The organism is Mesorhizobium sp. AR02 (genome assembly GCF_024746835.1).
GTDB lineage: Bacteria > Pseudomonadota > Alphaproteobacteria > Rhizobiales > Rhizobiaceae > Mesorhizobium.
In genome coordinates, this window is sequence record NZ_CP080531.1 from 57672 (window position 1) to 112254 (window position 54583).

A 54583-nucleotide genomic window follows, 5' to 3' on the forward strand; every position below is an offset into this window, starting at 1 on the left:
GGTCCTGCCCGGTCGCGATCAGGTAGACGATATAGCCGAGAGCCGGCACGGACAGCAAAAGCACTTCGAGCAGAAAGCCCTGGCTTGGCCCGATCGGCAGCGTCTTTCGGAAGAAGCCGTAGGCGGCGAAGGAAAACGCCAGCGCCAGCGACACCCAGGGCAGCTTGCCGCCCTCGATTGTCAGCACCGTGACGGCAACCGTCGCCAGCACCACCGCCGCGATCTGCAGCCGGTCGAGCCGCTCCCCAAGCAGCAACGCGCCGACGACGACGCTGACCAGCGGGTTGATGTAATAGCCAAGCGCGGTCTCGACGGTGCGGTCGACGGCGATCGCCCAGACATAGATGCCCCAGTTGACCGAGATCAGCGCCGCCGTCAGCGCCGCCATGGCGATGGTGCGGGGTGAGCGAATTGCCGCCTTGAAATCGGCCGTGCGGCCGGCCCAGACCAGAACAGCGGCGGCGATCGGCACCGACCAGACGATGCGGTGTGCGATCACCTCGGCAAGCGGCAGATGCGCCACCGCCTTCATGTAGAAAGGCAGCAATCCCCACAAGAGATAGGCACCCAGCGCCAGCAGGAAGCCGCGGCGGGCCTTTGAATCTGCGTCGAGCGTAGTTGCTTCAGTGACCATGGCCCAACGCTATGGCCCAGTAACCTTGGCAAGACCATCGCAAAGTTGTGATGGATCAATGGACTTTCGCTGATGGTTCAACCTTATTCGGCGGCAACAAGCCCTGCCATTTCGCGGTTCTTCATCAGTTTGTAGATGATCGAATCCATCAGCGCCTGGAACGAGGCGTCGATGATGTTTTCGGAAACGCCGACCGTCCACCAGCGCACGCCGGTGCCGTCATGCGATTCGATCAGGACGCGGGTGATGGCCTCGGTGCCGCCATTGAGGATACGCACCTTGAAGTCGGCGAGTTCGAGGTCGACGATCTCGCTCTGGTACTTGCCGAGGTCCTTGCGCAGCGCGATGTCGAGCGCGTTGACCGGACCGTGCCCTTCCGCGACCGACATCTTCTCCTCGCCATCGACCAGCACTTTCACGATCGCTTCGGACACCGTCTTCAATTGACCGTTGGCGTCGAAGCGGCGCTCGACCATGCAACGGAATGAGGTGACGTTGAAGAATTCTGGCAGGCCGTGCAGCATCTTGCGCGCCAGCAGCTCGAAGGAGGCATCGGCGCCCTCATAGGCATAGCCCTCGGCTTCGCGTTCCTTGACGACCACGATCAGCGCGTCGAGCCGGTGATCGTCCCTGGGCACGTCGATGCCGCGCCGTTTCAACTCGGCAAGAAAATTAGCCTTGCCGCCCTGGTCGGAGACCATGACGCGGCGGCGATTGCCGACGGATTCCGGCGGCACATGCTCATAGGTCGCCGGTTCCTTGGCCAGGGCGGAAGCATGGATGCCGGCCTTGGTGGCAAAGGCTGAGGCGCCGACATAGGGCGCCTGCGCTTCCGGAGCGCGGTTCAGCAATTCATCGAAGGCACGCGACAGACGCGAAATGCCGGTCAGCGCCTCGGCCGAAATGCCGGTCTCGAAGCGATCGGCGAAGGCTGGCTTCAGGGCCAGCGTCGGGATGATCGAGATCAGATTGGCGTTGCCGCAACGCTCGCCGATGCCGTTCAGCGTGCCCTGGATCTGGCGCACGCCGGCCTCGACCGCGGCCAGCGAATTGGCGACCGCCTGGCCGGTGTCGTCATGGGCGTGGATGCCGAGATGATCGCCCGGTATGCCTGAGGCGATGACCCTCTCGACGATGGCGCGCACTTCCGAGGGCTGCGTGCCGCCATTGGTATCGCACAACACCACCCAGCGTGCGCCGGCGTCATAGGCCGTCTTCGCACAGGCCAGTGCATAGTCCGGATTGGCCTTGAAGCCGTCGAAGAAATGCTCGCAGTCGACCAGTGCTTCCTTGCCCGATGCGACGGCCGCTTCGACCGAGGCCTTGATGGACTCGAGGTTCTCCTCGTTGGTGCAGCCGAGTGCCACGCGCACATGGTAGTCCCAGCTCTTGGCGACGAAGCAGATGGCGTCCGATTTCGACTGCACAAGCGCCGCAAGGCCAGGATCGTTCGAGGCGGAGACCCCTGCCCGCTTGGTCATGCCGAAGGCAACGAATTTGGCGCGTGCCGTGCGTTTCTGCTGGAAGAATGCCGTATCGGTCGGATTGGCGCCGGGATAACCGCCCTCGACATAGTCCATGCCGAATTCGTCGAGCAGTTTTGCAATCGCGATCTTGTCCTCGACCGAAAAGTCGATGCCCGGCGTCTGCTGGCCATCGCGCAATGTGGTGTCGAAGAGATAGAGGCGCTCGCGGGTCATGGTCATTTGCCTGCAAATTTGTCCGTCGCGCGGATCAGCCGGTCGAGGATGCCGGGCTCAGAATAGGCGTGGCCGGCGCCCTCGATCAGATGGAAATCAGCCTTCGGCCAGGCCTTGTGCAGCGCCCAGGCGTAGCGTGCCGGACATGGCATATCGTAGCGACCGTGGACGATGGTGCCGGGAATATCCCCGAGCTTGTGCGCGTCGCGCAGCAGCTGTCCCTCCTCCAACCAGCCGGCATGGACGAAATAGTGGTTCTCGATGCGGGCAAAGGCGACGGCATAGTCGTCCTCGCCAAACTTGCCGCTGGTTTCCGGCTCCGGCAGCAGCGTGATCGTCTCGCCTTCCCACAGGCTCCAGGCGCGCGCCGCTTCCAGCTGTGCCTTGCGGTCTGAGCCGACCAGGCGCTTGCGGTAGGCCGCCATCATGTCGCCGCGCTCAGCCTGCGGGATCGGCGCCAGGAAACGCTCCCACTTGTCTGGAAACATTTCGGAGACGCCGAACTGATAATACCATTCGAGTTCAGCCCGGGTCAGCGTGTAGATGCCGCGCACCACCAGCTCGCTGACGCGATCGGGATGCGTCTCGGCATAGGCGAGCGCCAGCGTCGAGCCCCAGGAGCCGCCGAACACCAGCCATGTGTCGAAGCCGGCCATCTCGCGCAGGCGTTCGATGTCGGCGACGAGATGCCAGGTCGTGTTGGCTTCGAGCGAGGCGTTCGGCGTCGATTTTCCGCAGCCGCGCTGATCGAACAGGATGACGTCGTAGAGCTTTGGATCGAACAGCCGCCGGTGTTTGGGCGAGATGGTGCCGCCCGGCCCGCCATGCAGGAACACGGCCGGCTTGGCGCCCTTGGTGCCGGAACGCTCCCAATAGACCCTATGGCCATCGCCGACATCGAGCATGCCTGAGTCAAACGGTTCGATCTCCGGGTAGAGGGTACGCAAGCTCATAGTTTCAGGCCCTGTTGCGGCCAGTTGGCCGTTTCGTGATCGGGATGCTGGAAGGAGATGATCTGCTCCTGCCTTGTATAGAAGTCGGGATCCTGATGGATGGGCTGATCGAAGATCGTCTCCACCCAGGGTAGCCGGGACGCGTAGTTGACCTGGATTTGCGGCGCCAGATCCGAGCGGTCGTCGAAAGCACCAATGGCGATCTCGAGCCCGCCGGGCTGGCGGTAGGTCAGCGGCGTTCCGCAACGGGCGCAGAAGCCGCGATCGATGTTAACCGACGACTGGAAATAGCTCGGTTCCTCGTGGGTCCATTCGACACCGTCCCTGGGCACCGTCACCAGCGCGCCGAAGAACGAGCCGAACTGTTTCTGGCACATGCGGCAATGGCAGATGGACGGGCGCCCGAGCGCCCCCTTGATGCGGAAGCGCACGGCGCCGCACTGGCAGCCGCCGGTTCGGACAGTCTCGGTCATGGTCTTTCCTCCGGCGGCCATTGGTCGGTGTCGTGATCGGGATGCTGGTAGGAGACAAGCTCGGCGAGATAGGGGGCCGAGCCCATATCCGCCATCGTATCCTCGCCCGGCAATTGCGGAATGGTGTCGACATAAGGCAGTTTTGCCTCCGTGCCCCATTGGATGGTCGGTACGATATCAGCCGGATCGTCGAAGGCGGCTATCGCCAGCGCCATGCCGTCGGGCGCCTCGAAGGTCAGCGGCGTGCCGCATTCGGCGCAGAAGCCGCGCCAGGCGGCATTGGAGGAACGGAAGCGCTTGGGTTCGCCGCGTGTCCACTCGACCTTGGCGCCGCGCACCGAGACCAGCGGCAGGTAGAAATTGCCGCTCGCCTTCTGGCACATGCGGCAGTGGCAGACCGACGCGTCGCCAAGCGTGCCCTCGACACGGAAGCGCACCGCCCCGCACTGGCAGCCGCCCGTGTAGACTGGCCGGTTGTCGAGGCTCATCGCGTCTCACTCCGGATCATGGCAGACAGCCTCGACATTGTTGCCGTCGGGATCGAAGACGAAGGCGCCGTAGTAGTTCGGGTGGTAGTGCGGACGGAGCCCCGGCCCGCCATTGTCCTTGCCGCCGGCGGCAAGCGCCGCGGCATGGAAGGCATCGACCTCGGCGCGGCTGCGCGCGGTGAAGGCGACGTGCTGATGGGCCTTCTGACCGTCCTTGCCTTCCTGCAGCCAGAACACCGGCCGATCGCGGCCATAGCCACCGACCTTTTCACCGCCGGTGTATTCAAGCGGCACCATATACAGCAGCGAGGCACCAAGCGGCGCCATCGCCTTGTCGTAAAAGGCCTTCGAAGCCTCGAAATCGGCAACGTCGATGCCGAGATGGTCGATCATGGAAATGCCTCCCTTGCTGGTTCGTGTGCTGGCACTTCGGCACCGGTCAAACCGGCTGCGATCACGATGTGCTGGCAGACATTGTCGATATCGCGAACAACGTCGTCGTTCCAGAAGCGCAGGATGGTCCAGCCCAGCGCTTCGAGCCTGGCTGTTCGCGCAGCATCAGACGCCGAAACCTCATGAGAAGCGTGCTGGGAACCATCCAGCTCAACGATCAGCTTCTTGTTGGGGCAAGCAAAATCGACGATGTAGCCAGCTATCGGCATTTGACGTCGAAACGCCAGCCCCATGAGTCGGTGTGCACGTATCTCATTCCAAAGCTTCAGTTCAGCGTCGGTCATGCCCTTGCGCATCTTGCGTGCATTGCCGCAATTGACGGGAGATACGCGATAATGGGTCATCGCGAGGCGCCCCCCTCTGTCCTGCCGGACATCTCCCCCTCAAGGGGGGAGATCGGCAGCTTCGCAGACGGCGCCCAATCATCGACGTCTGCGATTGGCGAAAGCGGAAATGAAGTCCAATCTCCCCCCTTGAGGGGGAGATGCCCGGCAGGGCAGAGGGGGGTGCTTGGCGCCACCCTCACCGCTTGACCTCCCACGTCGTGATGCGTTCGCCGGTGGCCGGATCCTTGCCGTCCTTCAACTGTACACCTTGCGCCAAAAGGTCGTCGCGGATGCGATCGGCTTCGGTCCAGTTCTTGGCGGCGATGAGAGCGAGGCGATTGGCGATTGCCTTGGCGACCTTGTCCTCATCCACCTCAGCCGAGGCGACATCGAAGCCAAGGAACAGCAGAGAGGCCTTTAGTGCAGCGGCAGCCTCGTTGCCGTCCGCGGCCTCTCCGGCCAACTGCGTCAGCATCTGGAAAGCGGCATAGGTGGCGAGATCGTCCGACAAGGCATCGATGACCTCCACCGGCACCTGCCCGGCCGCCGGCGCCAGGTCCGCCGCGCGTTTCCATTTGCGCAGCGTGTTCTCCGCCTCCTCCAGCTTGCGCACGGAAAAGTCGATCGGCTCGCGGTAATGCGTCATCAGCATCGCCAGCCGCAGCACCTCACCCGGCCAGTTGCGGCCGCCAAAGGTCTCGGTCTCCAGCAATTCGTGGATCGAGTAGAAATTGCCGAGGCTCTTCGACATCTTCTGGCCCTCGACCTGCAGGAAGCCATTGTGCATCCAGACATTGGCCATGACTGACGTGCCGTGGGCGCAACGCGACTGGGCGATCTCGTTCTCATGATGCGGGAAGATCAGGTCGAGGCCGCCGCCATGGATGTCGAAGACTTCGCCGAGATAGGCCGCCGACATCGCCGAGCATTCGATGTGCCAGCCCGGTCGGCCCCTGCCCCACGGGCTTTGCCAGCCTGGCTCTTCCGGCGACGACAGCTTCCACAGCACGAAATCGCCGGGGTTCTTCTTGTGAGCGTCGACGGCGATGCGGGCGCCGGCCTGCTGCTCGTCGAGATTGCGCTTCGACAATTGGCCGTAGTCCGGCATCGACGCGGTGTCGAACAGCACTTCGCCTGCCGCGACATAGGCATGGCCGCGTTGGATCAGGCTTTGAATCAGGGTGATCATGTCGGCCTTGCCGTCGGCGCGAGGCTCGACGAATTCAGTGGCGCGCGGTTCGACCGTCGGCTCAAGGCAGCCGAGCGTAGCCACATCCCTGTGAAACTGGTCGGCGGTCTTTTCGGTCACCCGCCGGATCGCTTCGTTGAGCGAAAGCGTCCCCGAGCCGATCTCGCCACCGAAATCGCGCAGCGCACGCGCGTTGATCTTGTCGTCGACGTCGGTGATGTTGCGCACATAGGTGACGTGCGACTGCCCGTAGCGATGACGCAGCAGGCGGAATAGCACGTCGAAGACGATGACCGGCCTGGCATTGCCGATATGGGCGAAGTCATAGACGGTCGGGCCGCAGACATACATGCGAACGTTCAGCGCATCGATCGGAACGAAACTCTCTTTCGTGCGCGTCAGCGTGTTGTAGAGGCGCAGGCCCTGCGATGCGTCAGACATTCCATGCCTTCCCGGTTCAGAACTTCTATCTGGATGGAGCCAGCCGCGCGCCGAGACGCAAATCAGACTCCAGCCTGCTGGCCGGGGCGTTTGTCCAATCTGGGGAAAGATGAGGCGAAAACGTCCGGACCAGCGCGAGGCTAGCCAATAATGCAAATGCCACAAATGGCGAAAGACGTTTTCATGGGCGGCTTTATCGCCTTGGCCAGTGTTGCCGTCAAGCCGCTGATGCCAGGAAAAACGTCGCCGGGACTGGCAAACGCGTCGCGCGATCACGCGGAATCAGCCAGTGAAACATTTTATTAAACATGTCGGCACAGTCATGAAACATTCGCCGGCTAGATCACCAAGCGTCACGATTTGGTCGGAATCAACGGCCAAACGCGAACACGAAAACGTTACCTGGGAAGAGAAACATGTCTCGAAGCAAGCAAGACGCCACCCGCGCCAAGCAACCGGCGCTGGCCAGCCACTATCGCGCGATCGGCCCGGCCGCGATCGTCGCCGCCCTTCTGCACACCGCGAAGAAGAAGAAGCCTGCTCCGAAAATCGTATCGCCCCGCGCTGCCTGAAACAGTGTGCGGCCGGCGCCAAGGGCGCCGGGCATGAGGCGTATACGCCTCCAGATAGAAACTTCAGCTAGAACAACGTCATCTGACTGTCGTCCGCGCCAGGCTTCTGGCGCTTGACCTTCTCGGGCTCCGGCCCGATCTCGCCCCTCCGCTGAATCTCCGGACCGGTGTTGGCGACCTTGTTGACGAGGTCGGAGACAGGGATAGCCTCGAAGAAATCGAGTTGCGCCGGCCGCAACAGGTCGGCGACATCGCGCGGCTCGAGCGTGCGGCAATCCAGCCAGCGAGCGAAATCCCTGGGATCGATCACCACCGGCATGCGGTCATGGATATGGGCGATGTCGGCATTGGCGTTGACCGTCAGGATGGCGCCGGTGTCCATTTCCGAGCCGCCCGGCTCGGCATAGGTCTCGATCAGGCCGGCAAAGGCGACCAACCCACCATGCCTGGGTCTTATCCAGTAAGGTTGCCCCTTCTTGCCCCCGGCCTGCCGCCATTCATAGAAGCCCGACGCCGGCACCAGCGCGCGGCGATGGCGCATGGCGATTGCGCCTTCTGAGCGCGCATTGAACAGCAGTGGAAACTCCCTGGTGTCCTTGACCCAGGTGGGAATGAGCCCCCAGCGCACCAGCATCGGCTGCCGGTCGGGCAAATTGGAGCCAGGCGCGCGCGGCGCGCCGGCGGTCGCCATCAGCACCGGCTGCGTCGGCGCGATGTTGTAGCGCGCCGGGAAATCCTCAAGTCCCGCCACGTCCAGAAAGGCAGCCGTCTGATCCGGCGTCGCGGTCAAGGCAAAACGTCCGCACATGATCGATTGCTCCTGCCTTCGAATGGTTCCACCAGAAAGTGGCGATGGAACAGCCGCACTGCAACCGCTAAAGCTGTCCGGCAACGGCCGTCCACAGCGGGCTGCGGCGGTCGAACGGTTGGGAGCCATGAACGATACACGAAAGATACTGCCGGCGGTCTCGGTAGCCGTTGTACGTGGCGAGACGGTGCTCTTGGTCAAGCGGGCGCGGCAGCCCTCGCAGGGGCTCTACGCCTTTCCCGGCGGCAAGGTCGAGGCCGGCGAGACGCTGGAGGATGCCGCGAAGCGCGAGCTGCTGGAAGAGACCGGTTTGCATGCCGCCGGTTTCCGTCCGCTTCGGGAAATCCATATCGACGGCAGGGAAGACAGCCACCCGGTCGATTACCGCCTCACGGTCTTCGGCGCCGCCTATGCCGGCGGCGAGGCCGTGGCCAGCGACGATGCCGAGACAGCCGCCTTCTACACGCTGCGCGAGATGGCGGCGCTGCCGCTTGCCGGTTCGGTGTTCGCGGTGGCGGAAGATCTGCTTGGCCGACCTGTTGGCTTCCCTGAAAGCCGCTGAATTCTCCAACCGCCGCGCCGGAAACGCCTTGCAGGCGACAAATTGTTTGGCCACATAGACTTATGAGCCGCGCTTCTTTTCTTGTCGCTTTGTGCCTTGCCATCAGTACGGCCGTGGCCGTGCAGCCGGCGTTCACTGCCGAGTCACCGTTCGAGCCGGGGCTGATGCGGCTGGCGGAGATTTTGGGGTCGCTGCATTTCCTGCGCAATCTGTGCGGGGAGAAGGGCGATCAGTGGCGTGGCGAGATGGAGAAACTGCTCGATTCGGAAAATCCGGATCCGGAGCGTCGCGCCCGTTTCATCGCCAGCTTCAATCGCGGCTACCGCTCTTTCGGCGGCACCTATACACAGTGCACCGCTTCGGCCACCGAAGCCATCAGCCGCTACATGAAGGAAGGCGAGACGCTGTCGCGCGACATCGCCTCGCGCTATGGAAACTAGGCATCCGTCAACAGGTATTCGCACCGTCCCCGACGACGACGGCCATCTCAGACTTGTGCCGGTCCGTGTCTTGGTGCAATCCTGATGTTGCACTTCTGCAACAACGTTAATCAAACGTTACCTCAGGAATGCGGAATTAACTCAAACTGAAGGTTTTCGCCCCGCAGGCCGGCCTAATCGGCTAAGTTTGATCCGGGTTGAAACGCAGCTTCGCCAAACACAGCCGCCTCCTGTAAAAGACGATCAAAAAAATGTCGTATTTACAGATACTTACTTCGAGGCTGCGTGCAAACGGAACAGATCAAGCCTGATCCGCACTGATGGATCGCCGCTTGAAAGGGTGGACATCGCTTATGGAACATGCTGTCAACGACATCGACGCGCTGGTCAGGGAAGAAAAACGCCTGACTGCGGTGGAGAGCCACAGCGAGGCCTGGGCGGAGGGTCTGTCGGCCGGCATCGAGCCCGAGATCATTGCCGAAGCAGCACTCGAGACCGCATTCGGTGAAATGCTGCGCGCCAACGGCGAGACCTCGGCCCTTGCCCTGCTCGACCGCATGCGGGAGAAGGTGATTGCTGGCGCCTTCGAACCCGAGCGGCTGCGCCACTGAACCGTCATCCGGTTCTTTGACGATCGAGTGCCCGGGAGCAGGGAGATACGGGCAGTGAATTTTCCGATGTCAGGCAGGCCGAAGGGCCTGGTCCTTTGCATCCGCCCCGCTGCTTGCTGTGCCGCGATTGCCTTTGTGACTTGCCTGGCAAGCAGCCCGGCCTATGCGCTGAGCGAGATCAAACGCGAAGAGCTTCCCTTGCCTGTCACTCCGTCGACGGATGACGACGTTTCGTCGCCCGGCGGCGCGATTCCCATGCCTGACCCAGTGGGGACCCCGCCTTCGACCGGCCAGCAGCCGGCCGCTCCGGACGCTGCGGAGCCCGACAGTCCATCCGATGGCGGCACCAACAGGCCGCGCGTCGATCCCGAAACGCCGTTGCCGGAAGTCGTCTACGACCTCGGCAAGCTGCCCGAGCCCGTGCGGCGCATGCATGACCTGATCATCGAAGCCTGCAAGAGCGGCGACATCGAAAAGCTCCGACCCTTGATCGGCAAGGGCGACGCGATGACCCAGCTGTCGCTCGCCGACATCGACGGCGACGCCATCGCCTTCCTCAAAGGGCTGTCCGGCGACCCTGACGGCCAGGAGATCCTGGCCATACTGGAGGAAGTGCTCAGTGCCGGCTATGTCCATGTCGACGCTGGAACACCGCAGGAACTCTATGTCTGGCCGTATTTCTTCGCGCTGCCGCTGGACAAGCTCGACGCCAAGCAGCGGGTCGAACTGTTCAAGATCGTTACCGCCGGCGATTTCGACGACATGAAGCAGTTCGGCGCCTATATTTTCTATCGCGTCGGCATCACGCCCGCCGGGCAGTGGTCGTTTTTTGTAGCCGGCGATTGAGCGGCTTCCCCTCCCCAAGGGAGAGTAAGAAAGGCTAGGCGACAAGCGCCTCTGAAAACTCCACCGCCCTGCCCTGACTTGGCGTGACGATTTCACCCTCCCACATGATGCGGCGACCGCGAATGACGGTGCCGACCGGCCAGCCGGTCACTTCCTTGCCGTCATAGGGCGTCCAGCCGGCCTTCGAACCGGCCTGCGCATTGGTGATGGTCTCGCGCCGCTTCATGTCGACAATGGTGAAGTCGGCATCGTAGCCGGCGGCGATGCGGCCTTTTCTGGCCATGCCGAAGATGCGCTGCGGGCCGTGGCTGGACAGGTCGACAAAGCGCTGCAGGGTCAGCCGGCCAGCGTTGACGTGGTCGAGCATGATCGGCACCAGCGTCTGCACGCCGGTCATGCCCGAGGGCGAAGCCGGATAGGGTTTTGCCTTTTCGGCCAGCGTGTGCGGCGCGTGGTCGGAGCCGAGCACGTCGACAATGCCTTGCGCGATGCCATGCCAGACGCCATCGCGGTGGCGGGAGGCGCGCACAGGCGGGTTCATCTGGATCAGCGTGCCGAGCCTGCGATAGTCGTCGGCGCTCAGCGTCAGATGGTGCGGTGTCGCCTCGCAGGTTGCGACGTCCTTGTGCTGTTCGAGGAACAGGATTTCCTCGGCGGTCGAGATGTGCAGGACGTGGATGCGGGCGCGAACGTTGCGCGCGATGCGCACCAGCCGTTCGGTGCAGCGCAAGGCGGCAATCTCGTCGCGCCAGACCGGATGCGATGACGGGTCGCCCTCGATGCGTTCGCCAAGGCGCTCGCGCAACCGGAACTCGTCCTCCGAATGAAAGGCGGCACGGCGGCGGGTATTCCTCAGGATCGAGGCGACGCCTTCGTCATCCTCGACCAGCAGGTCACCGGTGGACGAGCCCATGAAGACCTTTATTCCCGCCGCACCCGGCAACCGCTCGAGCTCGCCGACATCCCTGGCGTTGTCGCGGGTACCGCCGACCCAGAACGCGAAATCGCAATGCATGCGGCCGCTGCCGCGCCGAACCTTGTCGGCAAGCGTTGTCTCGCTGGTAGTCAACGGGTTGGTGTTGGGCATCTCGAACACCGTGGTGACACCGCCAAGCACCGCAGCCCGCGAGCCCGTTTCCAAATCTTCCTTGTGCTCCAGTCCCGGTTCGCGAAAATGCACCTGGCTGTCGACGACGCCAGGCAGGATATGCAGGCCGCGGCAGTCGATCACCTCGCCGGCCGAGGCCTGGCGGAGATCGCCTATTGCGGCGATTCGCCCATTCTTCACGCCGATGTCACGCGCCCCCTCGCCGTCATGGTTGACCACTGTGCCGCCTGTCAGGATGAGGTCGTAGGTCATGGCCATGCTCTCTTGCGGGGGGAGTGTCAGCGGCTTACGTAATGGCCAACCGTTTTGCAAGATCAGGCTTTTATCCTCCCCATGCCCTTTGCCCTGCTGAAAGACCGCGCGCTCATCTCCGTCTCCGGCCCGGATGCCGAGCACTTTCTGCAAAACATCCTGACCACCGATCTCGACATACTCGGCCAAAGCGAAGCAAAGCCCGGCGCGCTTTTGACGCCGCAAGGCAAGATCCTGTTCGACTTCCTGATCTCGCGGGCCGGTGAAAACGTCTTCCGGCTCGAATGCCGAGCCGACATTTCGGATGATTTCGTTCGCCGGCTGATGCTCTACAAGCTCCGCGCCAAGGTCGAGATTGCCAAGTCGGAACAGCCGCTTGTCGCTGTTGCGTGGGGAAAAGAGTCAATCGCCTCAGAAAATGATTCAACCGCGGTTGCCGACAGGCGCTTTCCCAATGAAAGCGTCACACGCACCTATGCCGGCACTGCAGACGCCGGCGACGTCGCCGCCTGGCAGGCCTTCCGCATCGCCCAAGGCATCGCCGAAAGCGGTGCCGATTACGCGTTGGGCGACGCCTTCCCGCATGACGTGCTGCTCGATGAGACAGGCGGTGTCGGCTTCAGGAAGGGCTGCTATGTCGGCCAGGAAGTGGTCTCGCGCATGCAGCATCGCGGCACGGCGAGGCGGCGCGTGCTGATCGTCCAGGCTGGGCTTCCCCTGCCCGCTTACGGCACCGAACTCACCGTCGAGGGACGGCCGGTCGGCACGCTCGGTTCGAGTGCCGGAACATCAGGGCTTGCCATTGCCCGCATCGACAGGGTCAAGGCGGCGCTGGATGCCGGCCAGCCGATCCTGGCCGGCGATGTGCCAGTGACGGTGGCCATTCCCGCCTGGGCCAAATTCAGTTTTCCTCAGGAAACCGTCAGCGCGGAGGAAGCCTGATGGCGGCGGACCGCACCGGCGCGCCGCCACGCGCCTGGCAGCGCATGCTGTCCGGCCGCCGGCTCGACCTGCTCGACCCCTCGCCGCTCGACATCGAGATTTCGGACATTGCCCATGGGCTCGCCCGCGTCGCCCGCTGGAACGGCCAGACCAGCGGCGAGCATGCGTTTTCGGTCGCCCAGCATTCGCTGCTAGTCGAGGCGCTGTTCAACGATCTGGTGCCGCAGGCTTCGGCCACCGACCAGCTCGCGGCACTGCTGCACGATGCACCTGAATATGTCATCGGCGACATGATCTCGCCGTTCAAGTCGGTGATGGGCGGCAGCTACAAGGACTGCGAATTGCGCCTGCAGCGCGCCATCCATCTGCGCTTCTCGCTGCCGGCCGAACCGGCTGCGGCGCTGCGCAGGGACATCAAGCGCGCCGACCAGATCGCCGCCTATTTCGAGGCAACGCTGCTTGCCGGCTTCTCGACCGCCGAGGCGACCGAATTCTTCGGCCGCCCGCGCGGTTTTTCCGCCGAGCGATTCGACTTCACACCACGCTCGGTAACCTGGGCGCAGAATGCCTTCCTGAAGCGGTTTGCGACCATCGAGACGTCGCGGCACCCGGTTGCGACGTCGGCGGTAGGGTAGAAAACGCTAAATTAACCGGAAACGTCAACAGTGCGGTGTTGGATCAAACACCGCAGGCGCGCCTCATGCCCGTCGTGGATGTCAAGGTTGGTTCGGTCATCCCGGAGCGGGTGGCCGAAGGCGTGGAGCGCTCTCGCCACATGGAAGACGAGCTGCGCGAACAGAATGAGCGCTTTTCAGCCGCTGTCGAGAACATGTCGCATGGCCTGTGCATGTTCGATGCCGACGAGCGCATGATCATCTGCAACGGCAACTACATCAACATCTTCTGCCTCGACGCCAAGCTGATACGACCGGGCATCCACTTCATCGACATCCTGCGGCACAGCGTCGACATCGGCATCGCCTCGCAAAGCGCCGACGAGCTCTATGCAATCCGCAAACCCTATATCGACCAGGCAAAACCCTCGACCTACGAAGAGACGCTGTCGGATGGTCGCATCATCAACATCTCGCACCGCCCGCTGGCCCTGGGCGGCTGGGTCTCGATCTACGAGGACATCACCGAACAGCGGCGCGCCGAGCAGGATCTCAAGGAGCAGCATCGCCGTTTCGACGCCGCACTCGCCAACATGTCGCAAGGCTTGCTGATGTACGACGCCGACGGCAAGATGATCGTGCGCAACCGGCGTTTTCTTGAGCTCTACAACGTCACCGCGGCGGACTTTCCGCTTGGGACGACGCACCGCGACGCGCTCGAAAAATTGCTGGAACTGGGCATCTATACGAAGATCGACGTCGACAGCGAAGTCGCCAAGACCGAAGCCTGCCTAGCGGCGGCAAAACCGCATTCGGCCTATCGCTATCTTACCGACGGCAGGACGGTTCTAGTCACACGACGGCCGATGAGCGGCGGCGGCTGGGTGGTGACTTTCGACGACGTCACCGAACGTCGCCGCACCGAAGAGCGCATGATCCATCTTGCGCATCACGATACGCTGACCGGACTGCCCAACCGCTCGATGTTTCGCGAACGGCTCGACCTTGCGCTGGAGGATGCGGCAGCACCACCGTTGGCGATCTTCTCGCTCGATCTCGATCGCTTCAAGGCGATCAACGACACCTGGGGACATCCTGCCGGCGACTGGCTCTTGAAAAGCGTGGCCGAGAGGCTGCAGCGTTGCCTGCGCAATGAGACAGACATCGTCGCCCGCTTCGGCGGCGATGAGTTCGTCATCATGCAGTTCAATTCCAGGGGCATCGCCGATGCTGAAAAACTGGCGAAGCGCATCGTCGAGGCGATCGCAAAACCGTTTCGCGACAAGAGCCGGGACATGCATGTCGGCATCAGCCTGGGCATCGCCGTCTTCCCCGACGATGGCATGGACGCCGATACGCTGCTGAAAAATGCCGATACGGCGCTCTATCGGGCGAAGAGCGAAGGGAGAAACCTCTATCGTTTCTTCGAGCCCGCTATGGACGCCATCGTGCAGGCCCGCCGGGCGCTCGAGGTCGACCTCGAGGCGGCGCTGCCGCGCCAGGAATTCGATCTCGATTTCCAGCCCATCATGAACATCGCCTCCGGCGAGATCATCGGCGCGGAGGCCTTGATGCGCTGGCATTCGCCGGCGCGCGGCACCGTCGCGCCGGACGCATTCATTCCGGTGGCCGAAGAAACCGGACTGATCGTGCCGCTTGGCGAGTGGGTGCTGAGGACGGCCTGCGCGGCGGCGGTAAGCTGGCCGCCCGGCTTGCGCATCGCGGTCAATGTCTCAGCTGTGCAGCTCAAAAGCGGTGGGTTTGCCCGAAGCGTCATCTCGGCGCTGGCCTTCTCCGGCGTGCCGGCCGCACAGCTGGAGCTGGAAATCACCGAAACGGTGCTGATGGACGAGAGCAAAGCCGTGCTCAAAACGCTGCGGCAGTTGCGCGATCTCGGCATCCGCATCGCGCTGGATGATTTCGGCACCGGCTATTCCTCGCTCGGCTACCTCAGGCATTTCCCGGTCGACAAGATCAAGATCGATCGCTCCTTCATCCGCGACATGGGCAATCGCGACACGGCGGCGATCGTCCGCACCATCATCGGGCTCGGCAACGAGCTTGGCATTGTGGTCACAGCCGAGGGCGTCGAGACCGAGGTGCAACTCGATATGCTGCGCGACAATGGCTGTGTCGAGGCACAGGGTTATCTGATCGGCGTACCCGCGAAGGCGGGGGACATCCAGCGTCTGTTGAAGTCGCGTGCGCTGCACAGCCACACCGGCTGATGACATCGACGCCAGGTCAGCGCAGCGTTTCCAGGTATTTCTCGTGGAAGCTGACATAGCCGGGCTCGACCACCTGCAGATGCCGCTCGATCAGCGCGTGAAACTGCGGCAATTGATGAAACGGCACACCGGGATAGGCATGATGCTCGGCATGGAACGGCATGTTCCAGGCCAGCTTGCGCACCACCCAGTTGGTCAGCGTGGTTCTCGTATTCTCCAGCATGTTGGCAACGAACGGACAGCGGCCGTGCTCGGCCAGCAGATAGAGGCGCAGAAAGGGCTGACCGAGCAAAGCGGGAATGATCCAGACATAGAGGAGCACAGAGAGCCGGAAATAAAGGGCGAGCAGAATGACGACGGCGTAGAAGGCAATCATGGCGCGCGCCTCAGCCCGCACTTTGGGTCGGCCTTTGGGCGGCACATAGCTTTCCTGGCTGTCGCCAAAGGCGTTGGCGTAGAGCGTCTTGAGATGACCCCACCACAGCGGGATGCCGGAAACATGCACGAGGTACTGCCGCAGCGTTTCCGGTTTGGGAAAGGCCAGCTCCGGATCGTTCTCGGGGTCCTGGGTGAAGCGATGGTGGGCGAAATGAAAGTAGCGGAACCAGTCGGCCGGCAGCGCCAGCGCCAGGCTGCACACCCGCGCCACGGCGTCATTCAGCCACTGCGTCTCGAAGGCCGTGCGATGAACCGTTTCGTGCAGCAGCGTGAACAGGAACACGATCAGGATGCCTTGCGGCAGCATCAGCAACGGCCAGAACGGCACTTTCGCGGCGATCAGCGATCCGATGATGACAATCGCACCCCAGTGGGCGCCGAGCTGAACGAGACCCGCAGCGTCGGACTTGGCGGTCAGGCGACTGCGCTCTTCCGGGGTCAATGACGCGATTATGTCGCGATGGTCCATCGGCTTCGATCCAGGCTGGCGATTTGATGAGGCCCACTCTAGCCGGTGAAAAAGCTTTCCAAAAACGACGATTCCTGCGATTTGGATAAGCTTATCTTATCTATCTGGCAATCATGGTCACATCTCCATCGCTGAAAGGACTTCAGGCGTTCGAGGCCGCGGCGCGCACGGGCAGCTTTGCGGCGGCGGCGGAGGAGCTTTCTGTCTCGGCCGCCGCCGTCAGCCAACTCATCCGCACCGTCGAGGAACAGATGGGCCGCAAGCTGTTTCATCGGGTCAACCGCAAGGTTGTCCTCACCGAGGCAGGCGTGGAAATGCTGCCGCGGCTGACCATGGCCTTCCAGGAAATCGGCAGTGTTTCGCGCGAACTCGGCGGCGATGCGTTCCGCCCGCGCCTGGTGGTCTCGGTGCCGCCATCCATGGCCATGGGTTGGCTTTCGCAGCGTCTCGCCGGCTTCGTCGCCAGCCATGGCGCCGCCGATATATCGCTGCGCGGTGACGACGACCCGGTGCCGTTCGACCGCGAACTGATCGACATCAGGCTCTCCTACGGTCCGCACTATCGCGAGCACCCGACCGAGGACATCGCCCGGGACGCCGTCTATCCCGTCTGCGCGCCAGGGCTTGCCAGCGGGATCAATGCGGATGGCGGCCCGCTCGCCGGGCTGCCGCTGATCCATACCGACTGGGGACCGACCGGCGCCTCGTTTCCGTCCTGGCGCAACTGGTTCGAGGCCGCTGGTGTCCAGCCCGGCCGGGCGGCGCAGCGCGGCCTGTCGGCCAACTCGTCGCGCGCCGCACTCGACCTTGCCATTTCGGGGCTGGGCGTGGCACTGGCACAAGGGGTCTATTGTGCCGAAGCGCTGGAGGACGGCAGGCTGGTCCGGCCCGCCGCCAAGGCGATCGCGCTGCGCCAGCCCTATTGCCTGACCATTCCGGAGCGCAGCGCCAGACGCGATGTCGTGGCGGCGTTCCGCGATTGGCTGATCAACGAATGCCAACGCGCGGTGGGCTCGCCGGCACTGCGTGCCAGATCCGCAACATAACGGAATCAGCCACTTTGCTCAGGACTAGCGGCGCCTTTGGCCGAACTGGCCCGGAACGCGCCTGACCGGTTCAGCCACGACCGTCTGCAGCACCGGTACGGCACGAGGGCCTTGAGCAAATTTGCCAGGTACGAACCCAAGCATGATCAGCGCGGCAATGAAGCCGTATCGCAGGATGTCGAAGGCCAGAGGCGAAAGACCGCCGTGGAACAATGCGATGGCCAGTTTCGGGACGAGCACGCCGAAACCGACCAAGGCCGGCCAGCCAATGTCGCGCACACGGGCGAATACCATCCATATGATCGCAACCAGGGTGGCATAGCCCATCGCCACGAGTATGGACATGTAGATCGCGCCGACGGCCGAGCTCTTCGCTTCCATGGCGAGCGCCTGAGCTACCATCCCCGCCGCATGGTCTTGTACAGGGTCTGTTGGCGACGCTTCGCCTTGCGCCGGTCGGTCACCGGTCCTCAACCCCTCGACAAAGGATTGTTGGCTCTCTGCAATCTTCGCGCCGTCGGCCGCATAGATCTGCTTCTGGATGCCTTCCTTTGCCCCAACCAGAAAATGCTCGATTGGCTCCTTGGCAAAATCGAATCCGATAAGGAATATTAGCAAGAATAAATACAGTAGCGGCCCACAATTTCCTGATTGGAACAGCTTTATCATATTGCCAAAATACCCCGAGCAATCTGCAATACAGCTCGAGTAACATGAACCAGTTTAACTATGGTTATCGAGCTTGCACCAAATTGAGCCAAGCACGGGCACGACGGCAAATCAAAGGTGTCCGCTCAATGCCTCGACCATGTCCTTGTTCGTCGCCACGGGAATGATCTCGAACTCGACCAGATCAGCCCATTCGATGACCCAGCGCTGCAGCAGCGTGACGTCATCGGTCTCCACCAGCAGGAAGCAGCGGCTCATATCCGCCGCGATCCAGCTGTGGTGCACGACAAGCTCCTCCGGCTTCAGTCGGCCCCGATCGCGGAAGCGGCGGTAGATATCCTTGCGGTCGCAGCCGGTGAAATCCTCGATCACGATGAACTGCATGTTTCCCCCCTAGAGCAATTCCAGGAAAAGTGTGAGGCGGTTTTCCGTCCGGAATGCTTCAAAACAAAGAGATAGAGCGGCTCGGCGTTTCCGTGAAACGGCGAGCCGCTCTAGTTGAACTATTGTCGTCCTGGCCGGTCGAGCCGCTCGAGGAACCACTGCGTCAGCCGCACCCAAACCTCGTCCTTCTCGCCGGAATCCTCCCAGCCATGGTCGAGATTGGGGTTATCGTTGACCTCGATGACGAAGACGCCATCCTTGGTCTCCTTGAGGTCGACGCCGTAAAGGCCGTCGCCGATGCAGCGCGCCGCCTTGACCGCGGTCTCGACGACATGGGCCGGTGTCTCCTTCAGCGTGAAGGTCTTGATGCCACCCTGGTCGGGCTTGCCATTGGCCTTGTGGTTGACGATCTGCCAGTGCTTTTTGGCCATCAGATAGTGCACGGCAAACAGCGGCTGGCCGCCGAGCACGCCGACGCGCCAGTCATATTCAGTTGGGATGAATTTCTGCGCGATGAGGAGGTCGGAATCCTCCAGCCACTCGGTCGCAAGCCGTGTCAGTTCCTCCAGATTCTCGCATTTCTTGACGCCGCGCGAGAAGGAGGAATCCGGAATCTTCAGGACCAGCGGGAAGCCTAGTGTCTGTGCGGCCAGTTCGAGGTCAGAGGTGCCGGCGATCATCACCGTCGGTGGCACCGGCACCTTGTTGTAGGCCATCAGTTCGTTGAGATAGACCTTGTTGGTGCAGCGGATCATCGACAGCGGGTCGTCGATGACCGGCATGCCTTCCTGCTGGGCGCGGCGGGCGAAGCGATAGGTGTGGTTGGAGATCGAGGTGGTCTCGCGGATGAACAGCGCATCGTAGTTCGCGAGCTTGGCGAGGTCCTTCCTGGTGATGGGCTCGATTTCGACCCCCATCTTTTCGGCGATCTTGGCCCAGTAGCGCAGCGACGAGATTTCCGACGGCGGCAGTTCCTCATGCGGATCGACCAGCGTGGCGAAGGTATAGCGCGCCGGCGTGCGCCCCTTGGTGTCGCGCCATTCGCGGTTGGTGTAGGTCTCCAGGCACTGGATGAAGCTTTTTTCCTCGTCCTCGGTCATCCGCGCCAGCGGATGGAAGCCGATCTTGCGGATCGAAGCCCATTCGGCGCTGTCCTTGATATGGACTTCGAGCGCCGGGGCGCGGAACCAGTCGAACAACAGCTTGGCGAAACGGTCCCATACCTTGGACGGGCCGATGCCGAAGAAGATGCAGACCTTGGCCGGAAAGGCACCACCGAGGTCCTTGCGGCATTTGTTGAGCGCCAGCTCCAGTTCCGGCAGCGCATGCTCGTAGAGCTTGCGTTCCGACAGGTCGATCATCGTCTCGACGGTGGGAATGACCTTGTGGCCGCGCGAGCTCGCCAGCAGCGAGGCGTAGTAGCCGCGGCTCTGGTAGCCATAGTTGTTCGACAGGTTGATGACCTTCGGCCGCTGGCCGCGGAACAGTGACGGATGCGCGAGATAGTCGCGATTGGTGATGATCTTGTGCGGTGTCGCCACCTGGTCGAGATCGCTCTGCCTGCCGGTAAGAATGACCCAGGTCATTATCTCTTTCCCAAAGTGATGGCGGCACGCAGTCCGTCGCGGCCGAACTGCGCCATGTTCATGAAGATGCCGTAGGGCACGGGAATGTTGGCGGCATCAAGGATGGTTTCCTGCCTTTCGTCCTCGACCCAGGGATCGTGGATCAGAATATGGTCGCCATCGTCGCCGATGGCCAGCACCCAGTGCGGCACCTTCTTGCCGAACATCAGGAAGCCGCTGATCAGCACCAGCACCAGTTTTCCCGCAGCGATCGCGGTTCTGATGTCATCGATGGTGAACGGGCGGTAATTCACCGGGATGCCGTAACGTTCCGCACGGCGGCGAAAGTCGACCTGGGCCAGTTCCATCACCCGGCGCTTGTCCTCGCTGCGCACCGACTGCAGGAACAGCGCGCCGTAGAAGGAAACGAAAATCTCCGCCGCGAGCCCGCTTTCGTATCCAGAGACAGCCAGGCCGAATGGTTCGCAGCCGCCCGGGCCTGACATCATGAAGACGGTCGTCGCCTCGCGCCAGAGGCGGATTTCCATCACCGGGTCGGGCACGAAGCCCCGATCGAAATTGGCCATGGCCATCATCAGGCAGCATGGGCCGCAGGTGAACTCGCATGTCTGCTGATAGAACGGCACCCTGGTAGCGATCGGAACGTCGCCGCGCAGGGTCTTTTCATAACGAAGCGCCGTCGCGCCGTCCTCGTAATAGCCAGGCTCACGGCCAATCTTGCGATAGCCGGCCTGCTCGTAGATGCTGATGGCTCGGCTGTTGTCCTCACGCACTTCGAGACGCAGCATCATGCGGTCGTGTTCGAACGCTGCGTCTTCCGCCGACGCGAGCAGCATACGGCCAACACCCAGCCCGCCAAAAAATGGACCCGTGGCTATGGAGTAAAGCCGCGCCACCCCACTGCCCTTGCGAAACAGCACGATCGCATAACCGGCGACGCGGCCATCGACTTCGGCGACCAGCGTCTCGGCGGTCTCGCGCTCGATGAACAGGCGAAAGGAGCGACGGGAAATGCGATCGCTCGAGAAAACGGCTTTCTCGATGGCGGCGAGATCATCGACGTCAGACGCGCGGGCCGTGCGGATCTCGGCAGGCATGCGACTTGAGAAAACCTCGATTGCGTTGCGGAAACGGCCCCGGTCAAAAGCGTCGCAAACACCGGCCGAAGCGCCGGTATTCATCAAGCGCTATCGCTCCTTGATTAGGGCCGAATTGTGACAGGTTCCGCGGCGGCAAGGAAGCTCGCGGGCTTTGAACAGGATCGCTGTTTTGATAGGCCACCGGCTGCGACCAATTGCGGCCAAATCAGCTTGCGAGGCCTGCCAGAAGCTGGCCATAGGCACTCTTGGCCACGACCGCCAATTGCTCGCGCGGCAGCGACCCGACGACGGCGCAGCCATAGCCCTTGTCCAGCCAGTAGACCGCCTGCGGGCCGTCCTGCGCCGAAGCATAGGTGCCCTTGGCGTTCTCCGTCGATTCCGCGGTGACGAAGAGGGATATGCGCTCGCCCTTGTCGTCCTCGTAGAGCAGCATCGCGGCCTTGCTGTCGCCGGCCGGCAACAACCGGCCGCCGACAAGCTGAAAACCGTTCGCGCTCAAGTCCGGCGCCACCAGCTTCAGCCCGACCCGGTTGGACAGCCAGGTCTGCAAATGATCCTTGTCGCTGGCCGGCACTTCCACCGCATGCCGCTTCTCGGCGGCGTAGATGACATGGGCGGCAATCGCCTGTTCGGCGAGCTGATCCTCCGCCGGATTCTCCTGTCCGATGCCGTCAATGCCGGCAAAGTAGCCGCCAAATCCGCCCGTGGCCAAGAGCACGGCCGCGGCAGCGGCAAGCCACCAGCGCGAGCGCGGCACCACAGCCTTAACAGGCGCTTCGCCGAGCACCACCTTGCGCAAGCGCGCGGGGACAGGCTCATCCATCACGCCGGCAAAGGCTGAGCGCAACGCCTCCCGATCGGCTGTGAAGCGGGCGCTTCTGGCCTTCATCTCAGGATTGGCATCGAGCCAGGCATCATAGGCGGCACGCTCGTCGGCCGGCAGTTCGCCGTCGAGCGCCATATGGATGTCACGTTCGGAAAAATCGCGGCGGATCATTTCTCGACGATCCTTATCGAGCGGCGACGCGCCGTGTCATCCAGCAACCCGCGCAATTCCTCACGCCCGCGCGCAATGCGCGACATCAGCGTGCCTGCGGGTACCCCCAGAATGTTGGCGGCCTCGGCATAGGAAAAGCCTTCGATGGCGACCATGACAAGGGCCGCGCGGCGATCGGGGCTAATCGCCTGCAACGCGTCGATGATCTCGCGTGAGGCGATGCCCTCCAACTGCTCGGCCGGCTGGGCAACCGCCTCGCCCGCTTCCAAGGGCAGCATCGCCGCTTCGCCGCGACGGTTCAGCTTGCGCATCTGGTCGATGAACAAATGATGCATGATCGTAAACAGCCACCTCCTGGGGCTTTCTCCCGTCTGCCAGTTGTCGAGCCGCATAAGTGCGCGCTCGAGACAGTCCTGAACGAGGTCGTCGGCAGAATCGCGGTCGCGCAAAAGCGAGCGTGCGTAGCGGCGCAGGCGCGGTATTTCGCCAAGGATTGCTGCCTTCTTTTCGTCCATGACCGCTGGTTCTGAGGTCGCCCTTGTTGATCCCGATTGAACGCGCCTTCCTGGCGCGGCGCAAGCGGCCAGCGCGAAGCGGTCCGCCGCTCCGGTCACCCAAGCAATGAGATAACGCTGGCGGGTGCCGGTTTATTCCCCAAAAAGGGAGGCGGCAGCAAATCGGTTGTTTAAGTACGTAGAATATGCACAATAGGTACAATACGTATGAGGATCACTTGATGAAGCAATTCACCTTTTCAGACATGAACCGGGCGTCCGGCGAAATTCTCGAAACGGCAATGATCGAGCCCGTCGCTCTCACGAAACGTGGCAAGGAGAAGCTGATCATCCTGTCAGCCGCCCAATACCGGCAGCTCGTCGGTCCACCTCATGCTGAAGCCTACACGCTTGAGGACGCGCCCGACGAGGTTCACGATGAACTCATGTCCGGATTGGAGGCCATCACAACCGGCGACAAGCCGGATGCTTAAGCCCGGCGACTTGCTTCGATACTATTACCTATGGGCGCGGCAGGCTGACGCCGGCGAGGAATCCGGCCGCAAGGCGCGGCCCGTCTGCATTGTGGTCAGAACGCCGGCAACGCCTGCCGCATTGTTCTTGTTCCCCCTCACCTCGCAAAAGCCCGACCAGTCCCGCACGCATGTTGCCGTGAGCGAAATCGAGTGCCGCAGAGGTGGGCTCGATTTTCCGTCATGGCTGATCCTGGACGAGTACAACCGCGTACAAGTCGATGAAGCTTATGATCTCGTCACGACGAAACCAATCGGCTCCTTCAGCCCGGCGTTTGTCCGCAAGATTGCGGGCCTCATCAAAGAGGCAGTCGTACAACGCCGCGTGCGTGGCATCGTCCGAAAATAGCGAATAAGCGATCCATGGACGGGTAAGGCCGTTCACGGAAGCAAGCGCGTCACCCCTCCTTCGCCGCCCTGGTCAGAAGCCGCTGGTAGAACAGGCCGATGCCGATCAACACGGCGCCCAGGCCGATGAAAGACAGCGCCCGCAACACACCTTCCAGCTCCGACATGTCGAAGAGGAAGACCTTCAGCACTGCAATCGCGATCAGCGCGGCAGACGCAATGCGCAGCACCTGCGACTTCAGCCAGACGCCGGCGGTGAGCAACGCCACGCCGATCACCAGCCAGAGCGCCGAATAGGTGTAGGTTTCCAGTTGGCCAAGCCCGCTCCACAGGCCGATGAACTCGCCCTTGAACAGCCGCCTGACCGACAGCGTGGCATAAGCCAGGGCAAGCACGGCCGCCACCACCGCCAACATCTGCGCATACCATTTCGGCCGTTTGTCGCGGGCATACAGCGCCAGCCCGCCGGCAGCGATGGCCGGCAGGAGATAGGCCAGGAACAACAGGTTGAACACCGGGATCCGGCCGGTCGATTCGTCTGTGAACAGCGGGTTCAGCACGACGAAATGCCGGATGACGATGAACGCGACCGAAACCACGCCGGCGGCCATCGAACCATAGCGCAGCACCGAGCTTGGCGAGCGCATGTCGATGGCGACCAGGATGGCGCCGGCGCCGATGGCAATCAGCGTGTAGATCGCCTGTTCGGCGAGCGTCGCGGCACCCGTGTCGATGACGCCGCCATGCATGGCGTGGCGCACCAGCATGGCGAGCGTCAGCAGCGCAAACAGCGCCGCCGCCGCTTCCATGGCGAGGCGCGGCCGGCCATTGGTGGTGCGGGCGAGCTGCCAGGCGGCGAAGCCGAAGGCGAGCGCCGGGACGCCGTAACCCGGCAGCAGCCAGTTGAACACCGGTGTCTTGGAGAGGAACTCAGCGCCGACGATGGTTGGATCAAAGGCGACGCGGCCAAGCACGGCGATCACGGCACCAACCGAAATCCAGCCAAGCACTGGATAAGAGCGCCAGCGCGTGGCCAGCGCCGGCACGATGGCAGCGGCACCGAGCAGGATGGTGGTCCAGCCGGAATCGAAAGCCATGTGCAGCATCAGGAGACCAGCGATCGCCGCGCCGCCCAGGGCAAACGACACCGCCACGCCGCCCTTGAGCGGCGGCTCTTCGGCGCGCGCGATCCACTCGCCGCCGGCGGCGAAGACCACCACCAGCAGCGCTGCGACGGCAGCGTAGCCAAAGTCACGATCGAGATTGCCGTAGGTGAGCCACAGCGCCAGCAGGATGACCAGCGGCGCAGCGATGCCCCATGCTGCCCAGCATGCCGCGCGGATCTGCGCGACGGCGGCGAAACGGCGGGCGGCCCAGAAACCGGCGCCGACGAAGACCAGGCCGAGGCCAATGCCGATGCGCAGCGTCAAGGGATTTCCGGCCGCCACCTGCAGGCCGTCAAAACCTATGTTGCCTTGGGACAAATCGGAGCCGATAGTGGTCGGCGGAATGATGCCGAGATAGATCATCACGCTCACCACCCCGGCGGCATGCAGCAGCGGCACGGCGCGCGGCCGATAGAGTGCGGTGGCGACAAGGGCGACGATGACCAAGGCGCCCGGCAAGGCATCGCCGGCCGCGACAAGCGTAGAGTCGACAGACAGGCCCAGCGCCGAAAACGCAACAAAAACTCCCGGCACGATCGATGGCCAGTCGAAACCCGTTTTTGCAGTTTCCTCTTCGCCGCCACGACTGCGCAGCCAGACAAGGGCAAGCATCGCCAGCGTCACCGCGTCGATGAACAGGATGACGGCAAGGTCGGCGCCGGGCGCGTTCGTCATGTAGGCGATGGTCCAGAGACCGGTGCCGAAGAAGGCCGCCGCCATCAGGAATTTCCAGTCGCGCATGCTGGCGATCACCGCAGTGGCGGCAAGCACGATGGCGAGATAGACGAACAGCGCCCATGGATTTGGCGCCTGCGAGGACACAAGCGCCGGCGTCGCCATGGCACCGACGAGACCGATGCCGGCCAGGGCCAGGCCGTGTACGAGCGCGGCGGCGATCGTCGCCACGCCGATGGCACCGAGCAGCGTGAAGGCAAGCGCTGGGCCGATGAAGCCGTAAATGCCATGGGCGGCATAGACGGTGCCAAACAGGATGAAGGCACCGGCCGCCGTCAGGATCGCCGGAATGTAGGCACCGGCAACGCCTTGCACCGGCACCTTGAAGCCGGTGCGGCGAATGAACTCGCCGCCGGCGACCAGTACGAGCCCGAGCACCGCTGCCATGGTGAGCCGCACGCCGGGACCGAAAATGCCGGCCTCGATAGTGTAGCGGATGAGGAACAGGCCACCCAGCGCCAGCGCGATGCCGCCGACCCAGACCGCCCAGCGCGTGCCGAGTGCTGTTTCGATATCCGGCTTGCCGGAAACCCTGGCCGCGGCGGCCAGCTCGACAGATTCTGCTGCCTTCGGCGCCTCGCCCGCAGACCAGGGGCCGGACACAATTTCGGCAGCCGAAGCTTCCGCTTCCGCAACCGGCGCCGGTGCGACGACCGGCTCGCTCACCACCGCCGCGGCGATATCGGCCGCTGCCGCAACCACCGGCGCCGCGTCGGCCTTGCCATCGGCCGCTATCTGTTCTGCCGGCTTGGCCACCGGCGGCACGGCGCCTGAAAGGACGAGACTGCGCAGTGCGCCAAGCTCGCGCTCGACAAGGCCGATGCGGCTCTGCTGACGCGAAATGATGACGAACAAGGCGATGATGGCGACAAGGCCGATCAGGCTTTCAAACATGGCGGTTCCCCCAAACCAGGCCAGTTTTCACTGACATTTCATCTCACTGACATTCAAATGCGGCGGCTAAACGGCTGAAAAAACTCAACGTGCCGCCAGATTGGCGGCTGGAAATATCGAACATGTCTCGGTGCCGAAAGCCAGCAGCTTGCCGCCGGCATCCTTCAGCGTCGCTTCCGAAACGGCAGGCGCGCGGCCCTTGTGGACCACCTTGCCCTCGCAGACCACCTCGCCGGTCCTGGGCGTGATCGGCCGCGTGAGGTTCACCTTGAACTCCGCCGTCGTGTAGGCCTCACCCTTTTCGAGCAGCGTCTGCACGGCGCAAGCCAGTGCCGAATCGAGCAGCGTCGCCGCCCAGCCGCCATGGACGCCGCCCAGCGGGTTGAGGTGGCGCTCATTCGGCACGCCACGGAACACCGCGCGACCTTCCGACACTTCGGTCAGCGCGAAGCTGAGCTGGAACGAGATCGGCGGTGCCGGATATTTGCCGTCGATGATTCGCTGCAGCAACTCCAAACCAGTGTATTTCAGGATGTCGGCGTGCGGAATGGTGCCGAGGCCGAGCGGCGAGACCCGGCCCGGATAAAGCTCGACTTCGCTCATGTGACGATTTCTCTGGCTGCATTTTCTCCGGCAATGGTTTTGCGCGCTGCATAGTGCTTGCGCAGCGCGGCAAGAAAGCCGGCGCGGGCGTCAGGCTGTTCGATGGCACGCGGCTCGTAGACATGGCGCGTGAAGAAAAAACCGGTCAGCCGAAAGGCATCCTCGACCGCCGCTGGATCGGCGCGCAGGCCGGAGCCGCGCTGCAAAAAGGCCGGCAGCGCCAGCATCTTGTCGCGCCAAGGCGCGCCGGCTTCTGCCGACACCGCACGGCCCGACTTCGGCGAGACATAGGCAAGGTCCTGCTTTGTGCCGGTAGCGGCGCATTGGCTGAGATCGAGGCCGAAGCCGAGTTCATCGAGGATCAGAAGCTCGAAGCGCGCCACCAGTTCGCCGGCGGCATCGGCATCGTCGAGATGGACGATCATCACCGCAAGCGCCTCGTAAAGGCCGCCATGGGCGTCACGCTCGGGCAACAGGCGCAAATGCGCGGCCATGGTCTGCAGCCCATAGACAGCAACGGCGCTGTCCATCAGCCGCGCGGCATTCATCTCGATCGCCTCGGCCTGAAAGGTGCCGAGATGCTCGTCAAGGCGTGCCCGCCATAACAGATCGACGCGATTGCCGGGCTGGAGAACAGGCTGCTGCTTGCGCGAGCGGCCGCCACGGACAAGGCCGAGATGGCGGCCATGCGCACGCGTCATCACCTCGAGGATGGCGCTGGTTTCGCCATGCTTGCGGGTGCCGAGAATGATTCCCTCGTCGCGCCATTCCATGCCGGAGCTTTTCACCCGTTGGATGGCGAAATCAAGATGAGGCTTTGGTGTCTGGCGGTCCGGCACCGGGACAGCGCGCAAAAACGCCCGCAGCGATGCGCTGCGGGCGTTCGAGTGGAATCAGTCGATCGTTAGAACGAACGCTGGAAGCGGAGGATACCGCCGAGGCTGCTCTTCTTGGTAGCCTTGGTCCAGTTGTTGAAGTCGGCGTCGCCGAACTTGCCTGCATTGAGGTAGTCGACTTCAGCCGTGACCGTGAAGCCGGGCACAACGGTGTAGGCAACGTTGGCGGCGATGCCGAGGTTCTTCCAGTCGTCATAGGAGACCTGGGCATTGAACGCAGTCTTGTCGTTCAACTTGTAAGTGCCGCCGCCCCAGACTGCCCAGTTGCCGCCCCACTGCTTGTAGAAGCCGCGACCTTTGGCATTGACGGCGTTGGTCGGATCGTTGAGGTTGTTGTCCGAACCGTAGCCGCCCATGATGAACAGCGAAAATTCCTTGCTGACATTCACGTCCAAACGAACCTTGCCGGCAACTTCTTCATAGTTGCTGTCATAAGCGACGACGCCGGTGATCGCACCCCAGTCGCCCTTGTACTTCAAGCCGCCGACGACATGCGGAACATAGCTATCGATGGTGCCGGTGCCGGCGCCTTCTTCGAGCGAGACCAGTCCCGTCAGCCCGTTGCCTGCGTCGAAATAGTACTGAACGACGTTGCTCTCCTGCCCGCCATACGGAACCAGCGTATCCTGGATGACGCTGCCGGCGTAGCCGATGAAGGTATCAAAAGCCGTATCGTCCTTGCCGACGCGCAGACCACCGAGCTGAATCCAGGCGAAACGCAGCGAGAGAGCCTTGTTAACCGCCTGCCAATCGGTGCTCGCAGTCTTGGGACCTGCGCCGTCAGGATCTGAGTAGTCGCCAGACTTGTTTCCGAAATTGAATCGAGTCTCGGTATAGGTCTTCAAAGTGCCGAGCTCGGTTTCCTGGCCGGTCCACGTCTTCAGCGTGAAGCGGGTATTCTTGTACCAAGTCGAGTGATTGCCATCGCCCATGCTGTCAGCAACATGGTTGACGCCATCGAGCGAGCCGACATCGCCGGCACCGATGTCATAACGGACATACCCGCCGATGCGCAGGCAGGTCTCGGTGCCCGGAATGTAGAAGTAGCCGGCGCCGTAGACGTCGCAGATCTTGACGTATTCGGCCGGTTCCGGTTCGGCGACGACGACAGCGTCCGCGGCGCGAGCGCCGGAGACCGCGATCAGGGCCGCGGCTGAGCCGAGAAGGAGGCTCTTGATGTTCATTTTCTGACCTCTCCAGTCATAGTTTAAATGGCTTCGGATTTGTGGCTGGCGGATATGTTTTCCCGCCTCACCCCCACAACGAAAAAGGCGCGCACCGCGTCCCCTTTTCACGGCGAACATACCCATCAATCTTCCGCCTTCAATGACGGTTTTGGAAATAACGGCGATTCTGCGAACAGATTAATGTTGTGTTGCACAAATAACACTTGTCCATATGGTGGTTGGCACAATCGGCACAACGTCACATATTCAATATATATCGATATAGTTTCTCGGCTAACTATGCTATCAGCACGAGATATTTCCAATAAGTAACCTGAAAATGGAATTTCTGGCTACTTATCGTGAAAAGTAACCGTTATTTTTTGTGCGCAGCGATCCGAGGCAGGCATCCTCCGCTCGCGATGACGCAAGGAAATTCCAATGCCGCCTGCCAGGTCGGCCAAATCTCGCCAAGGCGGTCGAAATATGCCGACGTGGGCTGCGATTGTGACAGCAGCCCACTCACCGTGCGCCGATGCGGGACCGCTTTCTTAAGCCCAATGCGACAGACGCAGGCGAGCAGGAAACAAGGGCGACCGACGAATCAAGTCACGCCCATTTCCTGTGATCGGCCATCACTTCGTTGATCACATGCCGGGATTTTTCGACCTCGGCCTGATTGTCCGTATGTCCAGCGACGGTGATCAGTGCCTTCCACTGCGCCCAGCCACGTCCGCGTGCCCAGGCCGCGTCATCAACGGCGATGCCGGCGCGGAAAACCTCCCTGCTCTCGCCTTGGAACAGGGTCCAGGCGATCGCGAGGTCGCATGAGGGATCGCCGACGCCTGACGTGCCGAAGTCGATCACGGCGCTCAAGCGGCCGTCCTCGACGAGCAGATTTCCCGAGGCAACATCGCCATGGAACCAGACGGGCGGTCCCTGCCAGGTCGCGGCAAGGGCTGCTTCCCAAACGGCACTCGCCGCACTGGCATCGATGCGATTGCCGAGTGCGGTGATCGCTTGCCTTGCCTCGCCGTCATAAACAGTCAGTGGTCCGCCGCGAAAGAAGTTGTGCTGGCCGGGCGCCGGGCCGCCGGTCGGGTCGACGCGTTTCAACGCAGTCAGGAACCCGGCCAGATCCGCGGCGAATTTCGACAGATCGGCGATGCGCGCTCGCTTTGCCGTCTCGCCCTCGATCCAGTCATAGACGGACCAATGCCAGGGATAGCCCTCGGCCGGCATGCCCATTGCCAGCGGTACGGGAATGGGCAGTGGCAAAAGCGGCGCCAGTCTCGGCAGCCAGCGATGTTCTTTCGCCACTTGGAGCGAATAGGCGGCCGCGCTTGGCAGCCGCACGGTCATCTCGTCGCCGAGATGAAAGGTCCTGTTGTCCCATCCGCCGAACTCGACCGGCCTGACGGCAAGATCCCTCCACTGGGGGAATTGCGCGGCGACCAACCGGCTGACCAAAGCCGTATCGATGGTGAGCTTGCCGTCCATTTAATGCGGGAATTCGAGACCCATCTCGCGATACCGCTCGGGGTCATCACCCCAGTTCTCACGCACCTTCACGAACAGGAACAGATGCACCTTCTGCTCGAGGATGCCTGCTATTTCCATACGTGCTGCCTGGCCGATGGCGCGGATGGTTTCGCCCTTATGGCCAAGCACGATCTTCTTCTGGCTGTCGCGCTCGACATAGATGGTCTGGTCGATGCGCACCGAGCCGTCCGGCTTCTCTTCCCATTTCTCGGTTTCGATATGCGAGGAATAGGGTAATTCCTGATGCAGCCTGAGATAGAGTTTTTCGCGGGTGATCTCGGCCGCCAGCTGGCGCATCGGCAGGTCCGAGATCTGGTCTTCCGGATAATACCAGGGGCCGGCCGGCAGCGCCTGCGCCAGATAGTCGAGCAGGTCCTTGCAGCCGGAGCCGGTCAGCGCAGAGACCATGAAGGTGCGCTTGAACGGCACTTTCTCGTTCGCTGCCGCGGACAGGGCCAGAAGCGTCTCGTGCTTGACACGGTCGACCTTGTTGAGGATCAACGCCATCGGCTGGCGCACGTCCTTCAGCCGTTCGAGGATGGCATCGGCATCGCCCCGGATGCCACGCTCGGCATCGATCAGCAGCAGCACGATATCGGCATCCTTGGCGCCACCCCAGGCGGTGGTCACCATCGCCGTGTCGAGGCGCCGCTTGGGCTTGAAGATGCCCGGTGTGTCGACGAAGACGATCTGCGCATTGTCATGCGTGGCGATGCCGCGCACGATGGCACGGGTCGTCTGCACCTTGTGGGTGACGATCGATACCTTGGCGCCGACCAATTGGTTGACCAGCGTCGACTTACCCGCATTCGGCGCGCCGATCAGCGCGACGAAGCCGGAATGGGTGGCGGGGGCTTCAGCAGTTTCAATATCCGTCATGCCGCGTTCCATACACCTTCGCGCAGCAGAAGGGCAGCCGCTGCTGCCTGCTCGGCTTCACGTTTGGAACGGCCACTGCCCGTCGCCGGCTGAAATGCACCAACCTTGACGCTGACGGTAAACAACGGATCGTGGTCCGGCCCCTCGCGGCTGTCGATCTGGTAGGCAGGAACGGCACTCGCCGCTTGATGCGCCCATTCCTGCAGCTCGGTCTTGGCATCGCGGCGCGCGGCGCCCGACGCCTGCGAACGCGGCTGCCAGTATTTGTGGATAAAGGCGCGCGCCGCCTCCAGCCCGCCGTCGAGATAGAGCACGGCGATCAGCGATTCCAATGCGTCAGCACGCAGATTGACGCGCTTGCGCCCCTCGAGCCCGCGCACGTCGGATCCGGCGCGGATCAGCTCCGGCAGCCCGATATCCTCGGCGATGTCCGAAAGCGCCTCGGCATTGACCAGCGCATTGAGCCGCAGCGACAATTCACCTTCCGCCGCATCTGGAAACGCCGCCAGCAGCATATCGGCAACGACCAGGCCGAGAACGCGGTCGCCGAGAAATTCGAAACGCTCATAGTCGGTGCCGGCATTGGCGCCGCGGGCACTGGCATGGGTCAGCGCACGCTGCAGGCGCTGGCGGTCGGCAAAGGCATGGCCCGTGCGTTCCACAAGCGCTTCGGCGAGCGCATCGGCGGTCAGCCGTTTCGCCGCTGCCATCCCTAGTTGACGAAGTGGAACAGGCGCGACGCACGCATCAGCGACGGCCATTTCCAGATTTCGAGCGGGCTTGCCTTGCCGGCAATCGAGAAGAAAACGAGATTGGCGCGGCCAACCAGGTTCTCGGCAGGAACGTAGCCGACGGTGAACCGGCTGTCGGCGGAATTATCCCGGTTGTCGCCCATCATGAAATAGTGGCCGGGCGGCACGTCGAATTCACGCGTGTTGTCGCCGATCGAATTCGGATTGAGGTCAAGCGTGTCGTAGCTGACGCCGTTGGGCAGGGTTTCCCGGTAGACATCGATCGGCTGAGGCATTTCGGTGATATCGGGATTGTCGATCTGGCCGGTCTTCACGCGCGGCACGCCGACGCCGTTGATGAACAGCTGGCCGTTCTTCATCTGGATCTTGTCGCCAGGCAGGCCGACCACGCGCTTGATGTAATCAACGGAAGGGTCTGGCGGGAACTTGAACACCACCACATCGCCGCGCTTGGGCTCGGAGCCCCAGATGCGACCCGAGAAAATGTCAGGGCCGAAAGGCAGCGAATAGCGCGAATAGCCGTAGGACCATTTGGTGACGAACAGATAGTCGCCTTCCAGAAGCGTCGGCCGCATCGATCCCGACGGGATCGAAAAGGGCTGGAACAAGAGCGTGCGGATGACCAGGGCGAGCAAAAGCGCCTGGACGATGACGCTGACGGTTTCGCCAAGCCCGCCGGATTTCTTCTGGGATTTTTCAGCCACGCTCATGTCGTCCTCGATTGTGCGTTGGATGGTATAGAGTCTCGGCGCGCGCTGGGCAACGTCAATGCCGGTCGTCAGATGCAATCAATGTGGCGCTTCTTCGACGGGCAACGCCTCGATGATCACAAAGGCTTGAGCGAGGGGGAAATCATCCGTGATGGTGAGGTGGATGGCCGCGCGGTGGCCTTTCGGCAGGATCTTTTGCAGCCGCGCCAGTGCGCCACCGGTCAGCGCCATGGTCGGCGCGCCGCTGGGCAGGTTGACGACGCCCATGTCGCGCCAGAAGACACCTTGCGCCATTCCCGTACCCAGCGCCTTGGCGCAGGCCTCCTTGGCGGCGAAGCGCTTGGCGTAGGAGGCGGCGCGGGCACGTCGGTTTTCCGAACGCGCCTGTTCGACCTCGGTGTAGATCCTCTGGATGAAGCGTTGGCCGTGACGCTCCAACGATTTCTCGATGCGCCTGATATCGATCAGATCGCTGCCGATGCCAATGATCATCGTGTGGCGGAACCGATGCTTGCACCGGGATGGGGCGGCTGCTCACGACGGCTTGCGCGCTCTGCCAGCCGCTTGCGCCTTTGCTCGCGAAAGACATTCATGCCCCAGCGCGTGACACCGTAGAACAGGAGGCCGAACACCAGCCCGAGCGGCACCGCGCCGATCAGCATGGGCTCCAGCACGGGATGCCACAGCTTCGCGAAGGAAAGCGTGTGCAGCATCTCGCCCAGATGCGCCGGCGGACCATGTGCCGGCAGGCGATCGTGCAGGATGAGCTTGCCGGTTTCCCAGGATGCGCCCCACAGAATGGGAAAAGTCAGCGGATTACCGAAGAAAACAGCGCCGAGTGCCGCCGCCACCAGATTGCCGGCGATCACCCAGCACAGGACGGCGGCAATGATGAAATGGAAGCCCACAGGGAAGAACGAAGCGAAGACACCAGCCGCGACACCGGCGGCCACCGCATGCGGCGTGGCCTTCAGCCGCAAGATGCGCTTGGAAAAATACTGGAGCGAGCGCGAAAACGAGCGGCGCGGCCACAGATAGGTACGCACCCGCTCGAAAAGGCCATCAGGCTTGCGGCGTCGAAAAAGCACTCTTTTCCCGTTCCAAAGCTCCCGCGCCGGCAACTTTAGCCGGGCACGGCAGTCACATCTTGCGCTTAGCGATCATCCAATGGCAATCGCAACCTTGATATAACCATACGCAACCCCAACAACAACCGAAGGCCGTCAGCACGGCAGCCGCGTAGCCATAATTTTTGGTAAGGTTCGTCTCTCCAACACGGGACAATCGCGGCGAATTTGAGAAACGGCTTCGGTTTGATGTCGCAGCCTAATGCCTAGAGTATTACGACCGGTATTCGCTGACCTCGACCAGATTGCCGTCCGGGTCGCGGAAATAGACCGACATCATCAGGCCTCTCGCCCCGACACGTTCGACCGGACCGAGTTCGATCACCACCCCGTTGGCCGCGAGACGGGTGCTGATTTCGCCGAGCGGCCGATCCGTGACCAGGCAGAAATCGCCTGAACCTGGCGTCGGCGAATTCGCCTTCGGTTCGAAGGTTCGGTTCACCTCATGGACATTGATCTTCTGGTTGCCAAAAGCCAGCGCTGTCGGCCGGCCCGGCGTATCGATGCGCTCAAAGCCCAGCACGCGCTGATAAAAGGCGCAGGTCGCTTCGAGCGACGCCACCGTCAACACGAAATGATCGAGAGCGACGATCATTTCGAATTTGTTTTCATGCATGTCGTCACTCCCAAAACCGCTGCACACTTTGGGCGGCTGCATGGTCAGATATTGCGGCTGCCGGGCTTGATCGCCGGTATCGCGGCAAGCTCCGGCGGCAGCCGGTCCGGCGGATAGGCCGGAACTTCGTATTCGGCGAGCGCGATCAGCGGCACGCCGACATGGGTCTTGCCGGCCGAACGATCGATGATGCAGGCGGCGGCCACCACCTCGGCGCCAAGCTCGCGCAGGCAGTCGATGGTTTCGCGGATCGACAGGCCGGTGGTGACGATATCCTCGACGATGACGACACGGGCACCCCGAGCGATTTCGAAGCGGCGCAGGCGGAACTCGCCCCCTTCCCGCTCGACCCAGATCGCCGGTACGCCGAGATGGCGCGAGGTTTCGTAGGCCGGGATCAGGCCGCCGATCGCCGGGCCGACGACATAGTCGATCTTGCCCGGCACCGCTGCCCGGATCTTTGTCGCCAGCGCCTTGCACAGCCGCTCGGTCTTGTCGGCGTGCATGAACACCCGTGCCTTCTGCAGGAAGACCGGGCTGCGCAGGCCCGACGTCAGGATGAAATGCCCCTCCAGAACAGCACCCGCCTCGCGGAAAATGCCCAGCACTTCATTGGTATTCATCTGCGTCTATCCCCTCACAGATCAGCCGCGTCAGCCATTCACACGCCGTGCATCGCTGACGCTCGAATTGTCCTTGAGCTGCGACAGCAGCCGGTTGAGATGCTTCAGATCCCAGACTTCGAGATCGATCAGCATTTCGGTGAAGTCGGGCGCGGTGCGCACCATCGACAGCGTATGGATGTTGGCGTCGTTGGACGCAACGACCTGGGCGATATCGGCAAGCGATCCCGGCGCATTGATGGCGGTGACCGAGACACGCGCGGGAAACCGTTCCTTGGTGCGTTCGTCAATGTCCCAGCGCACGTCGATCCAGCGCTCGGGCTGGTCGTCGAAGGCCTGCAGCGCCGGCGACTGGATCGGATAGATGGTGATGCCGGTGCCCGGCTGGACGATGCCGACGATGCGGTCGCCCGGCACCGCCCCTTCCGGCGCGAAGCGCACCGGCAGGTCGCCGCGCACGCCACGGATCGGCACGGCACCGTCGCGTGGCTGGTCCTTGTCCTTGCGCGCGGCACGACCCGGAATCTGGAACAGCATGCCTGCGGCGTTGCGGATTTTCGACCAGCCCTCCTCGCGCTGCTTGGGCGCTGCCTGCGTGACGCGCTCGTCCTTGTAGTCGGGGAAGACCGCCTTCATGACGTCGGTGGAAGCAAGTTCGCCACGGCCGACGGACGCCAGCACATCCTCGATGTCCTTGCGCGCCAGCCGGTGCAGCACCGGCTTCAGGCTTTCCTTGGTGAAGGTTTTGCCGGCCCGTTCGAAGGCGCGCTCCAGAATGCGTGCGCCGAGGCCCGAATACTGCTTACGGATGGCGTTCTTGGTGGCGCGGCGGATGGCGGCGCGTGCCTTGCCGGTGACGACGACCGATTCCCAGGCGGCCGGCGGCACCTGCGCCTTGGAGCGGATGATCTCCACCTCGTCGCCATTCTTCAGTTCCGTCATCAGCGGCATGATGCGGCCATTGACCTTGGCGCCGACGCAGGTGTCGCCGACATCGGTGTGCACCGCATAGGCGAAATCGATGGGGGTGGCGCCGCGCGGCAAGGCAATCAGCATGCCCTTCGGCGTGAAGCAGAACACCTGGTCCTGGAACAGCTCCAGCTTGGTGTTTTCGAGAAAATCCTCGGGATTGTCGCCTTCGGCCAGTTGCTCGATGGTGCGCCGCAGCCAGGCATAGGCGTTGGTCTCCTTCGAGATCGCATGGCCGGCGCCGTTGGTCTTGCCGCCGGTGTCCTTGTAGATCGAGTGCGCCGCAACGCCATATTCGGCGATCTTGTTCATCTCGCGGGTGCGGATCTGCAGCTCGACGCGCTGGCGCGAGGGACCGACGATGGTGGTGTGGATCGAGCGGTAGTCGTTCTGCTTCGGCGTCGAGATGTAGTCCTTGAAGCGGCCGGGCACCATCGACCATGTCGTGTGGATGGCGCCGAGCGCGCGATAGCAGTCCTCGACGCTGTCGACGACGACGCGGAAGCCGAAAATGTCGGACAGCTGCTCGAAGGACAGCGCCTTGGCCTCCATCTTGCGGAACACCGACCAGGGCTTCTTCTGCCGGCTCTTCACGCCGGCATTGATGGCATGCTTTTCAAACAGCGCCGACAGCGCCTTTTCAATGTCGGTCAGCACGCCCTTGTTGCGTTCGAATATCTCGGCGAGCCGGGCGGTGACCGCGCGATAGGCTTCCGGATTGATGAAGCGGAAGGCGATCTCTTCCAGCTCCTCGCGCATGCCTTGCATGCCCATGCGCCCGGCCAGCGGCGCGTAGATGTCCATCGTCTCCTCGGCAATGCGCAGGCGTTTGGCCTCGGGCATGTGGTCGAGAGTGCGCATGTTGTGCAAACGGTCGGCGAGCTTGACCAGCAGCACGCGCACATCTTCCGAGATCGCCAGCAGCAGCTTGCGCAGGTTCTCCGCCTGCTCGGCCTTCTTGGAGACGAGATCGAGCTTCTTCAGCTTGGTCAGGCCCTCGACCAGCTTGCCCATTTCGGGGCCGAACAGATCGTCGATCTCGGCCCGCGTCGCCGTGGTGTCCTCGATGGTGTCGTGCAGCAAAGCGACGGCGATCGTCGCCTCGTCCATGTGCATTTCGGTGAGGATGGCTGCGACTTCGAGCGGATGCGAGAAATAGGGGTCGCCGGAAGCGCGCTTCTGGTGGCCATGCTTCTGCATGGCATAGACATAGGCCTTGTTGAGCAACGCCTCGTTGACGTCAGGCTTGTAGCGCTGGACGCGCTCGACAAGCTCATACTGACGCATCATGGGCGGAATCTCGCGATGCTGAAATGATTGATGCGCCGCACTAGCGTACGGCGCATCTCATAGATAGCCACGAAACTGACCGGACGGAAGTGCCGGAAACGTATTCCAGGCAGGTCCAGAGCGCTTGCTTAGTAGTCGTCGCTCTTTTCCGGGGGGACGAGACCCTCGATGCCGGCCAGCAGGTCTTCCTCGGTCATCCGATCGAACGTGACATTCTCCTCGGCGTCGTCAGTGTCTGCGGCCGCAACGGCGGCGCCGGTCTGATCGGCGATCACTTCGCCATCGGCTTCGGGCTCGTCGACCTCGACATGCTTCTGCAGCGAATGGATCAGATCTTCCTTGAGGTCGTCGGGCGACAGCGTCTCGTCGGCGATCTCGCGCAAGGCGATGACCGGGTTCTTGTCGTTGTCACGAGGAACGGTGATCTGCGCGCCCTGGCTGATCTGGCGAGCACGGTGGCCGGCCAAAAGCACCAGCTCGAAGCGGTTGTCGACCTTGTCGATGCAATCTTCAACGGTTACGCGGGCCATGGACTGCCCCTTTCATGCCTGGATTTGATGGAAAACAGGCGCGGTCCATAACCCGAACGCCGCCAAAATACAAGCATCATGCCAAAGTCGGCGCTGCAGGACACTCAATCCTGCGGTCAAACACCCGATTGAAGCAGAACGCCGTTGCGTCCATGGCGTTCGACACCGCGATCACAATTGCTTGCATTGCCCCATCACGCCTTGGATTGCCACCAAACAGGGGTTATCTCGGATGGACAAGGTCAGCCGGTTTATTATGAGCCTGACCGATGGTCGCTACCGCATTTCGTTTAGACGGCCGCATTTTTCGAAAAGGAATATTTTCCATGTTCGACCCTCGTGAAAAAATCGCGCTGTTCATCGACGGCGCCAATCTCTACGCCACGTCGCGCGCGCTCGGCTTCGACATCGACTATCGCAAGCTGCTGTCGAGCTTCCAGAAGCGCGGCTATCTCCTACGCGCCTATTATTACACGGCGCTGGTCGAGGATCAGGAATACTCCTCGATCCGTCCCCTGATCGACTGGCTCGACTATAACGGCTTCAAGGTGGTGACCAAGCCGGCCAAGGAATTCACCGACTCGACCGGCCGCCGCAAGATCAAGGGCAATATGGACATCGAACTCACCGTCGATGCGCTGGAACTCGCCGATGTCGTCGACCACTATGTCATCTTCTCCGGCGATGGCGACTTCCGCACTCTGGTCGAGGCGCTGCAGCGGCGCGGCCGCAAAGTGTCGATCGTCTCGACCATGGCCTCGCAGCCGCCGATGATTTCTGACGATCTGCGCCGTCAGGCCGACCATTTCATCGACCTGACGACGCTGAAGAACGAAGTCGGCCGCGATCCCTCCGAACGGCCCGTTCGGCGGCCCGAACCGGCTGAAGTCGACGAGGACGACTACTGAGGCCGGTAGCCTTGACCGCCCTTTCCGTTTCCGAACCGAACCGCGACTGCCAGCTCTGCCCGCGGCTGCATGATTTCATTGCCGAGTGGCGGCAGCGCGAGCCGTCCTGGTTCAACGCGCCGGTGCCGACCTTCCTGCCGCCGGAGGGCGAGGATACCGTCCAGCTTCTGATCGTCGGGCTGGCGCCCGGCCTGCGCGGCGCCAACCGCACCGGGCGTCCCTTCACCGGCGACTATGCCGGTGACCTGCTCTATTCGACCCTGATCGCGCACGGTTTTGCGCGCGGGCAATTCAAGGCGCGGCCCGATGACGGGCTGGAGCTTGTCGGCACCGCGATCACCAATGCGGTGCGCTGCGTGCCACCGGAGAACAAGCCTGTCGGCGCCGAAATCTCCACCTGCCGGACATTCCTGGTGCCGACAATCGCCCGCTTCCCAAACCTGCGCGCCGTGCTGGCGCTTGGATCGATCGCGCACCAGTCGACCGTGCGCGCGCTCGGCGGGCGCGTCGCCGCCTACCCATTCAAGCATGGCGGGCAATTGCCGGCCGGCGGCATCACGCTGTTTTCGAGCTACCACTGCTCGCGCTACAACACCAACACCGGCGTTTTGACCGAGGCGATGTTTGTCAGGGTGTTCACAGAGATCGCAGCGTTCCTGCGGACATAGCCATTCTTCAGAATCCCTCCAGCACGATCTTGCCCTTGGCCTTGCCGGTCTCGATCAGCGCATGGGCGCGCTTCAGATTGGCGGCATTGATACGACCGAAGGTTTCGCCCAATGTGGTGCGGATGGTGCCTTGATCGACAAGGCGTGACAGTTCGTTCAGATGCTCGCCCTGCGCGGCCATGTCCTGCGTCTCGAACAGCGAGCGGGTGAACATCAGTTCCCAATGCACCGAAACGCTTTTGCGTTTGAACGGATTGATATCGAGCGTCTGGGGATCGTCGATCAACCCAAAACGGCCCTGCGGTGCGATCAATTCGGCGATCTCGGCCAGGTGCCGGTCGGTGTTGGTTGTCGAGAACACGAAAGCTGGTGCGCCAATGCCGAGTGCCGCGACTTCACTGCTGAGCGGCTTGGAATGATCAATGACATGATGGGCGCCAAGTCCAAGCACCCAGTCATGTGTTTCAGGCCTTGATGCGGTGGCGATCACCGTCAGATCGGTCAGCTGGCGCGCAAGCTGGACCGCAATCGAGCCGACGCCACCGGCGCCGCCGATGATCACGATGGCATTCGTGGCACCCACGACTGGCTTCTTCACGTCAAGGCGATCGAACAGCGCCTCGAAGGCGGTGATCGCTGTCAGCGGCAGCGCCGCCGCCTGCGCATAGTCGAGCGAGCCGGGCTTGCGGCCGACAAGACGCTCATCGACAAGGTGGAACTCGGCATTGGTGCCTTGCGGCGCGAGCGCACCGGAATAGAAGACGTCGTCTCCGGACTTGAACAGGCTGGCATCCGAACCCGTGGCGACGACCCGGCCGGCAGCGTCCCAACCAAGCACGCGCCAGCTTCCGGCTTCGGGCTTGGCACTTCGCCTTATCTTGGTGTCGGCCGGATTGACCGAGATCGCCTTCACCTCGACCAGCAGTTGACGGCCTTTCGGCTCCGGCTTGGGCAGGTCGATATCGACAAGCGAGGCCGCATCGGTGATGGGGGCTGGGATTTGATAGCCGACGGCGCGCATTTTTGGTCTCCGCGATTGCTGTTGGGCGTTGTGTGGGGCAGAGATGCGGATTATGTGCGTTGAGCGCAAGAATGCACATATAAAGCACATAGTGTCGAAAAGGATACCGTCATGCCGCGCATTCGCCATGAGCGATTCGATTGCAGCCCCGGCTGCACCGTGGAGGGAACGCTCCGCTATATCGATGGAAAGTGGAAAGGCGTCGTGCTCTACCATCTGTTCCAGGGCACGCTGCGCTTCAACGAGATCCGCCGGCGCATTCCAAACTGCACGCAGCGCATGCTGACCAACCAACTGCGCGAACTGGAAGCCGATGGACTGATCGCTCGCAAGATCTATCCGGAAGTACCGCCGAAGGTGGAATACAGCCTGACACCGCGCGGCAGAAGCCTGGAACCGGTGATCACCGCCCTGAAAGTCTGGGGCGATGCGAATGTGACGCTGGCGCCGCAGGTTTCGCAGGTTGCAGCATAAAGCGAGCGCGATCTCTGAATGAGTTCACGGGGATGGCGGAGCTTCCGGAGGGATCGATCCCGGTGATGCTGCAGACAGCGCGGCTAGCACCGCCGGCCCGCCCTGAAGAACGTTCAGGTCGACGTCACCCTCAATGCCATCAACGCGCCCCCTGTTGTGGTACTGCCAATAGACCCAGTCATGGCGGTCCGGTTCCACCAGCAGCGAGCGAAGCCAAAGCGGGTGAGCGGCGATCTGCCCGGCATAGGCGGCCTCGGCCTCATCCGTCAGATAGACGATTGCCGTCTTGCCGAACGCCGCCTCGACGGGTCCGAGGAAAGCCTGGAGTTCGGCATTCAACTGTTCGGGCGACGGACGCTGCGGACAATTGCCGCCGAACTCGATGTCGACGACCGGCGGCAGCAAGGGCTGATCGTGCGGCACGACCGAGATGAAATTCTTCGCCTGGTCGGCGCCCGGCCGGCAGAAGGTGAAGAAATGATAGGCGCCGACGGCAAGGCCAGCCGCACGAGCCTCACGCAGATTGGTGGCAAAAGCGCGATCAACATGGTCGCCGCCTTCGGTCGCCTTGATGACGGCGAAGGCGACATCGTCGTCGGCAACGCGCCGCCAGTCGATCTGGCCCTGATGATGGGAGACGTCGATGCCTCTGACCGGATATTTGCCACGGTCGGGAGAATAGGTGTGGAAATAGAAGAAGCCGCCGGCCACCACCATCGCCGCAAAAACCAGACTGACCGATCCCAAGAGGATGATCCGGTTCTTCAAGACTATCCCCTCTGGTACTTGCCGGCTCCGGTTGTTCGAAACTTGAAAGCCAACACTTGGCTTTTCTAGGGCTACCGCTCGATGCCCAGCCCTTCGCTATGGGCTCCCTGCCCTCGGGCGTTCAGCCCCTTCAAATGGTCCACCGGACCTTTTGATCCGCCCGAAGGCGGACCGGGCCTTCACCGTTCGTCGGACGAAAGCCAAATCGTTGGCTTTCGTCCGCTTCGCGGACCACTCCTCACCCACGCTCCTTGAGAAGCCGGCCCTTCTCGCGCGACCAGTCGCGCTGCTTTTCGGTCTCGCGCTTGTCGTGCAATTTCTTGCCTCGGCCGACGGCGAGCAGCAGCTTGGCGCGACCCTGATCGTTGAAATAGATCTTCAGCGGCACCAAGGTCATGCCTTCGCGGTCGACGCTCTGCGACAGCTTGGCCATCTCGCGCTTGTTGAGCAGGAGTTTGCGGCGCCGCCTGGGCTCGTGGTTGAAGCGGTTGGCCTGCAGATATTCCGGCAGATAGGAGTTGATCAGCCAGATCTCGCCGCCCTCGACCGAGGCATAGCTGTCCTGGATGTTGGCCTGGCCCTGGCGCAGTGACTTGACCTCGGTGCCAGTCAGCACAAGGCCGGTCTCGATCGTGTCGAGCACCTCATAGGAAAACCGCGCCTTGCGGTTTTCCGCAACGGTCTTGTTGTTGGGATCGGCTTTTCTGACTTGATTCATGACGTCTAGAGTCCGTTTCGAAACTCGCTCCTGCGAGTCAGATGATGGTGCCACCGAGAACCGGAGCGGAGCGTACATATAGTACGTGAGCACCGGAAGCGCAGGTGGCGCCTTCAGATGGCCGCAGGAGTAGAGTTTCCAAACGGGCTCGCTAATTAATCAAGCCGGCGTGCTTCATCGCCGCATCGATCTTCTCGGCCGTCGACTGTTCGACCGTGACCAGCGGCGAACGCAGCACGTTCTCGACCTTGCCCAGCTTCGACAGCGCGTATTTGGCGCCGGACACGCCGGGCTCCAGGAAGATCGCCTTGTGCAGGGGCAAGAGACGATCCTGCAATTCCAGCGCCTTGGCGCTGTCGCCGGACAGTGTGGCTTCCTGGAATTCGGCGCAGAGCCGCGGTGCGACATTCGACGTCACCGAAATGCAGCCGACGCCGCCATGGGCGTTGAAGCCGAGCGCCGAGGCATCCTCGCCGGAAAGCTGGATGAAATCCTTGCCGCAGGTCATGCGTTGCTCGGACACACGCTCGACCTTGCCGGTGGCGTCCTTGACACCGACGATGTTCTTGAAGTCGTGCGCCAGCCGGCCCATCGTCTCCGGCATCATGTCGATCACCGAGCGCGGCGGGATGTTGTAGATGATGATCGGCAGCTTGGTCGCCCTGGCGACGGCGGCGAAATGCTCATAGAGGCCGCGCTGCGTCGGCTTGTTGTAATAGGGCGTGACGACCAGGGCGGCATCGGCGCCGGCCTTCTCAGCATATTGTACGAGCCCGACCGCTTCCGCGGTGTTGTTGGACCCGGCGCCGGCGACGACCGGAGCGCGGCCGTTGGCGACCTCGATGCACACCTTGACGACATGGCGGTGCTCGTCATGCGACAGCGTCGGCGACTCGCCGGTCGTGCCCACCGGAACCAGACCCGTCGTGCCTTCCCCGAGCTGCCATTCGACAAACGCGCGAAAGGCTTTCTCGTCGAAACGCCCGCTCTTTTCGAACGGTGTCACGAGCGCAGTAAGCGAGCCTCTCAGCATGTCGTCCAACTCCTTGGGACTTCCTTGTTTATGCATGTCGTTGCTCCAAAACCGGCATCCACTTTTGGGCGACATGCATCGGTGTTTTGTCATGCGCGCCTTCTAACCGAAAGCGAAGCGGCGCACCATAGTCTCGACATGGTTGCGCGGCAAGCATTGCCATGATGCCAGCAAGCGCAATTCGAACGGCCTCGATAACTCTTTGTTTACGAGCCCTTCACGACCTAAGTTTAGGCTTCGAGGCATCTTCGCCTGCTGGTAGAATGCCGGATTAAGGAAAGACACGAGATCATGCCGACCCGTCGGCCCCACCTCTTCGCGCTGCTTGGCGCCATCGCCGCGTTGATGCCCGGCGTGGCGATCAGCGGCAGCGTCGATGCGCGGGTCACCTCGGCGATCCCGATGCCGAGCCCGCAGGACCGTGAACAGCAGGCCCCTTCGCCCAGCGTCGCGCTGTTGAAGAGCGGGCTGGACGCACTGGCGGCCGGCGACATTCCCGGCGCTCGCGGCGTGCGCGATGCGCTTCCCGCTCAATCGCTCGACCAGCACATACTGGCCTGGGCGATCGCGCTTTATGGCGGCGACAAGGTTCCGAGCGGCGACATCGCCGCCGCGGCGAAGATGCTGCCCAACTGGCCGGGCACAATTGCCTTGCGCAAGAACAGCGAGCGCGCGCTTTATCGCGAGAACCCCGCCCCCGACATCGTCATTGCGGCGTTCGACGGCAGCCAGCCGCAGACATTCGAAGGCGTCATGGTTCTTGCCCGCGCCTATGTGGCGTCAGGCAACGTCAAGGCGGCACGCTCAGTGCTGTCGCCGTTCTGGCGCACCGCGATCCTGGAAGCCAAGGACGAGACGGCACTGATCAAGGAATTCGGCAGCCTGATCCCTGCCGCCGACCATCGTTTTCGCATGGACCGCATGTTTTATGCCGACCGGGTGAATTCCGCGCTACGCATTGCCGGCCTTGCCGGCGCCCAGCAGTTTGCCGAGGCCTGGGCCGCGGCCGACAGAGGCGACAAGAACACGCTGAAACTGCTGAAGGCCGTGCCGGCATCCCAGCGTTCGGCCGGCTACTTCTTCGCCCAGGCCGAATATCTGCGCAAGCAGGAGGACTTTGCCGGCGCCGCCGCCGTTGTGATGAAGGCGCCGACGGACCGCGAGGCTCTGGTCGATCCGGACGCCTGGTGGGTCGAGCGCCGGGTGCTGTCGCGCGAACTGGTCGACCAGGGCGACATGAAGACGGCGTACAATATCGTCGCCACGCATGCCGCCGAAAGTGCTGCCAATGCGGCGGAGGCCGAGTTTCATGCCGGCTGGTATGCGTTGCGCGGCCTGAACGATCCCAAGCTTGCCGCAATGCATTTTTCGCGCATCGCCGACCTTGCCCAGGGGCCGATGACGTTGTCGCGTGCCTATTATTGGCTCGGCCGTGCGGCGGAAGTCGGCGGTCCGGGCAATGCCAAGGACTATTTTGGGCGTGCCGCCACTTACGGCACGACCTTTTACGGCCAGCTTGCCGCCGAGCGTGTCGGCAGGCAGGCGCTCAACATCGTCTATCCCTCGCCAAGTGCCGCCGACCGGCAGAATTTTGCCGGCCGCGAGGCTGTCGGCGCCATCAAGCGGCTGCAGGAGGCAGGCTATGACCGTTATGCCGAAACGCTCTATCGCGACCTTGCCGGGCAGTTGACCAGCCCAGGTGAACTGGCGCTGCTCGCTGTCCTTGCCGAGAAGCAGGGCAATCATTTCATGGCGCTGAAGGTCGGCAAGATCGCCGGGGCACGCGGCATCGATGTCGGCGCGCTGTCGCATCCGCTCGGCGTCATCCCTGATTCGGCCAATATTTCCGGCTCGGGCAAGGCACTGGCCTATGCGATTGCCCGGCAGGAGAGCGAATTCAACGTCGGTGCCGTATCAAGTGCCGGCGCGCGCGGGCTGCTGCAGCTGATGCCAGGAACCGCCAGGCAACTGGCGAAGAAGGCCGGATTGCAGTTTTCGCAGGCACGGCTGACCACCGACGCCGGCTATAACGCGACACTCGGTTCAGCCTTCCTCGGCGAGCAGCTCGATCGCTTCAACGGCTCCTACGTGCTGACCTTCGCCGGTTACAATGCAGGCCCCAATAGGGCCAGCCAGTGGGTGGCGAAATACGGCGACCCGCGCGGCAAGGACATCGATGCGGTGGTCGACTGGATCGAGCGGATTCCCTACACGGAAACAAGAAGTTACGTGCAGCGCGTGATGGAGAATTACGAGGTCTACAAGATGCGTATTTCTGGCAAATACGACATTGTCGGCGACCTGGTGAACGGGCGCAGCTGAGGAAGCTGACGGCTTGAGAGGCGACTCGGCGTCGCGCCTTCCATTTGACCATCCCTGCCCTCGTCTGTAGCAGTCGAAGACGATCCGGCCAGGGAGTCCTTTCAGATGTCGAGCACCGAAGGTTTTTCCGACTTCTTCTACAGCGCGCCGGATGGACTGAGACTTCATGCGCGCGTCTATGGCGCAGCGAATTCCGGGCACTGGCCAGTCGCCTGCCTGCCCGGCCTGACCCGTAACGCGCGGGATTTTCACGAACTGGCACTTTATCTTTCGACGCGATCCCCGGTGCCGCGCAAGGTGGTTGCCTTCGACTATCGCGGACGCGGACAGTCGGCCTACGATCCCGATGTCAGTCACTATAATGTCGGCGTCGAAGCCGGCGACATTCTTGCCGGGCTGGCCGCACTCGGCATCGAGGAGGCCGCTTTCATCGGCACCTCACGCGGCGGCCTGATCATCCATGTGCTCGGCGCCCTGCGGCCGGCCGCGCTGAAAGCCATTGTTCTCAACGACATCGGGCCGGTGATCGAGCCGGCCGGCCTCGCCCACATCCAGTCCTATCTCGAACGCGCGCCGAAGGCGAAAACTTTCGCCGAGTTGGTGAATGCCCAGCGCAGCGTTCACGGCAAGGATTTTCCCGTGCTCACCGACGCCGACTGGACGCGGATGGTGGGCGCGCTCTACCGCGAGACGAATCAAGGGGTGGTACCGGATTTTGACCCGAAACTGGTCGACACGGTCGCCAATCTCGACCTGTCGCAGCCATTGCCCGCCCTGTGGCCGCAATTCGACGCGCTGGCGGCCATTCCCTTGCTCACCATCCGCGGCGCCAATTCGAGACTGCTGTCCGCGGACACCATGCGGCAAATGCGAGAGCATCATCCGGCGATGGAAACTATTACGGTCGACGGCCAGGGTCACGCACCATTCCTAGAAACCGGCAGCTTGCCCGGCGATATAGCGGCCTTCCTTGATCGGGCTGAGCGCTAAAGCGCGTCGCGTCTGAACGAATCCATGCGACGCGCCTTACGTCTTTGTTTATGCATGTCGTTCTCCCAAAACCGAGGCCACTTTTCGGCGACATGCATTAGTCCAAACAAAGTAAACCCCAAGACCAGATCTGGCTCTGGGGTTAACATAACAGTATATGCAAGCCGGTGGAACTATTTGACCTTTGAGCTTTTCCCCGACGCTTTGGCCGACTTCGCCGTGCCCGCCTCGCCTGTCTGGCCCCGCTTTGGCGTCGAAGCCGCGGTCAACGGAGACGAGAACACCGAGCTTTCGGCACCGTGCGGCGACGCTTCGCTTCGCGGCGTTTCCAGCACCACGACGCAGCCGTCAAGATCGTTGGTAGCCAGATGCGCGTAGCGCATGGTCATCGACAGGGTCTGATGGCCGAGCCACATCTGCACACGCCTGATGTCGATACCGCCCTGGACAAGGCGCGAGGCGCAGGTGTGGCGCAGGATGTGTGGTACGACCTGATCGTCGGCACCAAGGCCAACTTCGGCTTTCGCCTCGTTCCAGATCGCACGGAACTGTGCCTGGCTCAATTTGGTGAACGGGCCTTTGGGCCGGCGGCCTTCGGTCGGAGGCAGCTTGATGACATCCTTGACCCGCTCGGTCATCGGAATGGTGCGGCTGCGGCCGGATTTGGTGATCCAGAAGGAGACGCGATGTTCCTGGATGTCGTTCCAGATCAGCCCGAGCGCCTCGCCAAGGCGGCATCCGGTGTCGACGAGGAAGACGGAAAGCCTGTAGGCATCCTCGCTGCGGGTCCTGATGGCGGAAAACAGCCTCGCCTCTTCCTCCCTCTCGAGGAAGCGAATCCGTCCCGCCCGCTCCTTCTGGCGGCGGAACTCGGGCAGGCTGTGTATATCTCCCATCTTGTAAGCCTTGCGCAGCAGTTTGCTGAGGGCAGCCATCTTTCGGTTGATGGTTGCGTTGCTGTTGCCGCGCTGGCGCAAGGTGCCAATAAGGTTATCAAGGGTACTCTGGTCAAGGGCGCTGAAACGCTCCCCAAGGAGGATCTCGTCTATTTCGCCAATGAAAGAGCTGACATTGTATTTATGCCGCCCATCATCCCACAGTATGTCCCGGTAAACTGAAAAAAGCTCTCCGACCCTGTACGACTTTACTTCTCTTATCTTGTTATAGGTGTACTTGATCTTTGAGTTCTGAGAAGAAAACATCGAAAACGGATCCGGGGGGCTACCCTCTTGAATCGCTTCGTTGGTCATAGTCCGTCACACCCCCATGTGGATAGATCAGCCCTATCCGCTTGGAAGCGTCCTTTCAAGAGATTTTAATCACGCGGTTGTGATCCCATCCGCCCATCAACGGATCCCACGACATCGTCCCGCGGATTTATTCAGCTACCGATTCCCCCTGTTCCTTCTGTTGCGTTGACCCAGTCACGAAACAAAACAGCCCGGGCGTTTGCGCGCCCGGGCTGGATTTCACCTGTAAGGAACCAGCCCTTAGAAGGAGCGCTGGAAGCGGAGCATGCCGCCGACGCTATTCTTCTTGGTGCCACCGGTCCAATTGTAGAAATTTCCGTCAAAATTGCCAAAATTGCCCACATGCGAGTAGTCGACTTCGGCTGTAACCGTCAGGCCCGGAACAACGTCATAGGCAACGTTCGCAGCGACGCCGACGTTCTTCCACTGATCGGTGGAAGCCTGCAAGTTGAACGAAGTCTTCTCGTTGAACTTGTAGGTGCCGCCGCCCCACACCGCCCAGCTGCCACCCCACGGCTTGTAGAAGCCGCGACCGCCTGCATAGTCGTGGTAGCTCGTATCCTCAAGGTGGCTCTTGGTGCCCCAGCCGCCCATGATGAACAGCGACAATGCACTGGAGACGTTCACATCCAAGCGGACCTTGCCGGAAACTTCCTGGTAGTTGCTGTCGTAAGCAACGACGCCGGTGATGGCGCCCCAGCCTTGCGTCCACTTCAAGCCGCCGACGACGTGCGGAACATAGGAGTCGATGGTACCAACGCCGTAATAAGTGTAAGAGCCAGCGTTAACGTGATTGGCACCGTGGACAAAGGCGCCGCCGGTGCCGCCCGAGCCTTCTTCAAGCGAGACAATGGCCGAGAAACCGTTGCCAGCATCGAAGGTGTACTGCACGACGTTGGTGTCGAAGCCACCATAAGGAACCAGCGTATCCTGAATGACGCTGCCGGCGTAGCCGATGAACGTATCGAAGGCCGATTCATCCTTACCGACGCGCAGGCCACCAAGCTGGATCCACGCGAAGTTCAGCGAAGGACCGCTGTTGCCGGCGGAGTTCGGGTCGAGATCGTCATTGTGGTTTTGAAAATTGAAGCGGGTCTCGGTGTAGGTCTTCAACGTGCCGAGCTCGGTCTCCTGGCCGGTCCAGGTCTTCAGCGAGAAGCGAGCATGCTTTTGAAATGTGCCCTGGTCCTTGCCGTCCTTGACGTCGTGGCTGCGAGCACCATCGAACGATCCGATGTCACCGACGCCGATGTCGTAACGGATGTAACCGCCGATGCGCAGGCAGGTTTCGGTGCCGGGGATGTAGAAGTAGCCAGCGCCGTAGACGTCACAGATCTTGACGTATTCAGCGGGTTCCGGCTCGGCGACGACGACGGCGTCGGCGGCGCGCGCACCGGAAACTGCGATCAGGGCCGCAGCGGAGCCGAGGAGAAGGCTCTTAATGTTCATTTTCTGACCTCCAGTCAAAAGTTAAAAAACGGGTCTGGGTATTCTTTGCTGAAGGACAGCGTTCCCTGCCCCATCCCCACTACCGAAAAAGATGCGCACCGCGCCGCTTCCTCGAAACCGACATTACCCATGAGCCGGCGGCGTTCAACAACGATCGTACCGGCGAAAGGGCTGTTCGGCTGCTATCCCCCAGCGTTGTTGCACAAATGACACGATTTGGCCTCACTCAGAAAGCTCTTGTTAACCATCAGCCCCGCCGCAACCGCTTATTTCCCACCGAATCCGACAATCGGCAGACGGAATCATGGCAGGGTCGCGAGTCACCAGACAGGGAGTTGCCGCAAAACGGCCGTACCAGGTAACCCCGCGGTTCCGGCCCGCTGTTATTTTTCCATATAATGATGCGGGCTTGTTGATTGTGCCGGCGCTTTTCTTTATCCACCGGCGCAACGGAGAGGTGGCCGAGTGGTCGAAGGCGCTCCCCTGCTAAGGGAGTAGAGGTCAAAAGCTTCTCGTGGGTTCGAATCCCATCCTCTCCGCCATCCTGCTTCGCTCTTCGAGCTTCGCAGGACAAGTCCAGACCTTCGCACGAAGCAGGATGCCCTCCGAAGCCTCGGCGAAGGAGGGCCACAAGCACCTCAAGTTCCTAGTAAAATGGGATTGGCAGTCTGACCTCCAGGAGCCAGGATGCGTGCATCCGGCGAAGGAGCGCGGTTCGTGTGGTATGTTTATCTGTTGGAAAGCAAGGCTGCGGAAGGTGAGCGCTATATCGGTGTAACTTCGGACCTGAGGCGGCGGCTTGCCGAGCACAATGCCGGAAAATCCAGCCATACGTCCAAGTTTCTGCCATGGCGGATCGTGACCTACATGGCCTTCTCGAGCCAGGCCAAAGCGGCTTCATTCGAGCGTTATCTCAAATCCGGTTCTGGGCACGCTTTCGCCAACAAACGGCTGTGGTGACGACCGCGCGCCAGCGTCAAATTTCACATTTCTTCGATATAACGTAGCAATAACAATCTGTTATCGCGAGAACACGAGCCGTAGCTTCTATCGTTTCGTTCGATTCTGACTGGAGGTCAGAAAATGAACATCAAGAGCCTTCTTCTCGGCTCCGCTGCGGCCCTGATCGCAGTTTCCGGTGCGCGCGCCGCCGACGCCGTCGTCGTCGCCGAGCCGGAACCCGCTGAATACGTCAAGATTTGCGACGTCTACGGCGCTGGCTACTTCTACATCCCCGGCACCGAGACATGCCTGCGCATTGGCGGCTATGTCCGTTACGACATCGGCGTCGGTGACGTCGGCTCGTTCGACGGCGCCAAGACGGAGGATCAGCGGTCCGGCAAAGACCAGAGCACCTATTTCAAGAACACCCGCTTCACACTGAAGACCTGGACCGGCCAGGAAACCGAACTCGGCACCTTGAAGACCTATACCGAGACCCGCATCAACTTCGGCAACCACAACAACTACAGCAGCGACAATTATGCTGAAAACAAGGGCATCACGCTGAACTTCGCCTGGATCCAGCTCGGTGGTCTCCGGGTCGGTAAGGATGAATCGGCCTTCAATACGTTCATCGGCTACGCCGGCAACGTCATCAACGACACGCTCGTCCCTTACGGCGGCTTCGACACCAACGTCGTGCAGTACACCTTCGATGCCGGCAACGGCCTGTCGGCTGTGGTTTCGCTGGAAGAAGGCTCGGGTAGCGCCAGCGCTTCGCATGGAATTTACCAGGCCAGCAATTCGGGCAACGATTCGATCGACAGCTACGTACCGGACGTCGTCGGCGGCGTGAAGTACACGCAGGGCTGGGGTGCCATCAGTGGCGTCGCCGCCTATGACAGCACCTGGGATGAGTACGCAGGCAAGGTCCGCTTGGACGTGAATGCGACCAGCCAACTGTCGCTGTTCGTCATCGGCGGCTGGGGCTCCGACAAGAATATCGACCGCAACTTCTACAAGCAGTGGGGCGGTCACTGGGCAGTGTGGGGCGGCGGCACCTACAAGTTCAACGAGAAAACCTCGTTCAACCTTCAGGCGTCAGTTGACGGGGACAAGAACTATGGCGTCGCGGCGAACATCGCCTATGACGTCGTTCCCGGCCTCACGGTTACGGCCGAAGTTGACTATGCTCACGACGGCAAGTTCGGTGATGTTGACGATCGCAACTGGACTAACGCCGACAAGAAGAACAGCGTCGGCGGCATCCTCCGCTTCCAGCGCTCGTTCTAATAGATTTCGACAAGTCGAAATCGAAAACCCGGCGGGCAACCGCCGGGTTTTCTTTTTTGTGTTGATGCATACCGTTGTTCCAATGGCGCTGCGCACTACCAAGCGCCGAAACGCGTCGCGATCTCTGAGATTCGCTTCTGCGCTTAGCTCTTTGACATGCCCTTGGCCTGTGAAACTATCGGTCAAACGTCGGCGAGGTCGCCCAACGCTTCAATCAAAGGCTGGATCTCACTTTCGTAATTCTTCCAGCGCTTCATGGACGATTTGTAGATCGGCTGACGGACCTGCCAGCGGCTAGGCGTGGTGACCGCCCCTTCCCTATCGAAGAAACGAAGGCACGCGTCATCCCAGGGAAGCCCGAGATAATCGATAAGCCGACGCGATTGTGCCTCTTGATCCTCTACAAGTGTCTCATAGCGATTTTCAAAGATACGACCCGGGAAAACCTCGTTCCAGTGACGCATCAAGCGGTCATATTCTCGATAGTAGAGGCCGAGTGCCCGCAGGTCTGAATTGTAGCTGTGTGCCGAGTTGAAAGGCAGGACAAAGCATGACACGCAATTGTCGATGGCATCCCGGCGGCAGTGAATGATACGGGCATTGGGAAAGAGCAGGGTGACGAGGCCGATCAATTCGAAATTGTGCGGCATCTTATCCACGATGCGCTGTGCGGTTGGAGCGCGCTCCCTCAAATAAGATAGGTGCTCTTCGGCCAACGTCCTGGACAAGCTTTCAGTGACCGTCATGACCGGCTTTTTCAAATCAGAAGCCGAGGATTGCAGACCGATCGCGTTGGCTACCCGACTCAGTTTTCTGAGCTCTCCGGCGCCATGGACCTCCGGATGACTGGCGCATATCTGTTCGGTAAGCGTTGTGCCGGAGCGCGGCATCCCGACCACGAACACAGGGGCTTCCGAAGGATTGCCGTAGCCCGACCTTTCGGCAAAGAAGTCCGCCGTGAAGGTCTCGATCGACGCGTCAATGAAGCGGCGGTACTGGTCTATGTCGAATCTATAGCCTTCGGCCTGCTTCGCCTTCTTGAAATGGTCGAAGGCTTCCGCATAGCGCTTGAGGTCGTTTTCCACCTTACCGGCGGCGTAGTTGAGTTTCGCCTTCGTCTCCGGCTTAATTCCCGGACTCTCCAACTCGCGCAGGATCGGCTGGAGTTCGGCCGGCTCCTCTGTAAATTTTCGGGTCTGCACAAGGTCGTAATAGGCCGCCCCTACGTCGACGCGGCGTTCGATCGCCTCCTTAAGAAAGACGCCGGCCTCGTCCATGCGCCCAAGACCAGTGAGCGCAGCAGCCATGCCGATCCGCGCCTTGGGGTGATTACGGTTAATCTTCAGCGCCTTCTCATAAAGTGGCAAGGCCAAATCGGGTTTGTCGTACTGGGTATAAACCCCGCCCAAGGCACACAGGGCTTCTATAAGGTCAGGCCGCACTTCCAAGGCGTACTGGATATGATTTACGGCAACTGAAAATTCACTCAGCTTCCCATAGGCCTCGCCGAGGCTAAGATGGTAGTAGGGATTTTTAGGCTCCTCAGCGATCGCACGTCCGAAATAGCGCAAAGCCGCCTCGTCGTCGTAGCCCAGATGAACGGTGCCCATGATGTAGAGAGCCAGCGGATGATTCGGCGTGCGCGCTAAAACCTGCAGGCATAGGTCCTGAGCCTCATTGAGCTGCTTGGCCTGTTGATACTCATAGGCTTGCTTCAGCAATAATTCGTCAGCCTGTGCGCGTGCAAACGAATTTGTTTTCGGCAGACTTGCCTGCATCGGAGCTGGCCGTGGCAATCCAGGTTTAGGCGCAGCGGCGGACTTGAGGTGTTTGGACCAGGCAGGCGGCAGACGATTGTTCATCGTCGCTGGTTAGCAAAAAAGGCCAATCGAATCCAGACAAAATGGACCTGCCCAGCGCTTGCGCGCACCCCCCCGTCACGCTAGCAAGAAGGCCCTTTCCAAGCGAGCTTCCGCCATGCACCAGCGCCCTCCCCTCACGCCCGTCGTCGCAGCGCTTCCCTCAACGGTGCCGTTTGTCGGTCCGGAAGCGCAGGAGCGTGAGCGCGGGCGCCCTTTTCGTGCGCGCATCGGTGCCAATGAGAGCAGTTTTGGTCCTTCGCCGCGCGTCATTGCCCGCATGGCCGAGATCGCCCGCGACATGTGGATGTATTGCGATCCCGACAATTTCGATCTGAAGGTTGCAGCTGCCGCGCATCACGACGTGGCGGTCGAGAACGTCGTTGTCGGCGAAGGCATAGACGGGCTGCTCAGCCTGGTGGCGCGCATGTATGTGGCGCCTGGCGATGCCGTGGTGACGTCGCTCGGCGCCTATCCGACCTTCAACTTCCATGTTGCCGGCGTCGGCGGACGGCTGGTGGCCGTTCCTTATGTGAACGACCACGAAAGCCTGGATGGTTTGCTTGCGGCGGTCGTCAAGGAGAAGGCACCGCTGGTCTATCTGTCCAATCCTGACAATCCGATGGGCAGCTGGTGGGAAGCGGACGAGGTGATCCGCTTCATCGAAGCGTTGCCGCAGACCACCA

General features: G+C 61.9%; 58 protein-coding genes and 1 tRNA gene (2 of these 59 only partly in view). 21 read left to right on the forward strand and 38 right to left on the reverse strand.

The features are described from left to right. From rarD to cysS, 8 genes are all read right to left on the reverse strand, one after another. A protein-coding gene (gene rarD / locus DBIPINDM_RS04970) for an EamA family transporter RarD (protein ID WP_258584696.1) crosses the window boundary here: on the reverse strand, positions 1 to 634 show its 5' portion. The gene continues 302 nt to the left of window position 1, outside the view; the window shows 634 of its 936 coding nt (coding positions 1-634); its start codon is at positions 632 to 634; its stop codon lies off the left edge, out of view. 83 nt (positions 635 to 717) lie between these two features. Further along, a complete protein-coding gene (cimA, locus tag DBIPINDM_RS04975; RefSeq protein WP_258584697.1) occupies positions 718 to 2340 on the reverse strand; it encodes a citramalate synthase in 1623 nt (540 codons plus the stop codon). Beyond that, complete coding sequence (pip, locus tag DBIPINDM_RS04980) at positions 2337 to 3287, reverse strand: prolyl aminopeptidase (RefSeq protein ID WP_258584698.1); 951 nt, start codon at positions 3285 to 3287, stop codon at positions 2337 to 2339. The genes cimA and pip overlap by 4 nt, the downstream gene beginning before the upstream one ends. Next, positions 3284 to 3760: a GFA family protein gene (locus tag DBIPINDM_RS04985; RefSeq protein WP_258584699.1), complete on the reverse strand. Its 477-nt coding sequence runs from the start codon at positions 3758 to 3760 to the stop codon at positions 3284 to 3286. The genes pip and DBIPINDM_RS04985 overlap by 4 nt, the downstream gene beginning before the upstream one ends. Next, positions 3757 to 4248, reverse strand: coding sequence for a GFA family protein (locus DBIPINDM_RS04990; protein WP_258584700.1), 492 nt, complete (start codon positions 4246 to 4248; stop codon positions 3757 to 3759). The genes DBIPINDM_RS04985 and DBIPINDM_RS04990 overlap by 4 nt, the downstream gene beginning before the upstream one ends. 6 nt (positions 4249 to 4254) lie before the next feature. After that, positions 4255 to 4641, reverse strand: a complete 387-nt coding sequence (locus tag DBIPINDM_RS04995) for a VOC family protein (RefSeq protein WP_258584701.1) — start codon at positions 4639 to 4641, stop codon at positions 4255 to 4257. Then, positions 4638 to 5045, reverse strand: coding sequence for an endonuclease domain-containing protein (locus tag DBIPINDM_RS05000; RefSeq protein WP_258584702.1), 408 nt, complete (start codon positions 5043 to 5045; stop codon positions 4638 to 4640). The genes DBIPINDM_RS04995 and DBIPINDM_RS05000 overlap by 4 nt, the downstream gene beginning before the upstream one ends. A gap of 178 nt (positions 5046 to 5223) precedes the next feature. Continuing rightward, entirely contained in the window at positions 5224 to 6657 is a 1434-nt protein-coding gene (gene cysS / locus DBIPINDM_RS05005) for a cysteine--tRNA ligase (protein ID WP_258584703.1), read from the reverse strand. A gap of 165 nt (positions 6658 to 6822) precedes the next feature. Here cysS and DBIPINDM_RS05010 point away from each other — a divergent pair, with 165 nt between their 5' ends. Together DBIPINDM_RS05010 and DBIPINDM_RS05015 are read left to right on the forward strand one after the other, a co-directional pair. Continuing rightward, positions 6823 to 6963 (forward strand): hypothetical protein, encoded by a 141-nt coding sequence (locus tag DBIPINDM_RS05010; RefSeq protein ID WP_258584704.1) that lies wholly within the window; start codon positions 6823 to 6825, stop codon positions 6961 to 6963. A 110-nt stretch (positions 6964 to 7073) separates the two neighbouring features. After that, positions 7074 to 7229, forward strand: coding sequence for a hypothetical protein (locus DBIPINDM_RS05015; protein WP_081294303.1), 156 nt, complete (start codon positions 7074 to 7076; stop codon positions 7227 to 7229). 67 nt (positions 7230 to 7296) lie between these two features. On the opposite strand, the gene DBIPINDM_RS05020 is transcribed toward DBIPINDM_RS05015, so the two are convergent. Next, on the reverse strand, positions 7297 to 8037 hold the full coding sequence (locus DBIPINDM_RS05020) for an SOS response-associated peptidase (RefSeq protein ID WP_258584705.1): 741 nt from the start codon (positions 8035 to 8037) through the stop codon (positions 7297 to 7299). 127 nt (positions 8038 to 8164) lie between these two features. Between DBIPINDM_RS05020 and DBIPINDM_RS05025 the strand changes: the two genes are divergently transcribed. From DBIPINDM_RS05025 to DBIPINDM_RS05040, 4 genes are all read left to right on the forward strand, one after another. Continuing rightward, entirely contained in the window at positions 8165 to 8599 is a 435-nt protein-coding gene (locus DBIPINDM_RS05025) for an NUDIX hydrolase (protein WP_258584706.1), read from the forward strand. Between the two features lie 62 nt (positions 8600 to 8661). Next, on the forward strand, positions 8662 to 9039 hold the full coding sequence (locus DBIPINDM_RS05030; RefSeq protein ID WP_258584707.1) for a TIGR02301 family protein: 378 nt from the start codon (positions 8662 to 8664) through the stop codon (positions 9037 to 9039). A 353-nt stretch (positions 9040 to 9392) separates the two neighbouring features. Continuing rightward, positions 9393 to 9650 carry a hypothetical protein gene (locus DBIPINDM_RS05035; protein ID WP_258584708.1) on the forward strand — a complete coding sequence of 86 codons (258 nt, stop codon included), beginning with the start codon at positions 9393 to 9395 and terminating at the stop codon, positions 9648 to 9650. 54 nt (positions 9651 to 9704) lie between these two features. Further along, positions 9705 to 10496: a hypothetical protein gene (locus DBIPINDM_RS05040; RefSeq protein WP_258584709.1), complete on the forward strand. Its 792-nt coding sequence runs from the start codon at positions 9705 to 9707 to the stop codon at positions 10494 to 10496. A gap of 34 nt (positions 10497 to 10530) precedes the next feature. Here the strand turns inward: DBIPINDM_RS05040 and DBIPINDM_RS05045 are convergent, their stop codons facing one another. Next, positions 10531 to 11862 (reverse strand): dihydroorotase, encoded by a 1332-nt coding sequence (locus DBIPINDM_RS05045; protein WP_258584710.1) that lies wholly within the window; start codon positions 11860 to 11862, stop codon positions 10531 to 10533. Positions 11863 to 11937: 75 nt separating this feature from the next. On the opposite strand from DBIPINDM_RS05045, the gene DBIPINDM_RS05050 reads away from it, so the two are divergent. From DBIPINDM_RS05050 to DBIPINDM_RS05060, 3 genes are all read left to right on the forward strand, one after another. Next, complete coding sequence (locus DBIPINDM_RS05050; RefSeq protein WP_258584711.1) at positions 11938 to 12798, forward strand: YgfZ/GcvT domain-containing protein; 861 nt, start codon at positions 11938 to 11940, stop codon at positions 12796 to 12798. Then, positions 12798 to 13433 carry an HD family hydrolase gene (locus DBIPINDM_RS05055; protein WP_258584712.1) on the forward strand — a complete coding sequence of 212 codons (636 nt, stop codon included), beginning with the start codon at positions 12798 to 12800 and terminating at the stop codon, positions 13431 to 13433. Before DBIPINDM_RS05050 ends, DBIPINDM_RS05055 begins: the two co-directional genes overlap by 1 nt. 65 nt (positions 13434 to 13498) lie before the next feature. Then, complete coding sequence (locus tag DBIPINDM_RS05060; RefSeq protein ID WP_258584713.1) at positions 13499 to 15640, forward strand: putative bifunctional diguanylate cyclase/phosphodiesterase; 2142 nt, start codon at positions 13499 to 13501, stop codon at positions 15638 to 15640. A 16-nt stretch (positions 15641 to 15656) separates the two neighbouring features. Here the strand turns inward: DBIPINDM_RS05060 and DBIPINDM_RS05065 are convergent, their stop codons facing one another. Then, on the reverse strand, positions 15657 to 16547 hold the full coding sequence (locus DBIPINDM_RS05065) for a fatty acid desaturase family protein (protein ID WP_258584714.1): 891 nt from the start codon (positions 16545 to 16547) through the stop codon (positions 15657 to 15659). A gap of 113 nt (positions 16548 to 16660) precedes the next feature. Between DBIPINDM_RS05065 and DBIPINDM_RS05070 the strand changes: the two genes are divergently transcribed. Next, positions 16661 to 17593: a LysR substrate-binding domain-containing protein gene (locus tag DBIPINDM_RS05070; protein WP_258584715.1), complete on the forward strand. Its 933-nt coding sequence runs from the start codon at positions 16661 to 16663 to the stop codon at positions 17591 to 17593. A gap of 24 nt (positions 17594 to 17617) precedes the next feature. Here DBIPINDM_RS05070 and DBIPINDM_RS05075 read toward each other — a convergent pair whose 3' ends face one another. The 6 genes from DBIPINDM_RS05075 to DBIPINDM_RS05100 form a co-directional block, all read right to left on the reverse strand. Beyond that, positions 17618 to 18262: a hypothetical protein gene (locus DBIPINDM_RS05075; protein ID WP_258584716.1), complete on the reverse strand. Its 645-nt coding sequence runs from the start codon at positions 18260 to 18262 to the stop codon at positions 17618 to 17620. A 111-nt stretch (positions 18263 to 18373) separates the two neighbouring features. Next, positions 18374 to 18646, reverse strand: coding sequence for a DUF3303 domain-containing protein (locus DBIPINDM_RS05080; RefSeq protein WP_258584717.1), 273 nt, complete (start codon positions 18644 to 18646; stop codon positions 18374 to 18376). Between the two features lie 119 nt (positions 18647 to 18765). Then, a complete protein-coding gene (locus DBIPINDM_RS05085) occupies positions 18766 to 20232 on the reverse strand; it encodes a RimK family protein (protein ID WP_027045298.1) in 1467 nt (488 codons plus the stop codon). Next, complete coding sequence (locus DBIPINDM_RS05090) at positions 20232 to 21329, reverse strand: peptidase C39 family protein (protein ID WP_258589466.1); 1098 nt, start codon at positions 21327 to 21329, stop codon at positions 20232 to 20234. The genes DBIPINDM_RS05085 and DBIPINDM_RS05090 overlap by 1 nt, the downstream gene beginning before the upstream one ends. Before the next feature lie 208 nt (positions 21330 to 21537). Further along, positions 21538 to 22329, reverse strand: coding sequence for an anti-sigma factor family protein (locus tag DBIPINDM_RS05095; protein ID WP_258584718.1), 792 nt, complete (start codon positions 22327 to 22329; stop codon positions 21538 to 21540). Next, complete coding sequence (locus DBIPINDM_RS05100) at positions 22326 to 22844, reverse strand: RNA polymerase sigma factor (protein WP_258584719.1); 519 nt, start codon at positions 22842 to 22844, stop codon at positions 22326 to 22328. The genes DBIPINDM_RS05095 and DBIPINDM_RS05100 overlap by 4 nt, the downstream gene beginning before the upstream one ends. A gap of 221 nt (positions 22845 to 23065) precedes the next feature. Here DBIPINDM_RS05100 and DBIPINDM_RS05105 point away from each other — a divergent pair, with 221 nt between their 5' ends. After that, complete coding sequence (locus DBIPINDM_RS05105) at positions 23066 to 23317, forward strand: prevent-host-death protein (protein WP_258584720.1); 252 nt, start codon at positions 23066 to 23068, stop codon at positions 23315 to 23317. Continuing rightward, the gene (locus DBIPINDM_RS05110) at positions 23310 to 23705 is read left to right on the forward strand and encodes a hypothetical protein (protein ID WP_258584721.1); all 396 of its coding nucleotides are present in this window, start codon (positions 23310 to 23312) and stop codon (positions 23703 to 23705) included. The genes DBIPINDM_RS05105 and DBIPINDM_RS05110 overlap by 8 nt, the downstream gene beginning before the upstream one ends. Before the next feature lie 49 nt (positions 23706 to 23754). Here DBIPINDM_RS05110 and DBIPINDM_RS05115 read toward each other — a convergent pair whose 3' ends face one another. From DBIPINDM_RS05115 to rpoZ, 14 genes are all read right to left on the reverse strand, one after another. Continuing rightward, on the reverse strand, positions 23755 to 26499 hold the full coding sequence (locus tag DBIPINDM_RS05115) for a DUF2339 domain-containing protein (RefSeq protein ID WP_258584722.1): 2745 nt from the start codon (positions 26497 to 26499) through the stop codon (positions 23755 to 23757). Positions 26500 to 26583: 84 nt separating this feature from the next. Then, complete coding sequence (locus tag DBIPINDM_RS05120) at positions 26584 to 27102, reverse strand: PaaI family thioesterase (RefSeq protein WP_258584723.1); 519 nt, start codon at positions 27100 to 27102, stop codon at positions 26584 to 26586. Next, entirely contained in the window at positions 27099 to 27875 is a 777-nt protein-coding gene (gene recO / locus DBIPINDM_RS05125; RefSeq protein ID WP_258584724.1) for a DNA repair protein RecO, read from the reverse strand. The genes DBIPINDM_RS05120 and recO overlap by 4 nt, the downstream gene beginning before the upstream one ends. Before the next feature lie 131 nt (positions 27876 to 28006). Then, positions 28007 to 29182: a porin gene (locus tag DBIPINDM_RS05130; protein WP_258589467.1), complete on the reverse strand. Its 1176-nt coding sequence runs from the start codon at positions 29180 to 29182 to the stop codon at positions 28007 to 28009. Between the two features lie 591 nt (positions 29183 to 29773). After that, positions 29774 to 30664, reverse strand: coding sequence for an aminoglycoside phosphotransferase family protein (locus DBIPINDM_RS05135; protein ID WP_258584725.1), 891 nt, complete (start codon positions 30662 to 30664; stop codon positions 29774 to 29776). Then, positions 30665 to 31597, reverse strand: a complete 933-nt coding sequence (gene era / locus DBIPINDM_RS05140) for a GTPase Era (protein WP_096456325.1) — start codon at positions 31595 to 31597, stop codon at positions 30665 to 30667. Next, a complete protein-coding gene (gene rnc, locus DBIPINDM_RS05145) occupies positions 31582 to 32295 on the reverse strand; it encodes a ribonuclease III (protein ID WP_258584726.1) in 714 nt (237 codons plus the stop codon). Before rnc ends, era begins: the two co-directional genes overlap by 16 nt. Before the next feature lie 2 nt (positions 32296 to 32297). Then, positions 32298 to 33047, reverse strand: a complete 750-nt coding sequence (gene lepB / locus DBIPINDM_RS05150) for a signal peptidase I (protein ID WP_027045285.1) — start codon at positions 33045 to 33047, stop codon at positions 32298 to 32300. A 78-nt stretch (positions 33048 to 33125) separates the two neighbouring features. Then, positions 33126 to 33539, reverse strand: coding sequence for a holo-ACP synthase (gene acpS / locus DBIPINDM_RS05155; protein WP_258584727.1), 414 nt, complete (start codon positions 33537 to 33539; stop codon positions 33126 to 33128). Beyond that, on the reverse strand, positions 33536 to 34135 hold the full coding sequence (locus tag DBIPINDM_RS05160; RefSeq protein ID WP_258584728.1) for a DUF2062 domain-containing protein: 600 nt from the start codon (positions 34133 to 34135) through the stop codon (positions 33536 to 33538). The genes acpS and DBIPINDM_RS05160 overlap by 4 nt, the downstream gene beginning before the upstream one ends. Positions 34136 to 34388: 253 nt before the next feature. After that, positions 34389 to 34790, reverse strand: coding sequence for a VOC family protein (locus DBIPINDM_RS05165; RefSeq protein ID WP_258584729.1), 402 nt, complete (start codon positions 34788 to 34790; stop codon positions 34389 to 34391). A gap of 44 nt (positions 34791 to 34834) precedes the next feature. After that, on the reverse strand, positions 34835 to 35413 hold the full coding sequence (pyrE, locus tag DBIPINDM_RS05170; RefSeq protein WP_258584730.1) for an orotate phosphoribosyltransferase: 579 nt from the start codon (positions 35411 to 35413) through the stop codon (positions 34835 to 34837). A gap of 30 nt (positions 35414 to 35443) precedes the next feature. Then, positions 35444 to 37672, reverse strand: a complete 2229-nt coding sequence (locus tag DBIPINDM_RS05175) for a RelA/SpoT family protein (protein ID WP_258584731.1) — start codon at positions 37670 to 37672, stop codon at positions 35444 to 35446. Between the two features lie 128 nt (positions 37673 to 37800). Beyond that, positions 37801 to 38202, reverse strand: a complete 402-nt coding sequence (gene rpoZ, locus DBIPINDM_RS05180; RefSeq protein ID WP_183457793.1) for a DNA-directed RNA polymerase subunit omega — start codon at positions 38200 to 38202, stop codon at positions 37801 to 37803. Between the two features lie 326 nt (positions 38203 to 38528). Here rpoZ and DBIPINDM_RS05185 point away from each other — a divergent pair, with 326 nt between their 5' ends. Both DBIPINDM_RS05185 and DBIPINDM_RS05190 read left to right on the forward strand, forming a co-directional pair. Further along, entirely contained in the window at positions 38529 to 39110 is a 582-nt protein-coding gene (locus DBIPINDM_RS05185) for an NYN domain-containing protein (protein ID WP_010915096.1), read from the forward strand. Between the two features lie 11 nt (positions 39111 to 39121). Next, positions 39122 to 39778, forward strand: coding sequence for a uracil-DNA glycosylase (locus DBIPINDM_RS05190; RefSeq protein WP_258584732.1), 657 nt, complete (start codon positions 39122 to 39124; stop codon positions 39776 to 39778). A gap of 7 nt (positions 39779 to 39785) precedes the next feature. Here DBIPINDM_RS05190 and DBIPINDM_RS05195 read toward each other — a convergent pair whose 3' ends face one another. Continuing rightward, a complete protein-coding gene (locus DBIPINDM_RS05195) occupies positions 39786 to 40799 on the reverse strand; it encodes a zinc-binding alcohol dehydrogenase family protein (RefSeq protein ID WP_258584733.1) in 1014 nt (337 codons plus the stop codon). A 111-nt stretch (positions 40800 to 40910) separates the two neighbouring features. Here DBIPINDM_RS05195 and DBIPINDM_RS05200 point away from each other — a divergent pair, with 111 nt between their 5' ends. Beyond that, positions 40911 to 41273, forward strand: a complete 363-nt coding sequence (locus DBIPINDM_RS05200; protein ID WP_258584734.1) for a winged helix-turn-helix transcriptional regulator — start codon at positions 40911 to 40913, stop codon at positions 41271 to 41273. Positions 41274 to 41297: 24 nt separating this feature from the next. On the opposite strand, the gene DBIPINDM_RS05205 is transcribed toward DBIPINDM_RS05200, so the two are convergent. From DBIPINDM_RS05205 to dapA, 3 genes are all read right to left on the reverse strand, one after another. Then, positions 41298 to 42041, reverse strand: coding sequence for a glycoside hydrolase family 25 protein (locus tag DBIPINDM_RS05205; RefSeq protein WP_258584735.1), 744 nt, complete (start codon positions 42039 to 42041; stop codon positions 41298 to 41300). Between the two features lie 238 nt (positions 42042 to 42279). After that, the gene (gene smpB, locus DBIPINDM_RS05210; RefSeq protein ID WP_027144197.1) at positions 42280 to 42759 is read right to left on the reverse strand and encodes an SsrA-binding protein SmpB; all 480 of its coding nucleotides are present in this window, start codon (positions 42757 to 42759) and stop codon (positions 42280 to 42282) included. 151 nt (positions 42760 to 42910) lie between these two features. Further along, entirely contained in the window at positions 42911 to 43792 is an 882-nt protein-coding gene (gene dapA, locus DBIPINDM_RS05215; protein WP_258589468.1) for a 4-hydroxy-tetrahydrodipicolinate synthase, read from the reverse strand. A gap of 291 nt (positions 43793 to 44083) precedes the next feature. Between dapA and DBIPINDM_RS05220 the strand changes: the two genes are divergently transcribed. Further along, positions 44084 to 46114, forward strand: a complete 2031-nt coding sequence (locus DBIPINDM_RS05220) for a lytic transglycosylase domain-containing protein (protein ID WP_258584736.1) — start codon at positions 44084 to 44086, stop codon at positions 46112 to 46114. A gap of 105 nt (positions 46115 to 46219) precedes the next feature. Then, a complete protein-coding gene (locus tag DBIPINDM_RS05225) occupies positions 46220 to 47104 on the forward strand; it encodes an alpha/beta fold hydrolase (RefSeq protein WP_258584737.1) in 885 nt (294 codons plus the stop codon). A gap of 173 nt (positions 47105 to 47277) precedes the next feature. Here the strand turns inward: DBIPINDM_RS05225 and DBIPINDM_RS05230 are convergent, their stop codons facing one another. Together DBIPINDM_RS05230 and DBIPINDM_RS05235 are read right to left on the reverse strand one after the other, a co-directional pair. After that, positions 47278 to 48354 (reverse strand): tyrosine-type recombinase/integrase, encoded by a 1077-nt coding sequence (locus DBIPINDM_RS05230; protein WP_258584738.1) that lies wholly within the window; start codon positions 48352 to 48354, stop codon positions 47278 to 47280. 240 nt (positions 48355 to 48594) lie between these two features. Then, complete coding sequence (locus DBIPINDM_RS05235) at positions 48595 to 49803, reverse strand: porin (RefSeq protein WP_258584739.1); 1209 nt, start codon at positions 49801 to 49803, stop codon at positions 48595 to 48597. A 451-nt stretch (positions 49804 to 50254) separates the two neighbouring features. Here DBIPINDM_RS05235 and DBIPINDM_RS05240 point away from each other — a divergent pair. The 3 genes from DBIPINDM_RS05240 (at position 50255) to DBIPINDM_RS05250 (ending at position 52038) form a co-directional block, all read left to right on the forward strand. Next, positions 50255 to 50345 (forward strand) — tRNA-Ser (locus DBIPINDM_RS05240). A 175-nt stretch (positions 50346 to 50520) separates the two neighbouring features. Continuing rightward, the gene (locus tag DBIPINDM_RS05245) at positions 50521 to 50763 is read left to right on the forward strand and encodes a GIY-YIG nuclease family protein (RefSeq protein WP_258589469.1); all 243 of its coding nucleotides are present in this window, start codon (positions 50521 to 50523) and stop codon (positions 50761 to 50763) included. Between the two features lie 123 nt (positions 50764 to 50886). Then, positions 50887 to 52038 (forward strand): porin, encoded by a 1152-nt coding sequence (locus DBIPINDM_RS05250; protein ID WP_258584740.1) that lies wholly within the window; start codon positions 50887 to 50889, stop codon positions 52036 to 52038. A 182-nt stretch (positions 52039 to 52220) separates the two neighbouring features. On the opposite strand, the gene DBIPINDM_RS05255 is transcribed toward DBIPINDM_RS05250, so the two are convergent. Next, positions 52221 to 53900, reverse strand: coding sequence for a tetratricopeptide repeat-containing sulfotransferase family protein (locus DBIPINDM_RS05255; protein WP_258584741.1), 1680 nt, complete (start codon positions 53898 to 53900; stop codon positions 52221 to 52223). Positions 53901 to 54015: 115 nt separating this feature from the next. On the opposite strand from DBIPINDM_RS05255, the gene DBIPINDM_RS05260 reads away from it, so the two are divergent. Beyond that, positions 54016 to 54583, forward strand: partial view of a pyridoxal phosphate-dependent aminotransferase gene (locus DBIPINDM_RS05260; protein WP_258584742.1) — the 5' portion only. 545 nt of this gene lie beyond the right edge of the window; the window shows 568 of its 1113 coding nt (coding positions 1-568); the start codon lies at positions 54016 to 54018; its stop codon lies beyond the right edge, outside the window.

What these genes read in the sequence shown, in the direction of transcription:
- smpB (WP_027144197.1), bottom strand. Translation starts at nt 42,759, where the DNA reads ATGAATCAAGTCAGAAAAGCCGATCCCAACAACAAGACCGTTGCGGAA.
- DBIPINDM_RS05100 (WP_258584719.1), bottom strand. Translation starts at nt 22,844, where the DNA reads ATGGACGAAAAGAAGGCAGCAATCCTTGGCGAAATACCGCGCCTGCGC.
- DBIPINDM_RS05220 (WP_258584736.1), top strand. Translation starts at nt 44,084, where the DNA reads ATGCCGACCCGTCGGCCCCACCTCTTCGCGCTGCTTGGCGCCATCGCC.
- DBIPINDM_RS05070 (WP_258584715.1), top strand. Translation starts at nt 16,661, where the DNA reads ATGGTCACATCTCCATCGCTGAAAGGACTTCAGGCGTTCGAGGCCGCG.
- DBIPINDM_RS05030 (WP_258584707.1), top strand. Translation starts at nt 8,662, where the DNA reads ATGAGCCGCGCTTCTTTTCTTGTCGCTTTGTGCCTTGCCATCAGTACG.
- DBIPINDM_RS05230 (WP_258584738.1), bottom strand. Translation starts at nt 48,354, where the DNA reads ATGACCAACGAAGCGATTCAAGAGGGTAGCCCCCCGGATCCGTTTTCG.
- DBIPINDM_RS05255 (WP_258584741.1), bottom strand. Translation starts at nt 53,900, where the DNA reads ATGAACAATCGTCTGCCGCCTGCCTGGTCCAAACACCTCAAGTCCGCC.
- DBIPINDM_RS05085 (WP_027045298.1), bottom strand. Translation starts at nt 20,232, where the DNA reads ATGACCTGGGTCATTCTTACCGGCAGGCAGAGCGATCTCGACCAGGTG.
- DBIPINDM_RS05025 (WP_258584706.1), top strand. Translation starts at nt 8,165, where the DNA reads ATGAACGATACACGAAAGATACTGCCGGCGGTCTCGGTAGCCGTTGTA.
- DBIPINDM_RS04995 (WP_258584701.1), bottom strand. Translation starts at nt 4,641, where the DNA reads ATGATCGACCATCTCGGCATCGACGTTGCCGATTTCGAGGCTTCGAAG.
- lepB (WP_027045285.1), bottom strand. Translation starts at nt 33,047, where the DNA reads ATGAGCGTGGCTGAAAAATCCCAGAAGAAATCCGGCGGGCTTGGCGAA.
- DBIPINDM_RS05000 (WP_258584702.1), bottom strand. Translation starts at nt 5,045, where the DNA reads ATGACCCATTATCGCGTATCTCCCGTCAATTGCGGCAATGCACGCAAG.
- DBIPINDM_RS05115 (WP_258584722.1), bottom strand. Translation starts at nt 26,499, where the DNA reads ATGTTTGAAAGCCTGATCGGCCTTGTCGCCATCATCGCCTTGTTCGTC.
- DBIPINDM_RS04985 (WP_258584699.1), bottom strand. Translation starts at nt 3,760, where the DNA reads ATGACCGAGACTGTCCGAACCGGCGGCTGCCAGTGCGGCGCCGTGCGC.
- DBIPINDM_RS05050 (WP_258584711.1), top strand. Translation starts at nt 11,938, where the DNA reads ATGCCCTTTGCCCTGCTGAAAGACCGCGCGCTCATCTCCGTCTCCGGC.
- DBIPINDM_RS05175 (WP_258584731.1), bottom strand. Translation starts at nt 37,672, where the DNA reads ATGATGCGTCAGTATGAGCTTGTCGAGCGCGTCCAGCGCTACAAGCCT.
- pip (WP_258584698.1), bottom strand. Translation starts at nt 3,287, where the DNA reads ATGAGCTTGCGTACCCTCTACCCGGAGATCGAACCGTTTGACTCAGGC.
- DBIPINDM_RS05225 (WP_258584737.1), top strand. Translation starts at nt 46,220, where the DNA reads ATGTCGAGCACCGAAGGTTTTTCCGACTTCTTCTACAGCGCGCCGGAT.
- DBIPINDM_RS04990 (WP_258584700.1), bottom strand. Translation starts at nt 4,248, where the DNA reads ATGAGCCTCGACAACCGGCCAGTCTACACGGGCGGCTGCCAGTGCGGG.
- DBIPINDM_RS05130 (WP_258589467.1), bottom strand. Translation starts at nt 29,182, where the DNA reads ATGAACATCAAGAGCCTCCTTCTCGGCTCAGCCGCGGCCCTGATCGCG.
- DBIPINDM_RS05110 (WP_258584721.1), top strand. Translation starts at nt 23,310, where the DNA reads ATGCTTAAGCCCGGCGACTTGCTTCGATACTATTACCTATGGGCGCGG.
- DBIPINDM_RS05015 (WP_081294303.1), top strand. Translation starts at nt 7,074, where the DNA reads ATGTCTCGAAGCAAGCAAGACGCCACCCGCGCCAAGCAACCGGCGCTG.
- DBIPINDM_RS05010 (WP_258584704.1), top strand. Translation starts at nt 6,823, where the DNA reads ATGGCGAAAGACGTTTTCATGGGCGGCTTTATCGCCTTGGCCAGTGTT.
- rnc (WP_258584726.1), bottom strand. Translation starts at nt 32,295, where the DNA reads ATGGCAGCGGCGAAACGGCTGACCGCCGATGCGCTCGCCGAAGCGCTT.
- DBIPINDM_RS05065 (WP_258584714.1), bottom strand. Translation starts at nt 16,547, where the DNA reads ATGGACCATCGCGACATAATCGCGTCATTGACCCCGGAAGAGCGCAGT.
- DBIPINDM_RS05195 (WP_258584733.1), bottom strand. Translation starts at nt 40,799, where the DNA reads ATGCGCGCCGTCGGCTATCAAATCCCAGCCCCCATCACCGATGCGGCC.
- pyrE (WP_258584730.1), bottom strand. Translation starts at nt 35,413, where the DNA reads ATGAATACCAATGAAGTGCTGGGCATTTTCCGCGAGGCGGGTGCTGTT.
- DBIPINDM_RS05090 (WP_258589466.1), bottom strand. Translation starts at nt 21,329, where the DNA reads ATGCCTGCCGAGATCCGCACGGCCCGCGCGTCTGACGTCGATGATCTC.
- DBIPINDM_RS05020 (WP_258584705.1), bottom strand. Translation starts at nt 8,037, where the DNA reads ATGTGCGGACGTTTTGCCTTGACCGCGACGCCGGATCAGACGGCTGCC.
- DBIPINDM_RS05080 (WP_258584717.1), bottom strand. Translation starts at nt 18,646, where the DNA reads ATGCAGTTCATCGTGATCGAGGATTTCACCGGCTGCGACCGCAAGGAT.
- cimA (WP_258584697.1), bottom strand. Translation starts at nt 2,340, where the DNA reads ATGACCATGACCCGCGAGCGCCTCTATCTCTTCGACACCACATTGCGC.
- DBIPINDM_RS05120 (WP_258584723.1), bottom strand. Translation starts at nt 27,102, where the DNA reads ATGAGCGAAGTCGAGCTTTATCCGGGCCGGGTCTCGCCGCTCGGCCTC.
- DBIPINDM_RS05105 (WP_258584720.1), top strand. Translation starts at nt 23,066, where the DNA reads ATGAAGCAATTCACCTTTTCAGACATGAACCGGGCGTCCGGCGAAATT.
- DBIPINDM_RS05075 (WP_258584716.1), bottom strand. Translation starts at nt 18,262, where the DNA reads ATGATAAAGCTGTTCCAATCAGGAAATTGTGGGCCGCTACTGTATTTA.
- DBIPINDM_RS05250 (WP_258584740.1), top strand. Translation starts at nt 50,887, where the DNA reads ATGAACATCAAGAGCCTTCTTCTCGGCTCCGCTGCGGCCCTGATCGCA.
- cysS (WP_258584703.1), bottom strand. Translation starts at nt 6,657, where the DNA reads ATGTCTGACGCATCGCAGGGCCTGCGCCTCTACAACACGCTGACGCGC.
- dapA (WP_258589468.1), bottom strand. Translation starts at nt 43,792, where the DNA reads ATGCTGAGAGGCTCGCTTACTGCGCTCGTGACACCGTTCGAAAAGAGC.
- DBIPINDM_RS05200 (WP_258584734.1), top strand. Translation starts at nt 40,911, where the DNA reads ATGCCGCGCATTCGCCATGAGCGATTCGATTGCAGCCCCGGCTGCACC.
- era (WP_096456325.1), bottom strand. Translation starts at nt 31,597, where the DNA reads ATGGAACGCGGCATGACGGATATTGAAACTGCTGAAGCCCCCGCCACC.
- DBIPINDM_RS05185 (WP_010915096.1), top strand. Translation starts at nt 38,529, where the DNA reads ATGTTCGACCCTCGTGAAAAAATCGCGCTGTTCATCGACGGCGCCAAT.
- DBIPINDM_RS05135 (WP_258584725.1), bottom strand. Translation starts at nt 30,664, where the DNA reads ATGGACGGCAAGCTCACCATCGATACGGCTTTGGTCAGCCGGTTGGTC.
- recO (WP_258584724.1), bottom strand. Translation starts at nt 27,875, where the DNA reads ATGGAATGGCGCGACGAGGGAATCATTCTCGGCACCCGCAAGCATGGC.
- DBIPINDM_RS05095 (WP_258584718.1), bottom strand. Translation starts at nt 22,329, where the DNA reads ATGATCCGCCGCGATTTTTCCGAACGTGACATCCATATGGCGCTCGAC.
- rpoZ (WP_183457793.1), bottom strand. Translation starts at nt 38,202, where the DNA reads ATGGCCCGCGTAACCGTTGAAGATTGCATCGACAAGGTCGACAACCGC.
- DBIPINDM_RS05235 (WP_258584739.1), bottom strand. Translation starts at nt 49,803, where the DNA reads ATGAACATTAAGAGCCTTCTCCTCGGCTCCGCTGCGGCCCTGATCGCA.
- DBIPINDM_RS05055 (WP_258584712.1), top strand. Translation starts at nt 12,798, where the DNA reads ATGGCGGCGGACCGCACCGGCGCGCCGCCACGCGCCTGGCAGCGCATG.
- DBIPINDM_RS05165 (WP_258584729.1), bottom strand. Translation starts at nt 34,790, where the DNA reads ATGCATGAAAACAAATTCGAAATGATCGTCGCTCTCGATCATTTCGTG.
- DBIPINDM_RS05035 (WP_258584708.1), top strand. Translation starts at nt 9,393, where the DNA reads ATGGAACATGCTGTCAACGACATCGACGCGCTGGTCAGGGAAGAAAAA.
- DBIPINDM_RS05060 (WP_258584713.1), top strand. Translation starts at nt 13,499, where the DNA reads ATGCCCGTCGTGGATGTCAAGGTTGGTTCGGTCATCCCGGAGCGGGTG.
- DBIPINDM_RS05045 (WP_258584710.1), bottom strand. Translation starts at nt 11,862, where the DNA reads ATGGCCATGACCTACGACCTCATCCTGACAGGCGGCACAGTGGTCAAC.
- acpS (WP_258584727.1), bottom strand. Translation starts at nt 33,539, where the DNA reads ATGATCATTGGCATCGGCAGCGATCTGATCGATATCAGGCGCATCGAG.